Here is a 57,671-nt window from a genome sequence, read left to right on the forward strand (position 1 = left end):
CTAGCCTTATAGGCTAAGTGCAAACCACCCGTTTGACGGGTGGTTTGTGATTTTTGCGCGCATGACGATGCCAGGAGCATGGCGGCCAGCAGGAGTAGCAGCGCTCTCATTCTGCATAAATCTCAAAATCTTGGTTCGATAAATCGGAATTGAACTTATGAGAACCTTTTGAAATATTAATTTTTTCTCTACAAAGTTGTATTTGTGGGAGATACTATCACTGCATTAAGGTGCGAAAAGTATTTAGTGTAGAGATTTTTATTAAGTTCGGGTTACTAAATATTTTTTTTCATTTCTTTTTAATCTTTCCGAATATTTTATTCCGTTAATTTCAAAATTAAGAATTATATATTCCGTCTTATAGGTTTGTAAAACATTTGGGGTAAAATCTGAATTTTCTATTTGATACGAATATATCTCATAATTACAATTCTTTTCAGAATGAAGAACACCATTTGATGATAATAAAACATTTTCCGCTTTATAAAGCTCTGTTTCTTTATCATCAATAATTGTAATATTTTGTAAAAAGATTTCAGAGAAATCATTTTCTTTAGAAAATTTCCTAAATATTAGCTGAACCCATACAGCAGTTGTTACACGCGTATAATAAAAAGTATCGGGATATTCATCAATTAAAATTGAGTTAGACTTAAACTGTTCAAAGCTTTCACTTTCAAAGTTTACGATAGAAGCTGTTTTACATGAAAATATAGAAAATATAACATATCCTAATAGAAAAAGTAGAATTAATTTACTGATTTCTTTCATTTTTACACCCTGTAATATAATATGGTAACATATCTGCAAATAGATGTCCTGCACCTTTTGTTGCAAATTTCAAACTTTCAGATATGCACCTTCCCATTCCTCTAAAATCTGTTATTCCATTTGGCAGTGTCGGAGGCGAAGCCGGATTACAATAATTATAAGTTCCTTTATATCTTGGATCAGTTACTAGTTGATAACTTTCGTCAGGTGAATCATCCTTTGAAAATACAGCCTCTCTACCATCATTACAAACAAATTTTAATTCTGGTTCTCCAATGCCATTTTGATGATAAACAGACATGCTATTTGGTAATAAAGTCCAGTCTCCTCCATTTTCAGCAGAATCTTGTATTTCAGAATAACTTTCAGTTATCTTATTCTTAAGATCTCGTCCTTCAAAGTGAAAATAAGTAATTGCTTTAAATCCATCTGAAATTGAGTTCACAACTGTATCTTTTGCTGTATTAACAACATTAACAGTTTTCTCCCATACGTTTTTTGTTGCAACTCCAATATCATCAAATATATTTCTTCCATCTGGATCAGTGTACTTGACCGGATTATTTCCTGCGTAATGATACAACTGCAAATTCACTGTGTTGAACACACCGCCCATTCCCGGCAGGCTGCCCGCTTCGCTGGCAGTCGCCTTTCCAGTCCCCGGGATATACTCGCCCAGTGCTGGGTCAGTAGAAATCCACCTTGAATATCTCGGATCAAGATACCTAGCACCATAATAGTACAGACCGGTCTCCTCGTCAATTTCCTTGCCTGTGAACCTGTAGGGCAGGTACTCAAGCCCGGTGTTGCTTGTCTTCTCAACCCAGGTCTCGCCGTAAGGCGTGTACTCAATTCTCTGGTACTCATCTCCCTTGTAGTCTGTGATGAGAGAGGCAGAGCCGAGATGGTCAGAGTGGTAGTAGTACTGCTTGTAATACTCCTCGTTGTAGGTCGGCTCGTGTCCAGAATTTAGTTTTGTAACAATCCTAGTTTTGCCCAAGTAAATATTTTTTGCAGTCTGTCCGCCGTAGACATTGTTTCCGCTGTCTGTATGGTGCGTCCACATCTTATTAAAATATAATGTCTCGGAATTCTGCGTGTACTTATTAGAACGCTGCCCGTCCTGTCCGTAGATGTAGGCTGTGCTGTAATTATCATCAACAGAACTTACAAGCTGGTTTCTTTCATTCCAGGTGTATGTTCTCTTGTATTTTGCTCTGTTTGCTTTTCCGCTGCTGCCTTTGTCATCTTCCTTGAACAGTCCCCAGCCGTAATCTGTCGAGTAGACTCCGTCCGCTTCCTGAGTTATTTTGTGATAAACTACTTGCTCCTCTCCGTCATTGGCAAATGCTCCGTCCTGCTCGCAGACAATGTTTCCGTTTGCGTCGTACTTGTAATAGCGGCCGCCCGCGCTTATCAGGCGGTGGGCGTAATTCTCATCGTAGACATAGTTAAAAGTGTAGTTCAAGTTGTCGCCTATGGCTTTTTGCGGAGAGACTGTCTCCGAAGAAACTTTGCTTGTCATGTTGCCCAAGCCGTCTGCGTCAAATGAAAACTCCTGCATATAATTTGAAATAAATTCAGGCACTGATGACTGGTACGGATTGTATGTTGTCTCGCCGCTCACTTTTATAAGCTGGTAGAGATTGTCGTAAGAGTAGGTCTGCCTTGTTATGTAGCTTCCAGAGGCTTCATGCAGGCAGTCGTTCTCGTAGCCCAGCACGTTGCCCACGCGGTCAAAGCTGTAGGCGATGTTCTGGTATGCCTGCCCCCACTTGCCCTGCGTCTTGATTGTGTCCAGCCATCTTCTCGCCGGGTCGTAATTGTACTCGGTGGACGTTCCGTTGCCGTAGTCTATGCGCGTTCTTTGTCCGTATTCATCGTAAAGAATATTAGTTACATAGTTGAATTCATGCCCCCAGTGCTCGCCCTTTACGCTTACAACCTGTCCGCCGCGGTCGTAGCCGTAGGAGACTTTCTCGCCGTCCGGGTAGATGATGTGCTGCATTCTGCCGAGGTAGTCGCTTCTGTATTCCATTACGGCGGTCTCTGTAGGATTGCTGCCGTTCAAATGCGTTGCGAGCGTCCGGGTTTCCTTTGTTACTTCGCCGAGCCTGCCGTACTCGTACTCAAGTGAGCCGGAAGCGTCGTCAATCCGCAGGATTCTGTTGCTTGCTCCGCTGGTGTCGTTTGCGCCTCCGTAGGTGTAGACTGTGTCCTCTGTGTCGGGATAGCCGATTCTTACAAGGCGGTTCAGTCCATCGTACCCGTAGACTATCTGCTTATTGCTTTCTCTAAGGACGCTGTTATTTTCACGGACAAGGTTAGAGCACTCATCGTAGAAGAATTCCTGCCGTCCTGAGTCCTTGCTTTCAAGGGCGGTTCTCCGACCGAGCAGGTCGTACTCGGCCATGACCGCGTTTCCCTTCGCGTCAAAGGCTTTGAGCATCTCGCCCATCTCATTGTAGCGGTATGTTGCTTGCGTGAGCGGCTTTCCAGCCGCGTCCTTTTTTGAGGCTCTGACGATGTTTCCGCGGCTGTCGGTTTCCTGGACAGACACATTTCCGAGCGGGTCTGCCGTTTCTGTTATTAACCTGTTTTCTTCTATATAAAAAGCAGCCGACTGCACAGAGCCGTCCGGGAGAATTGTCTTAATCCGCCTGTCCTTCTCGTCGTACTCGTAAGCGGTGAAAAGGCTCGTCATTTTTGGCACGGACTCAAGAAGCGTCTCCATGCCTCCCTGTATGAATTCCGTCATGCCTTCCTTTGAGGCTCTGCCTTTTGCGTCGTGCTCGACCGCGCCGGACACATTCCAGCCGTCAGCTCCATTCACAAAGCCTGTCTTTGCCGTGCGGACTGCTCGCCCCATTCCGTCAACCTGCAATACAGTCTGAATAACGGAATCATCGCCAGCGTCGAAGGTTACCTTGTTGTTTGTTATAGCATGCCATAATTCATGGTGCCCAGAAGAATCATTGTTCGGTGTGCTGTATTCATAAGCTGCCGCAGGAGTTGTGCCAGTGTCGTAGCCTGTCCAGACTTTTGTGATTCTCTGCCAGCTGTCGTACTCGTATCGGATAGAGTTTCCGCTGCAGTCAGTTTCCATGGTCTTCGTCTGCGCCGGAATGTCGTAACTGATCGAGCTTTTATAAATGTCTGTATTCTTTCCATATTGAGAAATTTCAGTTACAAACATATTCTCGTCATTGTCGTAGGTGTAGGCTAGCGTTGCGCCGCGGCTGTCAGTCGCGGACTTGATGTTTCCGTAGCTGTCGTAGCTCAGCGTGTTTAGAGAATAATTGTTGTCATCATAGTATTGATGAAGTCTGTTCAGTTGTCCTTTGTCATCATATTCACCAGAACGATGCCGCAGCAATTTTCCTTTTGAATCATAAACCCGGATGTCAACAGGCAATCCAATGACATAATTAGCAACATCAGTGTTGTCGTAAATAACCTGCGCGGAGAGGGTTTCCCCATCGCCGAAGTCCTGCGTTGCTTGCGTGCAGTTTCCGAAGCCGTCGTACTCATAGCCTGTTGCCGTGTATATAAAGCTGTCCTTTCCGCTGGACTTCTCGTAAGTCCAGGACTCCTCCTTTTCTGGCAGGGCGACAGGGGAAGGGCAGAGGGATGTCCTGCATTCCGACAGCAGGGAGCCGTCCTTTGCGTAGAAGGCGGTTCTTTCAATGCAGCCCTTGGCGTAGTACTCGCAGTTGTTGTATTCATCGATTTGAACCGTGTCGTCTGCAAAAGCTGTCCTCACAGTCCTGAATCCGTAGAAGTCCCTTCTCTGCCTGTCGTAGTAGCCGTCTTCATACTCAAAGACTGTCGCAACAGAATGCTCCCCGTGGCTTATGGCCGGGAGTGCCTCGCCGCAGCCGTCATCCATGGTGACTCCGCTCATCACGTATTTGAAATTCGGGTTGTCTGCCGTGCCGTATTTCTCGGCGTACTCAAGGCGTACATTCCCGCCCTGGGGCAGGCCGATTCTTTCAAGCAGCCCGCAGCGTCCGCTTATGTTCCTCTTCCAGTATGTTCCGAAGCCGGGAATCCGAAGGACATGGTCTGGAAGCCCGTCGCCGTTTATGTCCGCCATCATTTTCCCGGCGCTTGACGTCGTGGAGCTATAGGTTATTCCGGCGGTCCCGCTCGCGCCTGTCCTGAGGCTCTTCGCGGCCTGCAGGTCCGCCGAGCCCGCCACGGCTCCGAGTCCTGCGCTGAAATTCATTCCGATGGACTGCGACCTGCTCTCCGAGATGTTTCCGACTGCGAAGCCTGCATAGTCCGTAGAAAACTCCGAGCCGTTGCCCAGCGCGTAGAAATTCCCGTTGCAGTAGTCCGGGATTCCGTCGCCGTTTATGTCCGCGAGCCCGTGCGTCTGCAGGCTGGAGCTTTCGGAGTATGTGAGCCCGCCCGACGCATTCGGGGACGCCTGCGGCTCCACGACAACATATTTTATGTTTCCGTATGAGGTCGTTCTGGGGACCTGCCTCACAGAGCCCTGCGCCGAGACCGAGCCGCCGTACACCTTTGACGTAGTCTCGTTTTTTGACAGGAACGGAATTCCTGGCACAGTCCGCTCCTTGCTGAAGCCTATCTCGCCGGACTCATTCAGCCTTGCCCCCTCAATAATCCTGAGAGCTCCGCCGACAGCCTGGACAATGTCTGGAATGCCGTCCGCGTTCACATCCTGGAGGATCTGGCTTGCCGCCGATATGGAGCTGTTCTCCCCAACAGAGGCGCTTCCGCCGGGAAGGCTGACGGCCAGATTATAGGAGTCCTTTGCGGAGCTGCTGCTTGAGGCCCTTGAGAGGTCCGCGCCGACAGGCCCTATGCCGAATTTCGCGGACGGCGTCTTGTCAGTGGCCTCTGTATACGACTTCCTTATCGCCGGCATTGAAAGCAGGGAGCTTCCTGCCGGCTGCGCCGCTGTGCTTTCAGAGTTATCAGTTAGTCCCTCGATCTTATAATAGGAGACGCCTCCCGCCCTGTCCGCGTGGATTATGTTTCCAAAGACAAAGGGCATGTAGTAGCTTGTGGAAAGCTCCCTTCCCGCGGATGTCTTCCTCGCCTCCGAGTACATGGCGACAGTTCCCATGAGGGATTCCGGGTAGTCCACACTGTAGGGGACTGAGGCGTTCCTGAATCCGCTGGCGTTTCTTGCAAGTTCACATTCATCCTGCCTCTGGGGCAGGTAGAAATGCACGCTGTCCGCCGCCTTCTGCTCTTTCTGCTTGCCGGAAATTTCTGCCGGAACGGAATTTTTCCTGGAGCTGAAGTCCTCCTCCGAGCTTATGCCCTCCGCGGAGCTTTCATGCTCCCTGAGCCTTTTCCCCGAGAAGGGTGCATCATCCAGGCTTCCCTTCCAGATTCCGTAGAACCAGCCGTCCTTGCCTCCGTACAGGAACTCGTCGCTCTGAATCTTTATCTCCTCGGCTGCCGTGCCGGTCAAGCCGTCCTGCGTTATGGTCTTGTTGTATGAGTAGACAGCTTTCCCGCGGTTCATGTTTTCGGCCGAGTAGTCGCTTCCGGAATTCCATCTCGTCTTGGGGAGCGTGAATTCCTCCCTGCTGAGATTAAGCCCGTTGCTTGCAGCAAGCAGCGAGTAGGAGCTGTTGCTTATGCTGTATAGATGCTCAATATTGAACTCCTGCGAGACCCGCATTGACGAGAATTTTCCGAAGCCGAATTTCCTGCACTCCGACAAAAGCAGGCTGTCGAGCTTTAAGTATTCCGCGTATTTTTCATTAAAAACACTCTCTAGTTTTGCAGAGAACTCTGCCGGGTTTTTCTTTTTAAGGCCGGGATCAGCCTCAAGGATTTCCGCCTCAATGCCGGCAGTCCATTCAGAGCGGGCGGCCTGCTCGTCCTTGGGCGCCTTCCACTCGTCCTTGAGGACGTAGCCTCCGTCTGAGGCGGCATAGAACGGGTATTTCTCATTGTACTATTTACAAATTTCTGTCCATCTTTCGTTCCCCATGATTCTATCTATTATATGATTTGAATCCCATACAGCACACCTTTCTAAACCAATGCACTCAGCTTTTGAAGCTTTTCTAATCAATCCTTTATAATAGATTTCGTAATTTGCTGGATTCAGTTGGTCTTGAATATACATAGGTGGTCCCCAGGCTTCTTCTTCAGATTCAAATGGATAGTTACAAACTTTAGGCCAAATCCCACTAGTTAAAACATCATTGTATACTCCTACGAAAAAATCTATTTCTGAAAAATCAGGCTTTTTTATTATTTTATTTGATATAAACTTTGAAATTCCAATGCAAGGATCTTTATATTGTCTGCCATAAGCATATTTTCCATCAGGAAGAGGAATCGCATATACATTTCCAAGTTTTCGAATTTGTTTCATTTAATTAAACTCCTTATTACAAGAATTCATATATATATCATATTTTGGGTTGTTTGGACTTATCCCATTAATACTATTCCCAGAAGTGCCTCCCATACTCTTAGCACCGCCATTCATGTCAATTAGCTGTTGCTCTCGTCCACGTATTGCCTGATAATTGCTTGAAGATTTATCAAGTTTTGCAGGACCAAATCCTTTTTCATTCATGTGATGATTCGAATCCCTTTTTGCGATATTTGAAAATGGATCACCTTTTCCACTTGTTCTTCCAGAATAAACTTCTCCTGTTACAGGATTTGTTTTGGTATATGTTTGGTATGTCTTTTGTGAAGATTTTGCAGAACTTGCCGCATTGCTTAGTTTAGTTCCTGCAGAAACTGCTTTAGAAATTTGTCCAACACCACTTGCTGCTTGTACAGCTCCTATGCCAGCTTCAAGATAATCACTATTTTCTAATCCATCTTGAATTGACAATGCACCACCAGCAATATTTGCAGCGGCTCCGGTTATTCTGGCTGCATTTATTGCTACTCCAGCACCTCCTGGTATGCCTGGCAAAACAACAGCTGCTGTGTCTGCTACAATTCCCAAACTGTCAATTACAGCACCTTTTACATCTGCAACAAGAGATGCAACACCTGCCAGCAGAGATGCGACATCCCATGCTGTTTCAATAATCTTGCCATCTGGGTCTTTATAGTGTAGACTGTGTCCTCTGTGTCGGGGTAGCCGATTCTTACAAGGCGGTTCAGCCCATCACCTTTGGTGATAGATGACTTAAACTATTATTATATTCAATAAGCTCCAGGAAAGAAAAACATAAACCAATTTGGTGGATAAGAATCACCTTCTACACATTCACAAACAAAATTTAATTCTTGAAAATATTCATTATTATCTAAAAGATAATGAATAATTATTTTTACAGAAATTTTATCTCCAAGGTTCATTCTCCGTTTCGAGAATATTTTTTTAAAGTTTACTTTGCATATTTTAAAATTTTCAAATCCTCCATAAACATTATATTGGTATATTAAATTTTCCATACTAGATGATTCCTTATTAATAATTCTAAAGGAGTTTGGATTATCATCTTTTAATTCATATAAAATATTTCGTTTTATTTTTATCTCATTGTCTTCATACAAAATCTTAAAATCTAATAATCTAAAAGCTTTTAATTCTTTCTTAGACCAGATAGCAAAATTTATTTCATCACTATCTTGGTTAATTACATTAATTTGATGCATATAAATAAAAGGATTTCCTTTATCTAACTCCTCTTTAATAGCTTTATTTAATTCAGTAGATTTTATTCCTTCTAAATGGAAGATCTTCTCAGATCCGGAAACTTTCCAAAAATAGTCGACAATTAATGAAATAATAACTGTTAAGACTAAATATGGAAGTATGATAAAAAATTTTTCCTTCATTGCCATAATAATACCCTATTTTGAATTCCAACCATAATTTGAACCAACTCTTAACCGCCAATACCATGGCTGTATTTTATTTTGCCTGAAGAAAGGTTTCATATCGTAACGACCATGTGCAGAAGCCGGATACCAATTTGGTTTACCATAATTGAAAGTTCCTTTGTCTATAGTGTCTTTTATATAATTTTCTTTTGCATCAAAAACAGCTTCACGACCATCTTCATTAACATACTTTCTATTTCTTCCACCATTTTTTTCGTTCTGGTGTTCACTATCAGCAGGCCAATTTAAAGTCTTCCAGCCATTTTCATTCATATCATCCGTTGTATAATCAGAGCCATCTTCTTTTATATTTAAGAAATCTCTAAGATCTTCGTTCATAAACCTTTCATCTCCATCTCTAGAGTTGAAAAGATTTTCAAGCTTCATAGAGTTTTTTAATTGAGTTCTCATGTGAGATGATTTTGCTCCAGCGGAAGATGTTCCATATTCAACACTAGAAACTTCATTTTTCAAAAATGCAAGCTGCTCTGATGTATTCATTTTTTTGAAATCATTAATTTCTTGTTTCGTATAACCATTTTCTTCATCATATAAACCTGTAGGATCTATATACCTTACAGGATTATTTCCTGCGTAGTGATAAAGGTTAAGGTTTACAGAATTGTATGCACCTCCCATTCCAGCCTTTGAGCCGGACATATATTCTGAAAGTGCCGGGTCAGTGCTTATTCAGCGGCTGTACCTCGGGTCAAGATACCTAGCTCCATAATAGTATAAGCCTGTCTCCTCGTCAATTTCCTTGCCTGTGAAACGATACGGCAAATACTCAAGCCCTGTATTCTGTGTCTTCTCAACCCAGGTCTCGCCGTAAGGCGTGTACTCAATTCTTTGATATTCGTCGCCCTTGTAGTCTGTAATGAGAGAGGCAGAGCCGAGATGGTCAGAGTGATAAAAATACTGTTTATAATATTCCTCCTGATAAGTCGGGTTTGTGCCTGAATTTAATTTCGTTACAATTCGTGTGTCCCCAAGATAGATATTCTTTGAAGACTGACCACCGTATATGTTATTACCGCTATCAGTGTGCAAGGTCCACATCTTATTAAAATATAATGTCTCAGAATTCTGCGTGTATTTATTAGAACGCTGTCCGTCCTGTCCGTAGACGTATGCGGTATTGTAGTTTGCATCAACGCTTGAAACTAATTGGTTGCGCTCGTTCCAAGTGTAGGTTCTCTTGTACTTAGTTCTGTTTGCTTTTCCGCCGCTGCCTTTCTTATCTTCCTTTTCTTTGCTGGAAAGGGATAAGTCCTGTTCTGCCTTACTATGTTTTCTATGGCTCATGGAGAGTATGCGGCTATTATGAATATTGCGAAGAAACATGGAGATACTATGATTGGACTAAAGCCAGCAGCTGTCTATAAAAATCTTGTAAAATCCTGAATACAAAATGCCGAAAATAAAAATAAGGTGGAATCATGGCGGTAAACGGAATTTCTGGAACTGGAATAACAGGCACTTTGTCTAATGGAAGCAATGCAATTGACTCTACTGTTCTTCAGAATGAGGCAAAAAAATTTTCTTCGCTCGTAAAGGAAATGCAGAATAAAACTGCCTTGGGAATTTCTGAAGGAGCATCGTTATCTGGTGTCTCTTCAAGCCAGATTGCCAAAAATCATCGCCTGAACGGAGATTACACTCAGGGATTCTACGGAGCGTTTACCTCTGATTCTGACAAGTCAGCACGGCCGCAAGGATTCGCCGCAAATTCAAAAACTTCAAGTGGAAAAACTCCCGTAATTGACAAAACTTCCGAGCTTTATGCGCAGTCCATGGAAATGGAAAATTACATGGTAAAAATGATGCTTTCGTCAATGCGCAATACAATTCAAAAAACAAGTCTCGCTGGAAAAGACAACGAGTATGCCCGCAAAATGTACGACGACATGATGTATGACAATATGGCGGAATCGATTACCAAGAACGCTTCTTTGGGACTTGCGGATCAGATTTACATTGAGCTTTCCGGCCAAAGATAATTTTCTTTCTGAATCTTGTCATTCCTGAGCTACGGCACAGGAGTCTGCTGAAAACTTTCAACGGATTATCGGGTCAAGCCCGATAATGACTAGGAATTTCAAGAAATCCTAAAACCCGGCATTTGACCTAAAAGTCAGTATTCAGTCTTTTGAATTTTTCTCTAAACAAAATTTTTTATATTCCGAAAATCAAATAGAAACTTTCTTTTTGAAGGAAAAACTTATGGCGGAAGAAAAAGAGATTGAATTAATCAGTGTGCTTAATGAGCAGGAACGCATTCTTGATTCTATGCTTATGGAGCAGAATAAAATTCACGAGTGTGTTGTAAAGCGCAGCTGGGCAGGTCTTGAAGAATATGTTTTGAATATAAATGAGCTTGGCAGTGAATTTTCCAAAGTTGACAAGTTCCGTGAAAAAATCGCATCTGTTTCAGAGAATATTTATTTTCATCCTGAAGTAAAAGATGTTTTTCTCCGCGTAAAGACAAAGCTTTCAAGAAGCAAAGTTGAAAATGACGCTCTTGCAAAATATGTGAGCGCGACAAAGAAATTTATTTCAGAAGTCATGGATCAGTGCGCATCTCAGCAGAGAAATGAAATTTATTCTCCGAACGGCACAATGAGAAAAAATTATGCGCAGAGCATTGTTGTAAACAGAAGCATTTAAGAGGAGCGTGGAATTATGGCGAATTCTTTTGCAGGAATAGAAATTGGAAAAAGAAGCCTTATGGCTCATTCAACTCAGATTCAGACTGCCGGCCACAATATTTCAAATGCGGATACTGAAGGTTATTCTAGGCAGCGTGTGATTGTAAAATCCTTTGAGCCGATTTACCGCCCGGACTTGGAACGCGCGATGGTTCCAGGTCAGATAGGACAAGGCTGCGATGTTGAAAGCATAAACAGAATAAAAGACGAGCTTTTGGAAAGCCGCATTGTTGAGCAGAAAAATGTTGAGTCTTACTGGGAAACTCGTGACAAATATTATTCAATGATTGAATCTGTTTACAATGAGCCTAACGATGTTTCTGTAAGAACAAACATGGACAAGTTCTGGCAAGGCTGGCAGGAGCTTTCTACTTATCCTGAAAGCGATGCGGCACGTCTTGCTGTTGTTGTGCGCGGACAGACTTTGACAAATTCAATTCAGCAGCAGTACAAGAGCTTGCGTGGAATTGGAGATCAGATAAACGGCGATATTGAAGCGGTTGTAAAGCAGGTGAATGATCTTTCACGCCAGATTGCTTCTGTCAATGGTGAAATTGTAAGGAGCAAAGGTCTTGGAGACAATCCGAATGATCTTATGGATCGCCGTGATTTGCTTGTTGAAAAACTTTCATCTATCATTAATGTTACTGTTACTCAAAAAGATCCTGATGAATTTATGGTTCACACGGACGGACAGATTATTGTCCAGGGAAGCCTTGCGCGCCAGATAGAAACTGTCGGCCAGCTTGACAATAACGGCTACGGAAAACTTATGTGGTCTGATACAAAGCTTGATGCGGAGTTTCACGGCGGAACACTCGGAGCTTTGGTGGAGCTTCGAGATAAGGACATCCGCGGAGAAATTCAGTCTTTGAACACAATGGCTCTTAATTTTGCAGACTTGGTAAATGACGTTCACAGAAATGCTATTGGAAAAAACAATGTAACAGGCTTGGATTTTTTTGTTCAGCATGATTTTGTTGAAAATGTAAACGGAAACTATGACAGAAATGGCGACGGTGTAGAAGACACTTCTTATATTTTCCGCATGACAGGAACAAATGCGCTTAAGCCGCAGGAGCAGATTGGTCTTTCTGGAACAATGACAATTAACAGCGCAAACGGAAATATTGATGTCGCTTATTTTTCAACAGATACAGTTGAAGATGTTATAAACAGAATTAACGATTCCAACGGAGAGGTAAAGGCTTATCTTGACAGAAACAATTGTCTTGTTTTAAAGGCGACTTCTTCTAGCGGAATGGAAAATCCCGACTTTGTTATTCGCCACGTTGAAGATTCTGGAATGTTCCTTACGGGGTATTCTGGGATTTTACAGGGAAGCGGTGCGGACAATGCTTATGACTTTAACCGTGCGAATGCGGTTGATGTTCTTGCTGGAGCGCAGTTCGCGGTTTCTTCAGTTTTGAATCCGTCTGCATATATCGAAGTAAACGGACTTATTCAAAATGATGTTTCAAGTGTTGCAGCCGCATTTAAAAATTCCCAGGGATTCGCAGAACCTAGCGACGGAAGAGCCGCAGTGGAAATGGCTGCAATCAGAAATACAAAAATAATGATTGGAAGCCAGCGCACATTTGATGACTATTTTGCTGACACTATAACCAACGTTGGGTTAAAAGGAGAGCAGGCGCAAAATCAGCTTGCGACTCAAAATAAAATAATGGGCGATTTAAGAGATTTGCGCGACAGTATTTCTGGAGTTAACATTGATGAAGAGCTTGCTGACATAATAAAGTTTCAGCATGGATATAATGTTGCCGCAAAATTTATTTCGGTACAGGATGAACTTCTTGATACGTTGATTAATCGTCTTGGAGTTTGAGTTATTTTAAAAGCGAGGTAGAATATGCATAGAATCAGCTCACAGTTCAATAATACAGATACCCAGTATCAGCTTAGAAAACAAGAAGTGAACAAGGCAATAAAGAACCGCCAGATTGGAACTCAAAGTAGAATCGGAAGTCTTCGTGATGATCCGATTGCAGCCGGACATCTTGTGCGCTATCAGTCTTTTTTGGGACGTGTAAATCAGTTTGAAAAAAATGCCCAGACTCTTGCAGACCAGATGAATGTTAGGGAAGGCTATATAAATCAGAATCTGCAGATTATGCACCGTGTCAGAGAACTTGCTATTACCGGCGCGAACGGAACTTACACCGGCGAAGACTTAAAAAACATGGCAGTTGAAGTCAACGAGCTTTTAAAGGAATTAATTCAAAATGCGAACGCTGTAGGACCAGACGGAAATACTCTTTTTGCTGGAACAAGAACAAAAGGCGCGGCATTTGATGTTGTAATGGGAAATATTCCAGGCTCTGATGAAGCCCTTATTGAAAAAGTAAATTACAAGGGAAACAACGGAATTAATAAAATCGAAGTTGATGAAAACGCTTATCTTCAGATTGACAACAGCGGAACAAAAACATTCTGGGCAGAGCCTCAGCATCTTATAGGTCAAAGAGATTTGACTTCTTGGCAGGCATTGGAAGATTCTGTTATAAGCATTGACGGCGCGGACATTGCTATAAAATCCGGCGACAATGTTTATGCTGTTGCCGCAAAAATAAACAACTCTGGAATTGCTGTAAAGGCTTCGATAGATCCTGTTTCACAGGGACTGTCGCTTTCTACTACAGATTCTCATCAGGTTTGGATGGAAGATAAAATAGGCAGTGCTTTGGCAGACATGGGAATGATTGAGGATTCAAGTCAGTTTCCGCCTTACAATGTGAACACTTCTGCTGTAAAAGTTTCCGGCGGATCTTTGTTTGACGCTGTTATTGCTCTTCGCGATTCTATGCTCAAGGGAGACCAGGAGTCAATTGGAAGCCGCGTGATTGGAACTCTTGATTACGGAATCAATAATCTTACAACTCGCCTTGCAAAATCAGGAAGCGACTATGAGCGTGCAATGAATAACGTTGAGCGTTCAAAGACAAACAATGTGAATGTTACTCAGCTTGTGAGCAGGGAAGGCGATATTGATTTGACAGAAGCCATTACAGATTTAAAGATGATGGAATATGTCAATCAGGCTACAATGAGCAATGCGGGAAAAATGTATTCAAGCACACTGCTCAATTATATGCGCTAGGATTTTAGTATTTAAAAATATTCATAGGGATTTTTTATGCTGGTAGAAACAAAAACTAAAGGCTGTGTTGAAATTTCCAACGATAGGTTAATTTCTATTCCTTCCGGGCTTTTTGGCTTTGAAGAATATACAGATTTTGCTCTTGTGGACAGTGAATACGAGCCGCTTATGTGGCTTCAGTCGCTGCAGGAAAAAAATCTTGCGTTTCTTTTGATAGATCCTTTTTTAATTACAGATGACTATGAGGCTGAAATTGATGACAGCGAGCTTTTAAAAATCGGCATAAAAGATCCTGCTGATGTAATGGTTCTTACGATTGTAACTGTTCCTGATGATGGCAGCGCGGTAACTGCAAATTTTCAGGGACCGCTTATAATCAACAAAAAAAATCATCAGTGCATGCAGGCTATTCTTGACGGCTCAAAGTACACAACAAAGCACAATATTCTTGAAGCGTTAAAGCGAAAGGAGGCAAAGTAATGCTTATCCTTTCAAGAAAAATAGATCAAAAAATCCGCATCGGAGATGACATCGTAATTACGCTTATAGATGTAAAAGGCGACCAAGTGAAAATCGGCGTGGAAGCTCCTAGCAATGTAAAAGTTTACCGTCAAGAAGTTTTTGAAGCGATCCAGTCAGAAAACAAAGCGGCTGCTTCACAGATTTCAATGGAACGCCTCGGAAAACTTTTTGGCTGATTGTTTTACTAGAAAATATTAGTTTTTGTTTTTTGATTCAAGGACTATTTCAGCTTCGCTTTTTCTTACATACAGCGGACCGTCATAGTCTTTTAAAGGCTCTTTCTTTTCTGCAATCATTTTTTCTGCAATTTCAAAAAGACTTTCGCAGCAGTCGTTTTCCGGGCAAAAGCAGTGAAGGGAATACAGCGGTGTTATTTCGTTTGTCCGCTCGACAAATGTTTTTGCTCCAGGTCCGCAAACAAGAACAGAGCTTTCCGCGTCAATCTGCTTTAAGATTTCTTCAATTTCTGAATCTTCTTCGTTTCTGATTTTTTCACCGCGGATATAAAATGAATAGAAAAACTCGTCTTCTTTTGCTTCTATTACAGGAAGAACAGTTTCAATCGCTTTTCTATAAGGCCAGGCATAAGCTTCCAAAGATGGAATTCCATAAAGCGGAACATTGTTTGAAAGCGTGATTGCCTTGAGCGCGCTAAGTCCAAGCCTAAGCCCTGTAAAACTTCCAGGACCAAGCGTAACTGTCGTGTAGTCAAGGTCTTTTGCAGAAAGTCCGGCTTCTTTCATCACATAATCAATTGCGGGAAGAAGTTTTTCTGATTGCTTCATTCCAACATCAAGTGTAAGTTTTATTGTGTTGCTTTCATTTTTTGCAGCTACAGAAAGTTTTGTAACTGCGCAGTCTATTGCAAGAGCTTTCATTTTATTCCTCGTTCCAGTCGATTTTTCCGTTGTTCCAGTTCTCTATTTTTATTTGGCGGCTTCCGTCTTCCTGCGGTGTGATTTCAACCATGATAGATTTTTTTGGAAGCTCTTTTTTTACTTTTTCGCTCCATTCAATTATGCAGACTCCGTTTCCGTAGAGCATGTCTTCAACGCCCAAGTTTACAAAGTCTTCTTCGCCTTCAAGCCTGTAAACGTCCATGTGGTACAGCGGCATTTTTTCGCCTTCGTATTCGCTTATAAGACAGAATGTGGGGCTTGTTATGTTGTCTTTGACTCCAAGGGATTTTGCGATTCCTTTTGTTATTGTTGTTTTTCCTGCTGCGAGTGTTCCTGTCATTGCAAGAATGTCGCCTGGCTTTAAAAGCGCGCCGATTTTTTCTCCCAGTGAAATTGTTTCAGTTGAAGATTTTGTGTGGAAAATCATTTTTTTACCTGCTGCATTAGACTTGCGGAAGAGAGCCTTCCTGCGCCATTTTATCAATAAGAGCCTTGATTGCTTTTGTTATAGGAATAACTGGATAGTCAAGCTTAGCCGGAAGCGGATCAAGTTCAACAGTTCTTATTCCCAAAGGATTTGTTTCTACAGTGAAGCTTATTGGTATTGAAATAATTGAAGACAAAACTTCTACTTTTGCAACTGCTTTGTAATGATGAATGTAATAAATGTATCCGTCTTCTTTTTGTATTGAATTTATTTCTAAAACTTTCATATTGTAATTAAATTCCAAGCTCAAAAATAATCATAAATCGCCGCATAAATATCATTTCTTGCAGCTATATTAATATCGGTAAATTTAATGTACAGCACAAATGTTTTTTCGTCTACGGATTTTTTTGTCTTTACAATAAGACCTTGCGCCTGATGCTCAATAAGTCCCGGCAGCTTAAAATAAAGCTGAATGTACTGATTCTTTGAAATTGGAAGCCCGCATGAAATTTTGCATCCTCCTGCGGAAATATCAATGAATGTTCCCATGTACTTTTTTTGCTGAACTTCAAATTTTGTTTTTCGGCCGGCTTTAATTTCCTTTACTGCGGAAAAAAGGCATTCTATGTTTGTTCCCTGCCGCTTTGTCATTCGCTTTTGTATTACTTTGAGCGTTGAAGAATGCGTTATAAGAAGCAGCTCTTTTCCGTTTGGAATATCTTCGTAGCGCGCCGCCATTACAACGCATTGGTAAAGCATTCCTGTCGCAGAAGAAAAATTTATCATAAACCTTGAAAGAGGCTTGGGCTTGCAATTTTTTAGTTCCGCAGAAATTTCTATATAAAAACCTTCTGGCGTGTTCTTTTGAACTGTTGCGTCGTGCGGAATGCGGTTTTCATCTAAAACTCTTATTTGCTGTCCGGGTCTTAAATATTTTGTAGAAGTTATGGAATGTTTTCTGTCGTAAAGTTTTTCAAGCTTGTATCTTAACGAAAACAAAACTGAAATTTTTTCTTCGTTCCGCGGATTCTGTGCATTCATTCTTTGGAATTCGGATTTAAAAAGATTTTGCATTTCATTTTCTGAACGGTAAGAAAACTGAATGTTGCGCGCATGATGTGTTTTGCAGATGCTCCATAGCAGTTTTCTTTCTGTGCTGTCAAGATTTGCTTCGTGCGCAATTTTTCTTACATCTGAAAATTTTGTTTCCCGGTTTTTGTTTGCTTCAATCCATTTTTTTGTTTTTGTGAATGACTTGTATTTTAAATATAAAAAATACAAAACCGCAAGAACTACGGCAATAATAATAAAAAACGCGACAAAAGAATATACGAATCCGCCTGAAGCAAGACGTGCTTCAATAGGTGAGCCTGTGTCCATAAGATTTACTTTTTGAGGCCGTCCTCTATGGCCTTTGCAATAAGCTCAAGACGCGGCGCAATTTCGTATTCGCACAAGTCTCCTGAAGTTACAGTGTCTTTTGTTTCAAGCGACTGCTCAAAGTCTGCTGCAATCGGCGCAAACTCTTCAAAAAATTCTGTAACGCTTTTTCCATCTATTACAATGCTTGAATAAACTTCCGGGAACAATGCGCTTAAAGCCGCTGTATGGCAAAAGTCATCAATTGCTTCTGCAAGCTCCGCTATTACAGTGTTTGCTTCTTTGTCCTTTCCGCCTTGAAGCGCAACTGGAACTTCTGGAAGCTTTTTTGCAAGCGAAGAAAATTTGTCTTTTGATTTTCCAAGTGAATCGATTACGTCCTGCTTGCTTAAAACTGTAAGCTCGATTTTTGTATTTTCTTCAAGCGGAGTTTTTGAAGCCTCATCAAAATCGTCTGCAAGAACTTTTTTTCCGTTTAGAAAAATACCGATTGTTGTGGCTTCGCTTTTTTCAGCTTCTTTTTCAAATGACTTTAAAACTTCGCCTACAGTTTTTTCATCTTCAAGCGTAATGTCTATTTTTTCACCGTTTACAAAAAGTTCCATGATTTTCTCCTATCTGTTTCTACCGTTATTTTGATTTGAAAAATTCTGCATTGTGGACTGCTGGCTTTCAAGGCTGTTTAGAGTGCCTTCCATGTTTGCATATTTCCGTCTTAAATCAGCTTCTTTTCTGTCAAGCTGGGTCTGAAGCCGAGTGATTTTTGAATTTGAGTTTTTTATCTGCGTTTCAAGTGAATTTGTTTTTGATGAAATTATTCCTCCTGACTGAACCCAGGAAGTAAGCTGCCTGTCAATCTTGTACCCGATTCCATCATCAATAATCAAGTCTCCGTCGGAATCGTAGCCAAATAAATTTTTTATCTGATTCAAATTTGACTTTAAGCTTTCATCAAGTTTTTTTTCATCAACTTCAAGATAGCCGCGCATCTGCGAAGGACTGTAGCCTCTTGCGCCTCCGCTCGCATTTGTAGAAACTCCAATCTGCGAAAGCATTGTAACGGATGCGTCATCAGAAAACCTGTAGTTTGAAGAAACAATCTGCTGCAAAGATGACTTTCCGTTTGTAAGAGAAAAATCCCCTTGGAACATTCCAAGCCGCTCGTATGCTTTGTCCTGCTCGTCAGAAGAAAGGTAGTCAAGCTCGGAAACAATTTCAGGTTTATTAATAGAAAGAATATTCATTTCTGCAACTGCCTGATTGTATTTGCCCACAAAAGTTATAATCGCGTCCTTTGCGGATTCTGTGTCCGGCTCAATTTTTATGTTCGCGGGCTTTTCTGTTTTTTCATGGACGTGCAGGGTAACATTTGGAACTATGTCGTCAATGTCGTTTGTCGGTCGGCTGATTGTGATTCCTTCATATTTTAGCTTTGCGTCCTGCGCTGTTGAAATTGCGTTTCTTGGCTCAAATCCAAGCGATTTTTTTTCGTCAAAGCAGAGCGGGGCGGTCATTGAAATTTCTTTGCCTGTGTTTGAATTTCTTACAACAAGCGACTGAGCGTTTGGAAAGTCTGAAACGCTTACGGAAACTTTTGTTTTTCCGCTTGAATCTTTTGAAAAATATTTTGCGTCTACAGGCTTTTCGTTTCCGTCTGAATCTTTTATAAAAAACACTTGGCTGCTTGAAATTTCAACTGGCTGCGATTTTTGCTCCTGCTGTTCTTGCGCCGGCGGAAGAGTGGAATCGCTTGGGTTATTGAATACGCTGATTCCTTCATAAGTAACGCTCAAGGGAGTCGGAAGCTCAAGGCTTTCTTTTGGGAGCTGGACAGTTTCTTCTGTTATGTCTTGCACTTTTTTTTCAGTGAATGAGAATTCTATTTTTCCAGAGCTGCTTTTTCTTATTGAAGACGGAAGATCAAGCTCAAATCCGCCTCTTGGCTCTATTGTAATGTCGTTACCGCTTGCCTTTACTTTGCTTTTTGAAATTGCCGGAATCTTTTCCTGGTGGATTTCGTCTTTTGTTTCCGGCGTTTTTGCAGAAAGTGAAGAATATTTTAAAGTTGTGGTTTCAGATTTTGCAGAGGAAATCATGCCGGTTTTTTTTGCAAAGTCAAGTGCTTGTTTTTCAAATACAAGGCGGTTTTCTTCGCCTGTCTTTAAGCTTTCAATTAAAAGTGATTTTTTATTTGAGCTTACACCAATTAGGCTTGCTTTTATTGTGTCGTTTCCGCGGCGGTTCAAGGCAGTAACAAAGTCGTTGAGTTTTCCGCCTTTCCAGTTAAAGTCGATTTTTTTTTCTCCAACGGAATAAGTGTATTTTCCCGGGGCTACCTGCATATCGCTGTCTATTTCATCGCTTAAAAATCTGTCTGATGCGGCTGGCTGAAGAACTTCTATTTTAAATGAGCCGAATTCCGCTTCTCGTCCAGCATCGGCAGTTACCGCGTATTCTTCCGAAGATGAAGAAATTCTATTGCTGAATGGATTTTCAAAAGAGTAGAGGCTTTTTACGCTATCGCGCAGAGAAGACATTTTCTGGTTGACTCCACGCCAGGCATCTTGCTGTTTTTTATACGTCTCAAGATTGGACTCCTCACGCTTTAAAGGAATCCGCTCGACTTCCATTAAGGATTCAACGAGATCATTTGTTTTGTATTTGTCGCTTACGCCTGGTATGTTCAGTCCGTCTGCCATTAAATCATTTCATCAAAAAGTACACCGATGGCATGTTTCATTCTTGCCTGAATTCTCTGTATATCTTTTGACGGTATTTCCCGGATAATTTCGTTTGTTGATGCGTCTACAACAGTTACAACAACTCTGTTGAGCTCGTCATTTACATTGAAATGCAGTTTGTGGCCTGTAACAATGTCTGAAAGCCGCTGAAGCTCCTGCACTGACGCTTCCAAATCTGCCTGGCTAGCCTCAAAATTTTGAAGCACTTCCGAAGCTGAATTTGGCAAAGTTCCTTTTACAGAAACTTTTGCCTCTCCTTTTTGCGGAGAGAAAGCGCTGTAGACTTGCTGGCCATCCATTGCCATTGTCTGACCATTCATACTGATTGTATTCATGGACATTTCCTCCTGAAAAATAAAAAGAAGAGAGGGGAAGGGGGCGCACCCCTCCTCGCTCTTACGTGCTTGCTGTCTAAAAGAAGACATCCAGATTTCTCTTATTCAGAAAACACGGTTACAGCTTACGCCGTTATTCTAATACTACTGGAGCAAAGCCAATACATTCTGTGACTGGCTGTTTGCCTGAGCAAGCATTGCTGTTCCTGACTGTGCAAGAATAGAATTCTTTGTGTACTCAACCATTGCAGATGCCATGTCAGTGTCGCGGATTCCTGATTCTGCGCCCTGCATATTTTCTGCTGCAACAGCGATACCGTTAGAAGCCATTTCAAAGCGGTTCTGGTATGCGCCAAGGTCTGCTCTCTGGCGTGAAACTGATTTAAGAGCTGCGTCAATTGCTCCGATAGCCATGTTAGCTGTATCTGGAGTAGAGATGCTTATCTGTTCGTCAGTACCCTGAGTTCCCTTAAGACCAAGAGCCTGTGCTGTCATTGTTCCAATGAAAGCTGTTACTCTCTGATCCATGTTAGCGCCAACCTGGAATGTCATTACATTGTTTGTTACAGAATTCTCTGCAAAACGTCCTGTAAGAAGGTTCATTCCATTGAACTGAGCCTGTGAAGCAATGCGATCTACTTCTGCTACAAGCTGAGAAACTTCAACCTGAATCTGCATGCGGTCTTCATCGCTGTAGATTCCGTTTGCAGACTGAACTGAAAGCTCGCGGATTCTCTGAAGAATGTCTGTAGTTTCCTGCAAGTATCCTTCTGTTGCCTGAATGAAAGAAACTCCGTTCTGAATGTTTCTGTTAGCCTGATTGAGTCCGCGGATCTGGCTGCGCATCTTTTCAGATACTGCAAGTCCTGAAGCGTCGTCTCCAGCGCGGTTGATTCTTTCGCCTGAGCTGAGTTTTTCAATGTTGCCCATCAACTGGGAATTAGTAACTCCCAATGTGCGGTTTGCAAACATTGAGCTCATGTTGTGATTAATGACCATAATAATGTCCTCCATGAATCGTACATAATGCATCATGCAAAATGCCCGTCTGTAAAGGCTTTCCGCTGGTTTTTGCGCCCCCGGCGGAAGTTTTAGACCTTTTACAGCAGGAACCGTTGCTTTTATTTCCCTTGTAAAAAATTTAAGCAACCGTCTATGCTGTTACAGACAATCATGGAAAACAGAATTTTCAAAGATCAGCTTCTAAAACGAAGCAAAGCCGTGTCTAAAAGCACAGCTGGTTTTGCGGGAAAGATCCAATTAAAGAAAGCAAAGTTGAAGAGTAAATCAAACCTGCAAACGGCAAAGAGCATAGAAAACTCCATGCTCTTTGTATTCAGTATATCACACTATTGGAGCAAAGACAAGACGCTTTGTGACTGGCTGTTAGCCTGAGCGAGCATTGCAATTCCAGACTGTGACAATACCTGGTTCTTGGTGAATTCTACCATCGCAGAAGCCATGTCTGTATCGCGGATTCTTGATTCAGATGCCTGTGTATTTTCAGCGGCAATATCAAGTCCCTTTACAGCATAGTCAAGGCGGTTCTGGTATGCGCCAAGGTCTGCTCTCTGCTTGTTGATGATTTTAAGAGCTTCATCAAGAGTTCCGATTGCGCGGTTGGCATCACTTGGAGCCGCAATTGTCATAACTTCTTCAGTTCCAATTTCTCTCATTCCAAGAGCCGCAGCTGTCATAGTTCCAATGAAAACAGACATACGCTGATCCATGTTTGCGCCGATGTGGAGCCACATAGAAGCTGTAGGAGTGTTTTCTCCAGTAGCCTGTGCAAATCTTCCTGTGAGCATGTTCATACCGTTGAACTGCGCTTGGGAAGCGATGCGGTCTACTTCTGCTACGAGCTGGCTTACTTCAACCTGAATCTGCATTCTGTCTTCATCTGAATAAATTCCGTTTGAAGCCTGAACTGCAAGTTCGCGGATGCGCTGAATGATGTCTGTAGTTTCCTGCAAATATCCTTCAGTTGTCTGAATGAAGCTGATTCCGTTTGCTGCGTTTCTTGAAGCCTGGTTCAATCCGCGGATCTGAGATCTCATTTTTTCAGAAACTGCGAGTCCTGAAGCGTCGTCTCCAGCGCGGTTGATTCTCTGGCCAGAAGAAAGTTTCTCCATGTCCTTTGTGAGTGAACCCTGAGTTACTCCTAAAGAACGGTTTGAAAACATTGCGGACATGTTGTGGTTGATGACCATATTTTTCCTCCATGGAATTATAAAGACCAAATCCTTTCGGTCTAAAGCTGTAAAAGACTACATCTGTATTACAAGGCTACATCTGCAATCTTTTACATTGAATAGCCTGACTGATGTCTTCTACGAAGTTGAACAGTCATGGTTTTTCAATATACTTATCGGCACAACGGAGACTTAACTTTAGCGATTTTTTTTAACTTTTTATGATTTTTTTTAGGATTTCAGCGGAATTTTTGTAAGTGTATTTTTCAAGGATTGGTTCAGGGGATTCTGTTTCTTCCATTAAAAGCTCATTTAAGTTGCAGTCCGTGTTGTCCCATTCAATGTAATGGGCGGAATTTCCGTATATTTCAGGAAGACTTGCTGATTTTGAAACTATTATTTTTGTCTTGCAGGAAAGGGCTTCAAGCGGCGGAATTCCAAATCCTTCATAATAAGAAGGAAAAACAAACGCCTTGCAGTTTTCCATCAGCGATTTTACTTGTCCGTCTGTTACATAGCCTAAAAGTGTTACATTCGGAAGTCTCTGCAGGTCTTCAAGCTCCTTTGGAACAAGCCCGGATATTGCCTTTCCAGAAACCGCAAACTTTTCCTGTGGATTTTTTTTTGCGTAAGATGCAATCCATTTAAGATTTTTGCGCTTTGAAAGGCTTCCGAGTGTAAAGTAAAAACCGCCTTTTTCAATCTGCGAAAACTTTTCAAATATGGAATTGTCAGCTTCTATTGACTTAAAGTGATCCCAGCCGTTTGGAACAATTTCTATTCTCTCTGGCGAAACTTTGTATGCTTTTAGAATCCGTTCTTTGCTGAACTGCGAAACCGTTATGATTTTTTTTGCGTTTTTTGCTATGTTCCAGTAGCTTAGGCGGCAGTAAAGCCTTATGAGTTTGTCCTTGAACGTTTTAAAGTCCTGTGGAAAATCCTTTGCGTAAATGTCATGTATAAAAGAAAATCCGCAGTTTTTTCCAAGCGGGGCAGTGTTTGAAAAGTTAAGTCCGGTTGCCTTTAGTTTTTTACAGGCTGCGGAAAAAGTTCCCATGTCCCACAGCGGAAAGCTCTTTATGCTTTTTTTTGCCATGATGATTTTAATATTTTTGTATTCTGGAACTGACTTTGCATTTGCAGGAGCATAAAGCGCAATGTTGTCTTCTTTTGAAACGATTAAGTCCAGCTGCTTGCAAGTTTCCCAGGCGAATCTTTCAATTCCTGTGAGGTTTCTGCAAAGAAAGTTTCCGTTTATTAAAATCATCTTTAAGCCTTAGTCGCGCGAATACAAATCTCTTGTGTAGACTTTTTCTTTTACGTCTGCAAGCTCAGGCGACATTCTGTTTGAAACAATTACATCGCAGTTTTTCTTGAATTCCTCAAGATTCTTGATTACTTTTGAACCGAAAAATTCTTCTTCCTTATAAGAAGGCTCGTAAACAACTACAGGAATTCCCTTTGCTTTTACGCGCTTCATAATCCCCTGAATTGAGCTTTGTCGGAAATTGTCGCTGTTTGCTTTCATTGTAAGGCGGAAAACTCCCACAACTTTTGGCTTTTTTGCGATAATCTGTTCTGCAATGAAGTCCTTGCGTGTTGAATTTGAATCTACAATCGCATGGATTAAATTCTGCGGAACATCTTTGTAGTTTGCAAGAAGCTGCTTTGTATCTTTTGGAAGACAGTAGCCGCCGTACCCGAACGAAGGATTGTTGTAGAAGTCTCCGATTCTTGGATCTAGGCAGATTCCTTCTATAATAGATTTTGTGTCCAGACCGCGCACTTCCGCATAAGTGTCCAGCTCGTTGAAATATGCGACTCTCAAGGCAAGATATGTGTTTGCAAAAAGCTTGATTGCCTCTGCTTCTGTGCAGTTTGGATAAAGAATCCTGATGTCTTCTTTGATTGCGCCTTCTTTTAAAAGAGAAGCGAACTGCTGGGCTTTTTCTTTTAATTCCGGCTGTTCTTTTGGAAAACTTACAACGATTCTTGACGGATAAAGGTTGTCATAAAGAGCGTGTCCTTCGCGCAAAAATTCCGGGGAAAAGAGAAGATTTTTTATTCCCATTTCCGCGCGGATTTTTTCAGTGTATCCGACTGGAATTGTAGACTTTATTACAACTGTTGCTTCAGGATTTATTTCTTTTACAAGTTTTAGAACCGCTTCAACAGAAGAAGTGTCAAAGTAGTTTTTTTCTGGGTCGTAGTTTGTTGGAGTTGAAATAATGATAAAGTCAGCGTCCTTGTAGGCGAGGTTTGCATCTGTTGTGGCTGTAAGGTTGAGTTTTTTGTTTGCAAGGTATTCTTCAATTTCCTTGTCCACAATTGGAGACTTTTTGCTGTTTATTAAGTCAACTTTAGTCTGAATTATATCTGTTGCGAAAACTTCATTGTGCTGCGAAAGCAAAATTGCGTTTGAAAGTCCTACGTATCCTGTTCCTGCTACTGCTATTTTCATTCTTTCCTCCAAATAAAGCAAGATTTCAGATTTTATGTTTTACTGTCATTATCGGGCTTGACCTGATAATCTATGAAAAGTTGCATTGGATCGCCGTGTCAAGCACGGCGATGACAGTTTATAAAAAATAGAAATCCAAGTTAAATAGGCAAAAAAAAAGACCTTAGAAAACCTAAGGTCCGAGAGCGGCAGAAGGGAGTCGAACCCTCGTCTCCAGCTTGGAAGGCTGGGGTAATAAGCCGTTATACGACTGCCGCATTGCTTATGTTTGATATATTATAGTTTATAAAAAAAAATGTCAACAGGAAAACGTTAAATTTTGTAATATTTTTTAAGAATATGTTTAATTATATTTTGCCACACGGAGTTTTTTTTTATATTCAAGTCAATAACAAAAAATTAGCCTTTATGTTGCTTGAAACAAATTTTTGATTTAATAAAATATATTCCATGTTGAACGAAAATAAATTGACGGCTGCGAATGATTTTACATCCGGCCCGATTCTTTCAAAGATGCTGCGCTTTATGATTCCGATTCTTGGTGCGTTGATTCTTCAGGCTGCTTATGGCGCAGTGGATATTATGGTTGTGGGAAGATTCGGAACTACGGAAGGAATTTCCGGTGTTTCCACAGGCTCAAATATAATGAACCTTTTTACATTTGTTCTTGCGGGCTTTGCAACTTCTGTTACAGTTCTTATCGCAAAATATCTGGGCGAAAAAAATCCTGAAAAAATCAGCCGTGTTATTGGAGGTTCTATAGTTTTCTTTTTGTGCGCAGGAATTATTTTTACCGTTTGCCTTGTTGTTTTTGCACGCCCGATCGCGCTTCTTATGCAGGCTCCTTCCGAAGCAGTTAATCATACAGTTCAGTACATAAGAATTTGCGGAGCCGGATTTATTTTTATTCTTGCGTACAATTTAATCAGCGCAGTTTTCCGTGGACTGGGAGATTCAAAAAGTCCTCTGCTTTTTGTGGGAATTGCTTGCGCCGTGAATATTGCAGGCGACCTTGTTTTGATTGCAGGATTTAAAATGAATGTCGTCGGAGCTGCCATTGCAACTGTTGCGGCCCAGGCAGTTTCCGTTGTGCTTTCTATAATTATAATCAGAAGAAAAAAACTCGTGCATATAAATAGAAAAGATTTGCGCTTTAACGAGGAACTGCGCGGAATAATAAAGATTGGAATTCCTATTGGATTTCAGGAGCTTTTGACTCAAATATCCTTTATGTGCCTTGTTGCTTTTATAAATCGCCTTGGACTTGAAGCTTCTTCTGGCTACGGAGTTGCAAATAAAATTGTTGCGTTTGTAATGCTTGTTCCAAGTTCTCTCATGCAGTCAATGTCCAGTTTTGTTTCTCAGAATGTGGGCGCAAAAAATGAAAGGCGGGCAACGAAGTCCATGCTTACAGGAATGGCGATTGGCGCGCTTATAGGAATTTTTGTTTTCATTCTGATTTTCTTTAAAGGCGATTTTGTCTCTTCGATTTTTACAGACAACGAAAATGTAATCCGCCGTTCTTATGAATATTTGCGCGGATTTGCAATTGAAGCTGTTGTAACTTCTGTGCTTTTTAGTTTTATCGGCTATTTTAACGGACACGGTGCAACTATGCTTGTTATGATTCAGGGACTTGCGCAGTCTTTTCTTGTTCGCCTTCCGATGTCGTACATAATGTCTGTTCAGCCGGATGCGAGCCTTTCGATGATTGGTCTTGCCGCTCCTACAGCCACAGTTTTTGGAATCGCCTTGAATCTTGCGTTCTTTATTTTTTACCAGAAAAAACTTAATATAAAAGGCAATGAAAACAAATAAAGCTGAACTTTTTCCCATTGTGTTTTTCTTGATTTTACTGAATGCGACTTTCCTTCATGCGGAAGATGAAGTGCGCCATAATCCCTGGTCGCTCATAATCTACCGCCCCGAAAACAGCTATCAGATAAACGAAACCCGTTGCTACTTAAAGCTTGAAGATGCCGACACTGGCGAAGATGTAACTTACACAAAAGCCAAGGCGAATTATTCCTGGATCAGCGAGCCAAAGAAAGGAATTTCTTATGAGCGTTCTTATTATCTTTGCGGCGGAATGGCGATGCATCTTCTTTTAAAGAAAGGAAGATACAAAATCAGTTTTTACACTCCCAAGGAAAAAGTTTTTGGCCAAGGACTTTCAAGAGAGCTTTTAGAAAAAGACTGGAGCTCAAACACTTTTTTATACGACACAGAAAATCCTGCAAAAGTAATCTTTGTAAGCCCCACTGCCAATGAAAACGGCTTCTACAACGGCGGCTGGCACATTGACTACAAAGCGCCAAAGTTCTTCAAATTCACCAAGCCGGAAAAAGATTAAGGTAAAATTCTTAAAGATTTGTGCTATTATATTAAGTAACGGAGGAAAAAAATGATGTATCCTTTTATGACATTGCCAGATGAAACAGAAATTGTTCATTCAGAAATGGTTAACGGAAAAGTAAAAGTCTATATGGAAACACCAGATGAAAAGCTTTGCTTTAAACATGCTACTTGCTATTTGCCAGAGCAAAAATGGGAAGGCATATACGGCTATTCAGAAAAGGAAATAGAATATTTGAAAGATATTGTAAAGTCGGAAGCTCATCTTATATTAGAGTTTTCTCAAACTGGAGGCTTGCTGAATGCCTCAAATTTTTAAGTTAGGTTCTTATTGGGTATATTTTTGGACAAATGAAGGCGAGCCTCTTGAGCCAATTCATGTTCACATTGCAGAAGGAAAGCCTCTTCCAAATGCAACAAAAATCTGGATAACAAAAGACGGAAAATGCTCTCTTGCAAATAACAATTCAAAAATACCGGCAGTAACTTTAAACAAATTCATGCGTGTTATTGAAGTGCGTTCTTTTGAAATTATTTCAAAATGGAAAGAAATCTTTGGAGAAGTAAAGTTTTATTGCTAGATAGAACTTCAGATTTCTATTTTTGCACCGAATGGCAGGAACGAAAGTTTTACAAGCTTAAAGCACTGAAGTCCGAGCGGAATTCCGATGATTGTGCAGCAGAACAAAATTCCTGCCGCTAAATATCCAAGCGCAAGTTCAAGACCGCCAAAAATAATCCAAAGAATGTTTAGGATAACAGAGCTTGTTTTTGTTCCAAGCAAAATGTTTTTTCCAAACGGAAAGAACGAAACGCAAGACAACTTAAAGCACTGAATCCCTACAGGAATGCCGACAATTGTAATGCACCAAAGCAGCCCGATAAAAAGCCATGCAAGCCCGGAAATAAATCCGTAGAGAATAAACCAGACAATATTTCCAAGAAATCTAAAAAGTCCCATATAAACCTTCTTCTACGCGCTGATTATTTTTCCGTCTGAAATCTTTATCACGTGGTCTGCCATGTTTACAATTTTTGCGTCGTGTGTTGAAAAAATAAAGGTTGTCTCAAGCTCCTTGTTCAGGTTTTTCATAAGCTCAAGAATCTGATCTCCGTTTTTGGAATCCAGGTTTGCGGTCGGCTCGTCTGCAAGAATAACCGGGGCTTTTGTAGCCAGCGCGCGCGCAATTGCCACCCTCTGCCTTTGTCCGCCTGAAAGTTCTGAAGGCTTGTGGCTTTTCCATGCTGAAAGTCCGACCGTTTCAATCAGAAAATCGACCCACTCGTCAAGCTCCTTTTTGTTCATGGTTTCGGTTGCGAACGAAGGTCCGAGCGTAAGCGGAAGCTCCACATTTTCCCTTACATTTAAAACTGGAATCAAATTGAATGTCTGAAAAATAAATCCGAGGTTTTTTCTTCTAAGAACTGTGAGCTTTTTGTCTAGCGAGGCGGAAAGTTTTGTGTCTTCAGAAAGCTTTGTTTGCGCGTAAATGTCGTTTCCGTTTAAAAGCAGAGTACCGGAAGTTGGCAGGTCAACAAGCCCGATTATGTTCAAAAGCGTGGACTTTCCAGAGCCGGATGAGCCGGAAATCGCCGCAAATTCGCCTTTCTTTATTGAAAAAGAAGCCTTGTCCACAGCCTTTACAATTACTTTGTCCATCTTGTAGTTTTTGGAAATATCTTTAAGCTCAATCAGATTCATTGCAACAGTATAGCAGACTTAATCATAAAGTTCCACAGAAATTTTTCAATGCTTCTACGCCTTGCAGCAGTGCTTGCGGCTGTTTCTCGTTAGCCTTTCGATGTTCATATACACTGCTTAGATGGCTGTAAAATTAAGTTAATTTAAGTTTAATTTTAACTTAATTTCGTTTCGTTTTTAACTTAATTTTGCTTTAAAATTAAATTAATTTTAGAGTTCTGCAAGTATTTGATTAATGTGTTGTAAGTCTTTAGAGACGATGTTTATCTGCTTGCTGGGTGCTGATGCGTTCTGCTCGTTATTGAGTAAAACTCTTTCAGTCGGTATAATCTGCGTATCTAGTTTGAATATTTTTATTATTTATTAGAGGTTATATTTATTATGGAAAACAAAGAAGTTCGTGTTAGATACGCGCCTTCTCCTACGGGGCTGCAGCATATCGGCGGTGTGCGTACTGCGCTTTTTAACTATCTTTTTGCAAGGTCTAAGGGCGGAAAATTCATTCTTCGCCTTGAGGACACTGACCGCACAAGATACGATGAAAAATATGTGAAGAATCTTTACGACACGATGGCTTGGCTTGGAATCGACTGGGACGAAGGCGGCGACAAGGGCGGAGAGTACGGCCCTTATGTTCAGAGCGAAAGGTTTGAGCTTTACAAAAAATATGCACAGGAGCTTGTTGAAAAAGGCGAGGCTTACTATTGCTTCTGCGATTCAGAGCGTCTTGAGAGAATCCGCAAGATTCAGACAGAAAACAAAATGCCACCGGGATACGACAGAAACTGCCGCCACCTTACAGAAGAAGAAGTGAAGGCGAATCTTGCCGCCGGAAAACCTTACGTTATAAGGCTAAAAGTTCCGCTTGAAGGCGAGACAAAGTTTACAGATCATCTTCTTGGCGACATTGTTTGGAAAAACGAGGACATTTCCCCTGATCCAGTTCTTTTAAAGAGCGACGGATTTCCGACATATCACCTTGCGAATATTGTAGACGACCACCTTATGAAGATTTCGCACGTTATGCGCGCCCAGGAATGGATTCCTTCAACTCCGCTCCACGTTCAGATGTACAGGGCGTTCGGCTGGGAGCATCCTGAATTCTGCCACCTGCCAATGGTTAACGGTTCAGACGGAAAGAAGCTTTCAAAACGCCATGGTTCAACTTCGCTTAATGAGTTCCGCGCGAGAGGCTACCTTCCGCAGGCGATTGTAAACTATGTGGCTCTCTTGGGCTGCTCTTACGAGGACGGACGCGACATCTACAGCCTTGATGAGCTTGCCGCGAACTTTAAGCTTGAGCATTTGAACAAGGCTCCTGCTGTTTTTGACTACAAGAAGCTTGAATGGTACAACGGCCAGTATATCCGCGCTTTGTCTGACGAGGAGCTTTACAAGTGGACATTGCCGTTTATAACAGGAACTGGAGACGCTTCCCTTGAAATTAATCCTGAAAATCCGCAGCCTAAGCCAAAGGTTGGTCCTGAATATTCTGGTGTTGCTCTTGGAAGTGATGGCGAACCTGTTTGTTTGGATTCTTCAATGAACATGACGAGCGCAGATGTAAAGAAAAAACTTTTGGAACTTATGCCGCTTATAAAGGAACGCCTGCACTTCCTTACAGACGCCGCAGAAATGGTCCGCTTTATGTTTACAGAGCCTGCTGTTCCTGCAAAGTCTGAGATTATTCCAAAGAAGCTTGACGAGGCAAAGACAAAGGAAGTTCTTGAAAAGGCGAAGTCTTTTGTTTCTGAAATTTTTGGAATGAGCCACGATGATGCGGAAGCCCTTGCAAAAAAATATGCTGAGGAGCTTGGAATAAAGCTTGGCGACTTTATGATGCCTGTGCGCATGGCTGTTACAGGAAGCCGCATTTCTCCGCCGCTTATTGGCTCAATCTGGATTCTTGGAAAAGAAAAAGCCTGCGAGCGCGTTGAAAAAACACTGGCAGCTTTCTAGGTTTTAGCTTGCATACAGAATAGCCCGGACGAAAAATCCGGGCTGTTTTTTTATAATACAAATATATAAAATATATAGAACAGTTTGCGTTGGAGGCTTTTTTATAAGCATTTATTGCCACACTGATTGGAAAAATCTAACGATTTTTCTACTAAAAAGTTGTTTTTTAGAATTTATTCAGTATAATGTAGAATAGATTACTGAAAAGTTGGTTATAACAGAGATTCCCGCGTCAAGCGCGGGAATGACAGAAAAATTCAAGCAGGAAATGCTATAAATAAAAATTCTCGCCGAGTTTTTTCAGCTTTCTTCAATAAAAAAAAACTAACGTTCATGCTATATAATCTTTTTTTATTTCGTGATAGAATATTGGCATTCTATTTTTTGGAGGAAATTTCTTATGGAGAAATTTTTCAAAATCAAGGAGAAGGGCTCTACTGTAAGCCGTGAAATTGTTGGCGGTATTACAACTTTCCTTGCAATGTCTTACATTCTTGCCGTTAACCCGGGAATGCTTGGTTCGATTGCTGGAATGAATTTCGGCGGCGTGTTTACTGCGACTGCTGTTTCAGCTGCTATTGCAACTCTCATTATGGCGTTCCTTGCGAATATGCCGGTTGCTCTTGCTTCTGGAATGGGACTTAACGCGTTCTTTACTTACACAGTCTGCGGCCAGATGGGATGTTCTCCTTGGTTCGCTCTTACTGCTGTTTTGATTGAAGGCGTTCTTTTTATTTTGCTTTCATTCTTTGGAGTACGCGAGGCGATTATCAATTCAATTCCTGGAACAATGAAAAAAGCTGTTGCTGTTGGAATCGGACTTTTCATTGCCCTTATCGGACTTAACAATGCCGGAATCGTAACTTCTGCGAACGGAACAATCATTGGCTTCAATTCAATTGACTTGAACCATGCTACTGCTCTTGTTGCAATTATTGGCCTTATCATTACAGTTGTTCTTTACATTCTTAAAGTTCCTGGCGCAATTCTCATTGGCATTGCCGCTACAACTGTTATTGGAATTCCTTTTGGCGTTACAACTGTTCCAGAAAACTTCAAGCCGGTTTCTGTTCCTAGCGCGCCGTTCCTCTTTAAGTTTGAATGGGCTGGAGTTCTTTCTCTTAAATTCTTCGGTGTTTTCTTTACTTTCTTGTTTACTGATATTTTTGATACAATCGGAACTTTGATGGGCGTTGCAGAGCAGGGAAATCTTATTGACGAAAAAGGAAACATTCAGAATGTAAAAGGCGCTCTTCTTGCTGACGCTGTTGGAACTGTAGCAGGCGCTTGTCTTGGAACTTCAACAGTAACTTCTTTTGTTGAATCTTCTTCTGGAGTTGCAGCCGGAGCACGCACTGGGTTTGCTTCTGTAGTTACTGCGTTCTTCTTCCTTCTTGCTTTGTTCTTTACACCTTTGTTCGCTCTTGTTCCTTCTTGCGCTACAGCTCCTGCTTTGATTTTTGTAGGCTTCCTCATGATGCAGTCTGTTTCTAAAATCAACTTTGCTGATATTACAGACGGAATCCCGGCTTTCATTACAATTTTGGTAATGCCTTTTGGATATTCAATTTCAAAGGGAATCGCATTCGGAATGATTGCTTATGTAATTGCAAAAGTTGCTGGAAAGAAAACAAAAGAAATTCCTGTTGTTACCTGGATTCTTGCAGTTGTATTCATCTTTGCGCTTGCAATAAAGGCTATATAATTAAAAAATTCCCATGTCGTTGCATGGGAATGACAAGTGCTTGTTATTTTTGTGTATTTAAACACAGATGGCTGTCATTGCCGTATTTGATATGGCAGTTCTAAATGCGCCCTAAGAGTTGGAGACAATTTTTGAGGTGCACTTTTTTTTTTCGTCAATTTGTGGTAAGTTTTTTGCATGAGCGAAGAAAAAGAAAAATATGTGCGTCCAACTTGGGATGAATACTTTATGGAAGTTGCGCGGACTATTGCAAAGCGTGCGACTTGCGACCGCGGAAGAAGCGGCTGTGTAATTGCAAAGGATAATCAGATTCTTGTTACAGGCTACGTTGGAAGTCCTGCAGGTCTTGCTCACTGCGATGAAGCCGGGCATCTTATGCGAAAAATGATTCACGCTGACGGCTCTGTTACCCAGCACTGCGTAAGGACTGTTCACGCGGAGCAGAACGCGATTTGCCAGGCTGCAAAAAGAGGAATTTCAATTGACGGAGCGACCGTGTATTGCAAAATGACTCCTTGCAGAACTTGCGCCATGCTTATAATAAACTGCGGAATAAAAAGAGTTGTCTGCGAAAAGCATTACCATGATGAAGAAGATTCAATGAAAATGTTTTCCGAAGCTGGAATAAAAATTGAGCATTTGGAAGATTCCGTTCAGACTTATGCCGATATGTAGAAAGGTTAATTAACCCAAACTTCGAGTTTTGATAAGAACAGTAGTTTAAGTGTCATTCCCGTGCTACGACACGGGAATTTGTTGGAAATTTTCAATAGATTATCGGGTCAAGCCCGATAATGACATTAAATTATAAAACTCGAAATTAAGGTTAATTAGTTTAAATGTCAAGTTTTGCTGCTGAATTCGCAAATTGACTGAGCGAAAAGAAAAGAAAGCGGCAATATATGTGGCTATTTCAAAAGTATCTTTTATGTCATTTTCGGGCTTGAAAATTCATTGTGTGTTTTAAAGATTGCCGTGTCAAGCACGGCAATCTTTAAAACTTATTAGATATCCTCATGACATTATTATACCTTTATGCTTCTTAAGTTTCCGCTTAGGCTAGGATTTCTGCATTCTCCGTCATCGGTGTAGAGTTCATAGCTTGCTCCTTTTTCTGCAAAGCTTATGCTTGTAAGGTTTTCAAAGTCAATTTTTTCAACTGAATCCGCGTCGTCTGCAAGAGGAAGAATATGTCCTTTTCGGATAAAGATTGCAACTTCGTCTAGCGCAACGTGAATAAAGTTGTGTCCAGCTGGAATTATTTTTTCCTCATAGCTTTCACTGTCCTTGAATTTTATAAGCTTCATTTCCTCTGGAAGATAAACGTGCCGCCCGGTTGCGTTCTGCTCATAGACTGGAGCAATCATAATGCTTTCTCCAATCATAAGCTGGTCTTCTGTTCTTCTCGCGTCCTCATCTTTTGGCCAGATGAATCCAAGCGGACTTGCATACATTGTTCCCTGCAAAGCTGCTTTCATAAACTCGCTGTAAATATACGGAAGCAGCCTGTAGCGCAGCTTGAGGATGTTTCTGAATTTTTCTATGCTGTTTTTAAATCTAAAAGGCTCTTGCTCGCGTGTTCCGAATGCAGAGTGGTTTCTTAGTAACGGCATAAAAATTCCAAGAGCATACCATCGCAAGAGAAGGTCTTCTGTTGTGTTTTCTCCGAATCCGCCTAAGTCTGCTCCTGTGTACAAGAATCCGCACATATTAAGAGATGGAAGCATTTTTAAGTTCAGGAGAATGTGCTGCCATCTTGACATATTGTCTCCCATCCATATTCCGCCGTATCTGTGAGAACCTATGCACGAAGATCTTGAGAACATGAGAATTCTTTTTTCTGGAGAAATTTTTTCGAATGCTTCGGATGCGGCTCTTGTCATGTTGTAGCCGTAGATGTTGTGAACGTCATAGTGCCGGATTTTCTTTCCGTCCTTGCAATGATAAAAACTCTTGTAGTCATCAACATTGTTTGCAAGATTCAAGACTGTGTCTTTTAGCGCGAAGTTTTCTTTTAAGCCTATGTTGAGCTTTCTCATTTCGTTTACCTGGTCAAAAACTTTTTCCAGATTTTTTTCAGAGTAAAAGAGGGCAGGCTCGTTCATGTCGTTCCAAAATCCTTCAATGCCTTGATCGGTTAGAAATTTGTATTTCATTCCAAACCACTTTCTTGCTTCTGGATTTAAGAAATCTGGAAGACAGCATTTTCCCGGCCACACGCCAACTATAAAATCGTTTCCGTCTTTATCCTTGCAAAAATAATTGTTTGCCTTTCCTTCTTCGTAAAGTTCAAATCCGTATTCCATTTTTATTCCGGCATCAATGATTGGAACAATTCGAATGGAATTCTTTTTCATGTCGGAAACAAAATTCTTAAAGTCTGGAAATGCTTTTTTGTTGACTGTAAAATCTTTGAACTTTTCCATGTAGTCAATGTCGAGATAAACCATGTCGAGCGGAATGTTGTTCTTTCTGTAGTTTTCGGCGACTTTTCTTACATCTTCTTCACAGGTGTAGCCCCAGCGGGACTGTCCTATTCCGAATGCCCATCTTGGAGGAACGTAACTTTGTCCAATCAAAGTTCTGAATTCTTTTATGATTAATTCTAGTGTTGGGTTTTCGATTATGTAGACTTCATATCCTGAGTTTTCTACAGTAACTTTAAGAGTTGAATAGTTTGAAGCTCCAATGTCAAACGTAACTTTTCCCGGAGTGTCAAAGAATACTCCGAAGTTTTTTTCATTTCCTGATACGATGAAAAAATTGTGGGCGGCATACAGCGAGCTTTTGTTTTCATTGTGCTCTGGCTGGTCTGTGCAGAAACTTTCATAAATGAATCCGCGTTTGTTTATTCCGCGCACATTTTCTCCAAGACCGTAGACAATGTCGCTAGAATCCATTTCAAGTGAAAAACTAGAATCTTCTGCAGTTTCAAAATACGGAATTTTTTCTTTGCATGATTCGGGCTTTTCTTTTACAGTTTCTGTGTCAAACGCTTCTCCGAATACAAATCTCTTTATCATTTTACGCCTCCTATATATTTCTAATCTTCAGACTTGACCCGAATAACTTAGATTGTCTAATCAAGTTAGACAATGACAGATTGTTAATAAACTACGCAAATTGATTTTGGTTTTATTTTTCCTTTTAGAACTGAATCCTTGCAGACGAATTTTGTTTTATTTGCTTTGTCGATATAAGTTCCCTTTGGAAGTTTTATTTCAACTTGAACGGCAGACGGCTTGGAATTTAAGTTGATAATTACGCAGCCTTTTTCTCCGCGCTTTATAATTAGAACTCCCGCGTTTTCTCCATTGATGAATTTTTCGTTTTCGCCTTGCATTGCAGTTCTGAATTTGTTTACAGCGGAAACTTCCGGGCTGAAATATTCATCGTTTCCTGTTTCTCCGATTTTGGATTCTCCTGGAAATTGTGTGGATTCTTTTCCTTTTGGACGGTTAAAAAATAATGGTGTTCCGTCCTTTCTTGAAGCTATTACTGCCCAGCCTGCGCGGATCATAAAGTTTGTGAGGTAAGCTGACTCGCCTTCGTTTGCGTAAGTGTCATGGCTTTCAACCCAAGTTACAACTTCTGGCGAAGCTGCATTTTGAAAGTTTACAATTCCTTTTGCGTTTAGCTTTTCATTTTTTAATGCGCTTCTTAAAAGCTTTCCGTAATTGCTTGCTGTTACTGGAAAAAGTTTTCCGTAGGCATCTTCTCTTGATGCTCCTTCCTGAAGAACTTCTCCATAAATAAAAAGCTCATCTGCGTTTTTTACAGATTTTCCGTTCACTGATTTTTTTCCTGTAAAGACTGGCCAGAAGTCATTTTCTTTTGAAGCAGGATCTACAGGGTCGTCGGGAAGTGCAATGTGTTTTGCTGTGTCGAATCTGAATCCGTCAGCTCCGCAGTCAATGAGGTCGTTTATGTAGTTCATAAAGTATTCTTGGAAAAGCGGATTTTCTGTGTTCACATCTGGAAGTCCTCCGAGCATTGCGCTTGTAACTTCTCTGCGGTTTGCCATGCTTCTGATTGTGTGGTCAGAATTCTTGTGGTACATTTTTTCCATTCCGCCTACAGCTTCTATAAAGTCCAAGGAAATTTCATCTTTGTGCGTTGTTGTGTGGTTTGGAACAACGTCAACAATTACTGCGATTCCGTATTTTTTTGCCTTCGCGCACATCCGTATAAAGTCGTCTCTTGTTCCAAGCTGATAGTTTCCGATTTTCCAATCTGTAGGCTGATAGTGATAATACCACTTTCCACTTTTCTGGCTCATAATTTCAAGTCCGCCGTTATCGCCTTCAAAGCATTCATTTGCAGGTGAAGTCTGTATTGCAGTGAATCCCGCTTCTGCAATTTTTTCAATGTTTTCTTCAATCGTCTTGAATGACCAGCACCAGCAGTGGAGTATAGTTCCTTGTTTTGTTTGCATTTTATTTTCCGCGGTCATAGCAGAAACTCCTAAAATAAAAATCATTGCAAATGTAAAAACTTTTCTAAGCATTTTTTCCTCCATTTCGATTGCCTAATTATTTTTTTGTGTGATATTGTCTATCCATTTTCTGCTTTTAACTCTTGCTGTTCCAATTACAAGCCTTGCGATTTCTTCAACGGAAAGAAGCGCATAGACTTTTGTGATTTCAAACTTGAAGACCAGCGCGCCCAAAAGTCCAAGCGGAAGTCCTATTCCGTAAGTTCCCAAGACATCTAGGAACAAAGTGAATTTTGTTTTTCCGCCGCTTCTAAGAATTCCGCTTCCTATTATCATGTTGCAGACTTTTATCCATAAATAGAATGCGAATATCCACAAAAGATGTTTTGCATATTCTTGAACTTGATCTTCTACATTGTAAAATCTTATATAGATTGGAGCGAACGCAAAAATTAAAATTCCAATTGCAGTACAGCCTACAACACAGATTTTTATAAACTTCCAGGCGAGAACGTAGCCTTTGTCAAAGTCGTTTGAGCCAAGTTCATTTCCTATTAGAATTCCTGTGGCTGCTGAAAGTCCGCTAAAGAATCCGATTGTTAACCCTTGTACAGGGAAGGTTAACGTAATTGCCGCAAGTTCTGCTGTTCCCATGTGTCCGTATATCGCGCTGTAGCCTGCATCTCCCAATGCCCATAAAAGCTCGTTTCCTATTGCGGGAAGCGCAGTTATAAAAAATATCTTTAGAAATGAAAAGTCATTCTTGCACAAAAGAACTGCTTTCATGTTTGCAGGATGGTTTTTCTTTATCATAAAAATAATGAGGATTGCGCATTGAATGAATATCGAAATTACAGTTGCAATTGCTGCTCCGTCTGAACCAAGTGCTGGAAATCCTAAAAGTCCAAAAATCATGATTGCATTGAGAGCCGTGTTTGTTGCGACAGAAATAAATCCCGTTACTAGCGGAGTCTTTGCAAATCCTGTGCTTCTTAGCATTGCCGAACAGCAGCTGATGATTGCAAGCGCAAAATAGCTTAATGAATTTATTCTCAAATAATTTTTGCCTATTGAAATAACTTCTGTGTCTTTTGTAAAAAATGAAAGAACTAATTCCGGCGTAAAAAGTGAAAAAATAAAAAACACAAGCGCAACTGCCAATGCTGAAAAAATTGAAGCCCTCATTACATTTGCGTGTTTGCTTGAATCTTTTGCTCCTTCATATTGAGATGCGAATATTGAGCTTGCTGCTGCGATTCCTCCTAGCGCAAAAAGCATTACAAAGCACGGTCTTCCGGCAAGGCTTACTGCGGCTACTGTTTTTGAGCCCAATTGTCCAATCATAATTTGGTCAATCATTCCTAAGCACGACTGAATTAAATTCTGCAACGAAATAGGAACGGCAATTGAAATTAAATCTTTTAAAAATGTTTTGTTTTCCGTTTTCATTTTAAATTCCTTTCTCCATTAAAGTTCCAATGCAAATGTCTTTGGAAATAATATCGCGGTTGAATTTTTTCCTTAGCTTTTGCAAGTAAATATCAAAGTGAATATGCTCTGAAACAAGATTCACAATCAGCCTGTTGTCGCTTGTCATTCCAAGAAAATCATTTTCGCCGTCTGGCAATTTTTGAATTTTGTGGTGCGGTCTGTGCGGAAAAAAAATTGCACGGTCGTTGCTTCCTACAATGCAGTGCGCCATGTCTGAAACCAAAAGGATTCTTTGTTCCGGACAGCAGTCTGTTCCGTCGAATCCGCAGAAAAATTCCAGCGGAATTTCAAGAGTGTCCAAATTTTTCCAGCTGAACAAAACAATTCTCACTTTTCTTTTTGCCGCCAAAAGTAGGGCTTCCTTAAAATATTCAAGCGGCATTGAGCAGTTGAACACAATTTCTTTTTTTGCCGCTGCAATAAGTTTGTTTACAACAGAAATGAGTTTTGTTTTTCCTTCGATGTTTACAAAACGTTCCTGTGTTGAAATCGGCGAATTTAATTCCTTTAGCATTTCTTTTGCTTTTGCGGCATTGCTCGAATATTTTTGTGAAATTTCGTCAATTAAAACATCCGGCGGAACTGCCTGATATTCTGCTGTTGAGCCAGGAATGCTTGTTATGCATTCTTTCTTTAAAAGATTTTCCAGCGCAGAATAAACAGAAGGGCGGGGCGCATTCAGTTTTTTTGCAATCTGGTAGCCGCCCATTTTTTCTTCTGGAACGAGCGCACAGTAAACAAGAGATTCCATTTTTGAAAAACCAAGGCTGCCTAGTATGTCTATGATTTTGTCTGTCATGTTTTTCCTTAAAAGTGTTTTTAGTAGTAATTGTTTTACTACTAGTGAATATATCGCTTCTTTTTTCGTGTGTCAACAAATATTTTATTTATTATAAAAATTGTGAAATTTTAAGGCTTTTAATATAGAAAATCGTACTTTTGTTATATTGATATTGTTTTAAAAATAGATTTCTAAAATATATAATTTGAATTTACAAATATTAAATTAGATAAAAAAAACTGCCCTGACGCATTGCCAAGGCAGTTTAAAAGATTATCTGGCCAAGCCAGATAATGACAGTAAGGTATTAATATTTTTTGTCGGCGTATCCAATCCAGCCTTCGTTTTCTACAAGGGCTTTTTCAAATCCTTCAAGCTTGAAAGGATAGCTTTTTGAAAGTGAGCCGGCAATTAGTTTTACTTTCCAAGTGCCGTCTTCCTTCTGTTCAATTTTGCATTCTGTGTCTTTGTCTGCAAATGTTCTGAACATATCGTCGATGTCTTTTTTGCTCATGTCCAATGCAAGAAGACCGCAGTTGTACATGTTCTGGCGGAAAATGCGGGCAAAGTTTACTGCGATTACACAATAAATTCCGTTTACTTCCAAAGCCCAGGGAGCGTGTTCACGGCTAGAACCGCAGCCAAAGTTTTCACGTGTAATTATGACTTTTTTGCCCAGGACGTCTGTTTTTGGATTGAAACCTTCAAGCTTTAAATCCTCAAGGAGATACGGCTGGAGCGCCTGCTTTGTATTTTCTGTAAGATACTTTGCAGGAATTATCTCGTCAGTATTAATATCTGAGCGATCCAAGAATAAAACTTGTCCACCAAACTGTTTCATTTTGTTCCTCGTCTTTATTTATTTTTCAGCCTTTAAAAAAGCATGAATTAGTGATTGTTCCAGCAATTGCTGTTGCCGCGGCTGTGGCTGGGCTCATAAGATGAACCATTCCGCCTTTTCCCATGCGTCCGTTGAAGTTTCTGTTTGTTGTAGAAGCGCAGACTTCTCCTTCCGCAAGAACTCCGTTGCTCATTCCAAGGCAGGCTCCGCAAGTCGGGTTTGTAACGCAGAATCCAGCATCCATAAAAATCTTTATGATTCCTTCCTCAAGCGCCATTTTATAAACGAGCGGGGTGGCAGGACTTACAATTCCACGCACACCTTCTGCGATTTTGTGTCCCTTTAAAATTTCAGCGGCTACACGGAGATCGCTGATTCTTCCGTTTGTGCATGAGCCGATATAAACCTGATCAACTTTTGTTCCTTTCATTTCTGAAACTTTTTTTATCTGATCTGGCTTATATTCGATTGTACATACAGGCTCAAGGTTTGACAAGTCGAATGTGTAAACTTTTTCATATTCCGCATCTTCATCGTCAATCCATTTGCTGTATTCTTTAAGGGCGGCTTCTTTTGACTCGAATTCATCTTTGATAAAAGGCCAAAGATATTCCACTGTTGTCATGTCAGGAAAGCAGATTCCGCTTGTTGCGCCGGCTTCAACTGCCATGTTGCAGATTGTCATTCTTTCTTCCATTGACATATTGTCAACAATTGGACCTGTGAATTCCGCAACGCAGTTTGTAGCTCCGTTTACGCCAATCTGACCGATAAGGAAAAGAATCACATCTTTTGCATAGACTCCTTCTTTGAGTTTGCCATTTAAAACAAATTTTATTGCTTTTGGCTCGCGGAAAGAACATACGCCCTTTAATATTCCCACTTCCAAGTCTGTTGTTCCAACACCAGCGGCAAACGCTCCGAAAGCTCCATGTGTGCAGGTGTGGCTGTCTCCCATGATTACTGTAAATCCAGGACGGACAAATCCTTTTTCTGGGAAAATTGCATGGCAGACACCGTTTGCTCCGATGTCAAAGAAGTCTTTTATATTATTGCGCTTTGCCCAGTCGCGAAGAATTTTTTCCTGCATTGCGCATTTGCTGTCTTTTGCTGGTGTTACGTGGTCTATGACTGCCTTGATTTTTGTGCTATCAAAAACTCTGTCTTTATTCCGTTCAACCAAGTCGTTGATTGCGATTGGTGTTGTGATTTCATGGCAGAAAACTCTGTCAAGCTTAAGAATGTTTGTTCCTTCAAAAGGGGATTCAACCAAATGTGATGAAAAAATTTTCTGTGCTATAGTTTTTCCCATAGAAATTCCTCTGTATTAATAGACTTTAGTATAATTAAAGTTTATTAAGTAAAAATAAAATTGTCAATATGCTTTTACGAAACAACATTCTGCGGATTTCCGTTGACAAAGCATTTTAGGTTTTCTATTACGATATTTAAAAGCCTTTGCCTTGTTTCGGTTGCTGCCCAAGCGATGTGCGGGGTTATAATGCAGTTTTTTGCGCCAAGCAAAGGATTGTCTTTTTTCATAGGCTCTTCGCTTACAACATCCGCCGCATAGCCCGCAATTTTTCCGTTGTCAAGGAATTCCCTTACATCTTTTTCATTTACAAGCGGACCTCTGGCTGTGTTTATTAAAAATGCGGTTTTCTTCATTAAAGAAAGTGTTGTTTTGTTTACGACATTTTTAGTTTTTTCTGTCAAAGGCGCATGGAGGGAAATAAAATCGGATTCATTGAACAATGTTGAAATGTCAACTGGATTTTTTATTTCAGGCTTTGGAGTTCTCGTGCAGACAATTACTTTCATTCCATAGGCTTCTGCGATTTTTGCAACTCTTGAACCTATGCTTCCGTAGCCAAAAATTCCGAGAGTTTTTCCTTCAAGTTCAATCAGCGGAACCTTCCAGTAGCAGAAATCCGGGCATTTTGTCCATTCGCCGGACATTACGCTGTTAGAATGAAGCTGTGTGTGGCAGGCAAATTCACTTATAAAAGCGAAAACAAGCTGCGCAACACCTGCTGTGCTGTAGGAAGGCACATTTGTTACTGTGATATTGTGTTTTTTGCAGGCTTCCAAGTCAATTACATTGTAGCCCGTTGCCTGAACTCCAATATATTTTAAATTCGGGCATTTGTTAAGGATTTCTTCTGTTATATTTATTTTATTTAAGAGAATCGCATCGCTGTCGCCAATTCTTTCTGCAACTAGAGAAGCCTCTGTCCTTGGAAAAACTGCGACTTGCCCGAACTGTTCTAGCGGCGACCATGAAAGATCGCCTGGATTCAAGGCATTGCCGTCAAGAACTGTGATTTTCATATAGAATTAGCCGAGAGCTATAACGCCAGTAGAACCGATGGCTGCATTTATCGCATCCTCAATTCCTGCTGTTCCTTCGTCAAAGTCAACGCAAACTTGGCATTTTGCTGCTGAAGAGACTACATTTGTAACACCTGCGACTGCTTTTACTGCTGCATCAACTTTTGCTGCCGCCGCATCATCATCCATTCCTGTAACATAAATCTTTTTCTGCATTCTTGTCTCCTAGCAAAATTTTAAATACAAAATTATTATAATAGGGTTTATATTTTTTTTCAAGCAAATTTAAATGCTTGAGGCTGAGGAACGGCCTAATTGACCGCAAGCGCCGCCAATTTTTGCTCCCCGACGAATTCTTAAGTTTACTTTAAGGTTTGCTTTCTCAAGGATTTTCACGAATTCCTCGCATTCTTTTCTTGAAGGAGTCTTAAATTGTAAACCTTCAACTGGATTCCATGGAATGAGATTTATATATGCGTCAAGCCCAGAGGCAAAGTCAATCATTCGCTTTGCGCTTTCTGGCCCTGTGTTCTGTCCTGAAAGAAGGGCTGCTTCCAATGTTATTCTTTTTCCAGTTTTTTCTGAATAAAATTTTATCGCTTTTTTTAATTCTGGCAACGGATTTCCTTTTGAAACTGGCATAAGCTGTTCCCGAAGAGCAGAGTCGGCTGTTGTCAATGAAACTGCAAGGCGCACAAAAGGTCCTTTTTCTGCAAGTTCATAAATTCCGCTTATAAGTCCGCAGGTGCTTAACGTGATTCTTCTGGGGCTTAAACATCTTCCTTTTTTATCCGTTAAAATTGCCACGACTTTTCTTATTGCATCTAGGTTTTGAAGAGGCTCGCCCATTCCCATAAAAACAATGTTGTCCAAAGTTCCGGCTTCTTTCTCCATAAAAAAGAATTCTTCAACAATTTCTCCGGCGGTAAGATTTCTGCCAAGACCAAGACGCCCTGTCTGGCAAAACGCACAGCCCATTGCGCATCCTGCCTGGCAGCTTACACAGGCTGTTTTTCTTCCTTCTTTGTCTGTTAAAAGAACGGTTTCTATTGCAAGTCCGTCTGAAAGGGTGATTTGAAGCTTTATTGTTCCGTCCGGGTCTTTTAAAACTTCCGTTACTTTTGAAGAGCGCAAAAGAACATTTTCTTCAAGAAATTTTCTTGTGGCTTTGTCGATGTTTGTCATCTGCTCAAAAGATTCCGCGCCTTTTGAAATCCATTCATAAATCTGCTTTGCACGGAAAGACGGCGACAATTGAATTGCGTTTGCTATTTCTTCAGGGAAAAGCCCCGAAATTGAAACTTTTTTTTCCATAAAAAATAATCAGCTTTCTTGAATTTGTTCTGCGAAGTCGTTTATTGCCTGGTTTTTTATTCCAAGCTTTTGAAAGGAATGAAGAGTTTCCAAGGCTTCTTTTTTATTGTTCATTTTTAGATAGCAGTCTGCAAGATCTATGTAAAGACGGTAGTTTTTGGGATCTCCGTTTACAAGCTGAGTAAGCCTGTCGGCTGCTTCTTCAAATTTTCCTTCTCCCTTGCAAATTAAGGCAAGTCCCAAGGCGGCATAAATATCAAAATCTATATCCATTGCCCGGTTGTAATATTCTGCGGCTGTTGCATAGTCGCCTGTGTTTCTATATGCGTCTCCGGTACGTGTCAAAATGACTTTGTTTTTTGGATCGATTTCAAGAATTTTATTCCAGTAGCCGATTGATCGGAACTGCTGGTTCATTCCCCGGTAGCAGTCTGCAATTCCGAATAATGCATAGAAATTGTTCGGGTCAAGCTCAAGCGCTTTTTCAAAGTAGGGAAGGCCTTTTTCAAATGTCTTGATTTTTCTGTGGCAGTTTCCTATTGATGTTAGAACTCTTATGTCCACGTGCGAAGGATTCATTTCCAGCATTCGTGTCCAGTAAAAAAGCGCGTCTTTGTATTCCTTAAAATCATAGTGAAGATGTCCCAGTCCAATCAGCGCGTAGGCATTGTTTTCTTCCATGTCGAGGACTTTTAAGTAAAGATTCTTTGATTTCTTAAAGTCTCTGATTTTCCTGTAGGCATCGGCAACTCTGGTTAGAACTGTTATGTTTCTGTCGTCATGGACAAGATATTGCTCCCAGATTTCTATGGCCTTTTTGTATTGATTTATCGCCTTGTAGCAGTCCGCAAGCCCAAAAAGAGCGTAGTTGTTTCCTGGATGGCAGGAAAGGCATTTTGAATAATATTCTATCGCTTCCTTAAAATGGCATTGCTTCCGCTCGCTGTCGCCAAGTCCCACAAGCGCATAGTTGTTGTTTTCTTCTATATTAAGAATCTGGCTGAATGCTTCAATTGCTTCTTTTGTGCTGTTGTCTTTTAAATACTGATAGCCTTTTTTTGAAAGCTCGCTTATTGCTGTGTTTGCGCCGTCTGTTTTGTTGAATTCCTGTGTCTGTGAAAAACTGAATTCTTCCGGTTTCAATTCATCAGCCATTTTTTTTACCTCTCTTAACTTTTTAGCATAACAGACACAGTCTGCGATATTTTTTCTATAATCGGTTCGCTTTTTCTTTTGTTGTGGGCAAGAAGATACATTTTCAGCGCGTCTAAATATTTGTTTTCCTTGTTGTAATTGTCTCCTATTCTTGTAAGGCCGTCTGAATATCCTGTAGTAATGAAAATTCTTTTTGCCATTTCAACTTTGCCTTCATTAAACAGCGCGTTTGCTTTTCTGTTAAGCGCAACTTTTTGCTGATCAGAAAGTCCGTCCAACGGCAAGTCGGAAGTTTTTATAAATTTCAGTTCTTCTGGCTTTGAGTCGATTTGATTTTTTAAATTACTTGTCATTACTTTTAACCTTATAGAATACAGTTTTAATTGTAACTTGTTATTTCGATTTGTCAAGCAATGGTTTTAAAGTCTTTCAGTTTGTCTGCGTGCCGTTTTCTTCATATTTATAGAAGTTTACGATTGAGCGTCCGTAGATTCTTTTATCTGAAAGCACAAGGTTGCCTATTTTGTCCGGAAGCGGATCTTCGGCAGGGTAGTGGATTAAAAGCTGTCCGTTTTTTGTAAGAAGTTCTCTTGCTCCGGCAGTTTCCACAAGTTCTTTTCTGAATTTATAAGGAAAAGGCGGATCCAAGAATATATAGTCGAATTTTTCTTTGCAGCGTTTCAAAAAAAGCTCGACAGCCATAAAGCGGCAGTTTATGCGGACTCCGACTTCTTCTGCCATTTTTACATTTTTGAGAATTGTCTTTGCCTTTGACTTGTCCATTTCGCAAAGCGTTACTGCGGAAGCTCCGTGCGAAACTGCTTCAAGCGCAATTGTTCCAGAGCCGCTGAACAAGTCAAGAAAAGATTTTCCTTCAAGAGAGAATCCTATTATGTTAAAAACGGACTCTCTCATTTTGTCCATTGCAGGACGGATCGCCATTTTTCCATAAGGAGTTTCTGTGACACGCCCTTTTAGCTTTCCGCCTGTAATTCTCATTTTTAGTTTGCTCCGTTAAGAGACCAGTAAATGTCATCGTGGGCAAGGTTTTTGTTTAATTTTGCGTAGTCAAAGGCTGTGTTACCGTTTTCATCCTGAAATGCCGGATTTGCGCCCGCGTCTATGAGCTGCTTTAAAACCAAAGTTGATTTTCCGTATTGAGCCGCGTACATCAGTGGAGTTTGTCCTTTCCATAAACGGTTCAAAGGAATTTCCATGTCAAGGAACAGCTTGATTTTTGCTTCGCGTATGTGGTCGGAAGAGGAATTTCCTGTTATTGCAAAAATAAATGCCCTGAAAACTTCATCTTCGGAAACGCTTCTGTTTTTTAGGAGAACTGAAATTATTTCAGGATTCTGTGAATAGTCCGCTGCCATCAAAAGCGGAGTGGCATTGAATTTGTTTCTTACACGGATATATGCGGCGTTTTCGATAAGCATATTGAGAATGTTCAAGTTGTTCTGGTATCTTACCGCATACATAAGAGCTGTCCAGCCGTCTTTGTCCCTAAGATTTACGTCTGCTCCGTTTTTAAGAAGCAAATTTACGTCCCAGTCGTTTCCAGCTTTTGCTGCTCTCATAAGAAGTGTAACGCCGTTTTTGTCTGCCGCGTTCGGGTTTTCTATGTATTCGGTTTTATTTGCAGGCGGCTGTTCTGCTGGCTTGTCTTCATTTTCTGCATAGTCCAAAAGAAATGCGCTTGCATACTGCTGAATTTCAGCTTGCTTTGCATTTTCTGTGTTTGAAGTGTTTTCTTCTTTTGAATTTGAATCAGCTGAAGCTGTCTGCTCTGAATTTTGCGCGGCTTCTGGAACTGGCTCGGCGGCTGTTTCCTGTGCGGGAGGCTCTGGAACATAAAGTCCTTCCGGGTCTTCTGTGTATTCCGTGAGCTTCTGGTAAACGCTGTATTCAGGATTCATTCTTGCGTAGGCGAAAGAGTCCATTCCGCTTTTGTCTTTCTGCAGAACTCTTGCATCCCGGCTGCGCTTTAAAACAATTCCATACTTGGAAACAAGGTCAATTACATTTTGGTCTGAGGAATACTGGGCTGCGTACATCAGCGGAGTTTTTCCTTCTTTTGTCTTTGCGCTTGGGTTCGACTCTTTTTCGAGGCAAAGGTTTATGATGCCGATGTCTCTGTCATTTTTAAGGGCAAGCATAAGAAATGTTTCTCTGTTGTTTCCGAATACTTGTGTAGAAAGGTTTCGGTTTTCTTTAAATGCTTGGCGGATTTCTGCTTCTGTTCCCTGTTTTGCAAGCAGCTCGTAATCAACATCGTCTTTTGCGTACATGGCGGCAGGAATAAGCGCGGCCAGTAAAAATACAAATAAAAACTTCTTCTTCATATATTATAATTATATTCAACTGCGCTGAAAAAAACAATAATATTGAAAAAAAATCCCTTTGACTTTTGATATATGGCATGATAGAATTTGCTGAAATTTTTGCATCCAGTTTGGAAAGCAGAAGTTTTAGATTAACTAATAGAAGGAAAAGTTATGAAATTTGGACATTATGATGATGTAAACAGGGAATACGTCATTGAAACTCCACAGACACCTTACCCTTGGATTAACTACCTTGGAAACGAGAAGTTTTTCTCTCTTATTTCCAATACAGCAGGTGGTTATGCCTTTTATACAGACGCCCGTTTGCGCCGCTTGACCCGTTACCGCTACAATGACATTCCGCTTGACTCTAACGGACGCTATTTCTATATCAAGGACGGAGATACAGTTTGGAATCCTGCCTGGCAGCCAACTCAGACTCCTCTTGACAGCTACGAGTGCCGCCACGGATTTGGATATACAAAATTCACTTCTAAGAAAAATGATGTTTCCGCCCAGGTTCTTTGCATGGTTCCTAATGGCGTTAACTGCGAAGTTGAAATGGTTACACTCAAAAACGAAGGAAAGTCTGAAAAAAAACTTTCGCTTGTTTCTTTTATCGAGTGGTGTCTTTACAACGCTTCTGACGACTGCCAGAACTTCCAGAGAAACTTTTCTACCGGCGAAGTTGAAATTGAAGGCAGCGTAATTTATCACAAGACTGAATACCGCGAGCGCCGCAATCATTTTACATTCTATTCTGTAAATGCTCCTGTTGACGGATTTGACACAGACCGCGAGACTTGGCTTGGACTTTACAATCCTCTTTCTAAGCCAAAAACTGTAATGGAAGGAAAAAGCGGAAACTCTGTTGCTGACGGATGGAGCCCGATTGCTTCTCACCGCCTGAATGTTGAGCTTAAAGCCGGCGAAGAAAAAACTTTTGTCTTTGTTCTTGGATATGTTGAAAATGACCAGGACAAAAAGTGGACAACACAGACAAAAGGCGAGCTTCTCCGCACAAATACAGCAAGCGGAATCATCAACAAAGAAAAAGCTTATGCAATTCAGGAAAGATTCAGCACAAAGGAAAAAGTAGAGAAGGAATTCAATATTCTCAAGGAATTCTGGAACGAAATTCTTTCTCACTTTACTCTCAAAACTGGAGACGAAAAGCTTGACCGCATGGCTTTGTGGAATCAGTACCAGTGCGTTGTTACATACAACTTTGCGCGCTCTGCTTCTTACTTTGAAAGCGGAATCGGACGCGGAATGGGCTTCCGTGATACTTCTCAGGATATGCTTGGCGCGGCTCATCAGCTTCCTAACTCAAGAATCCGCGAGCGTCTTTTTGATGTTGCCGCAACTCAGTTTGAGGACGGTTCTGCTTACCATCAGTTCCAGCCGCTTACAAAACGCGGAAATGCGGACATTGGCTCTAACTTTAATGACGATCCGCTTTGGCTTGTGCTTGGCGTTGGACGCTATATTTGTGAAACTGGCGACAAGGATTTCCTTAATGAAATGGTTCCGTTTGACAACAGCGAAACAAACAAAGCCACAATGTATGAGCACCTCAAACGCTCTTACCGCTACATCACAACTCACATGGGACCGCACGGACTTCCGCTTATTGGACGCGCTGACTGGAACGACTGCTTGAACTTGAACTGCTTCAGCATGAATCCAAATGATTCTTTCCAGACTTGCACAAACAAGGAAGGCAAAAACGCTGAATCCGTAATGATTGCGGAAATGTTTGTATATGTAACTCCTGACTATGCTGCGATGTGCCGTCTTCAAGGAGATGAAGCGGAAGCTAAGTTCGCAGAAGAAGCCGCTAAGAAAATGGAAGAGGCGATCTGCACAGCTGGCTGGGACGGAGAATGGTATGTCCGCGCCTACGATGATGCTGGAAACAAGATTGGCTCGCATGAATGCAAAGACGGAAAAATCTTTATTGAGTCGCAGGGATTCGGAACAATGGCAAAAGTCGGAAAAGACAAAGGCTATCCAGAAAAATCTCTTGACAGCGTAAAGAAATATCTTGATTCAAAGTACGGAATCGTAATCTGCTGGCCTGCATATCAGGATTACCACATTGAACTTGGCGAAGTTTCTTCTTATCCGCCTGGATACAAAGAGAACGGAGGAATTTTCTGCCACAACAATCCTTGGGTAATTATCGGTGAAGTTGTAAACGGACGTCCTCAGGATGCGTTCGAGCATTACAAGAAAATTGCTCCGGCTTACGTTGAAGAAATTTCAGACATCCACCGCACAGAGCCTTATGTTTACAGCCAGATGGTTGCAGGAAAAGAAGCCCGCCGCGAGGGTGAGGCAAAGAATTCTTGGCTTACAGGAACTGCCGCTTGGAACTTTGTTGCTTTGAGCCAGTATCTTTGCGGACTTCGCCCAAGCTATGAAGGACTTGTTGTGGAGCCTCGTCTTCCAGAGCACGTAAAGACAGCTGAAATGACACGCAAATTCCGCGGAGTTGAATACATAATCAGTGTAAAGAACAACAAGAACGACGGAGATGTAAAAGTTGAAGTTGTTTCTGGCGGAAAAGCAAACGGAACTACAGTTGTTGCCGACAATGGCGCAAAGCAGGTTAAAGTTTCTGTAACTGTAGGCTGATTAGTCTTAATGTAAAAATGCCTTTTAGCTATATGCCGTGTATTGACTGCACGGTGTATAGCTTTTTTTATTATGATTTTATGGGATTGTATTCGCCGGCGTTTTCCTTGAAAATCACATCGATAGGAACGAAAATTCTCTGCGGAATTTCTTGAAGAAGAACTTTGCTCTTGAAAATTTCGTTCACGCTTGTGTAGCCTTGGTATTCTGGACGCTGGGAAATCACGCAGTCTATGTTTCCGGTCATAAGGCCGTTTCTATTCTGTTCCTGCATATCGTAGCTTATAAGGGCGACTTTGTTTTTTCTGTTCGTGTAGCTAAGGTACTGTCCGATTATAAAGCCTTCAGTGTGGGTTGCGAATATTCCGTTTATTTCAGGCTCTGATTTGAACAGATTGTCAAGAAAGTTGAAAATTGCTTGGTTTGTGCCGTTTGGACATATTGTTTCTATGACTTGGCAGTTTGTGTCGTGCTTAAAATAATCCGTGAATCCTCTTAGACGTTCCAAAAGGTTGTATGAATCCTTGTAAAACCGGAGCACAGAAAATTTTCCGCTTCCTTTTAGGAGCTTCATTATGTGCCCTGCGCATTGTCCGCCTCTGTACGGATTCTGCGCGATTGTAATAACCGGATTTGCTTTTGGCAGAGGGGAATCTACAAAAATGTAAGGAATTTTTATCTGGCTGAGTATTTCCTCGGCTTCATGCGGAACGATTGGAACTGTTATTAAAGCCTGCAGGTTCTTTTCAAAAAGCCTTTGTGAAGCTTTTGTCATTGAGCCGCATTCAGTTCTGTCAAAATATTCAAATTCAAGCTTTATTCCGAACGTAGAAAGTTCTGATTCCGCTTCTTTCATTCCTTTGAAAATCATTTCCCAGTAGCCGCTTCCAGTGCCGGGCGGTGGCATTAAGACGCCAATAACTAAAGGCTTGTTCTTTTTTAATGTTCGGGCAAGCGGATTCGGCGTGTATCCGTATTTTTCGATTACGGCTTCTACCGCAAGCTTTGTTTTTTCAGATACTTTTCCTCTGTTGTGCAGAACTCTGTCCACTGTTCCGATTGAAACGCCTGATTTTTTTGCTATTTCTGTTATTGTCATAGCCGCCTCTTTTTTTGTCAAAACGTGTTGACGTACACATTTTAGCATTGTTTTTTTCGGGACGCAAATAATTTTCGATTATTTTTTATAAAAAAGTTTTGCCAGTGAAAATCGTAGTAATTTTAAATTTATTTTTGGAACTATAGTATTATTTTTATTTGTTTTTATGTATGAAAATCACTTTTTTCAGGCTGGATTATAACTAAAATTTATAAAAGAATTTGTTTGACAAATAAGCAGAACGGGTTTATATATTGATATAGTGTTAACGAACACATAAAAATTCTGTTTAACTATTTTTTTGGAGGACAAAATATGAAAAAAACAGTTTGTGCTGTGCTTGGCATGGCTTTGATTGGCGGCGCGGTTTTTACCGGATGCTCTAAGACTGGCGGCGATGTTGTAATGAATAAAGACAAGCCGCTTGTTTTCTTTAACAGACAGCCTTCTGATCCTACAACTGGCGAAATTGATATGGCTACAATGAACTGGAACAGCAAGACTTATTATGTTGGCTTTGATGCTGCTGGCGGCGGTGCTGTTCAGGGAAAGCTTATTGCTGACTATCTTGCTTCCGCAGATCCTGCTGTTATTGACCGCAACGGAGACGGAATCCTCGGATATGTTCTTTGCATTGGCGATGTCGGACACAATGACTCTAAGGCTCGTACAGAAGGAATCCGCAAGGCTCTTGGAACTTGGGACGGCTCTACAGATCCTGGAAAAGTAAAAGAAGGTTCTATTTCTGTAGGCGGAAAAACAATGAAAGTTGTTGAGCTTGAAGGAAAGGCGATGACTGGAACTGACGGTTCTACTTGGAATGCAAACGCTGCTACAGAGGCAATGGGCGGCTGGGCTACAAAGTTCGGAAATCAGCTTGATATGGTAGTTTCTAACAACGACGGAATGGCTATGGGCTGTCTTCAGGCTTCAAACTATCCGGCTGGAGTTCCAGTATTCGGATATGACGCAAACGCAGATGCAATCGAAGCAATCGGAGCTGGAAAACTCACAGGAACTGTTTCCCAGAACGTAGATGCTCAGGCAACTGCAACTCTTCAGGTTTTGCGCAACCTTCTTGACGGACTTACAGGCGAAGATGTTTATAAAAAAGGAATTTCAGAGCCGGATTCTTATGGAAACAAGATTTCTGCTCCTGTTCAGTATATTGCTTCAACAAAGGCTTTGCTTGCTGAAAACTCAGGCGTAAACATCGAAAACTGGCAGCAGTACACAGCAGGAAACCGCGATTCAGGCGTAAAGAAATCAGCAGCTCCATCAAAGAAAGTTTTGCTTACAATTTACAACTCAGCGGACAACTTCCTTTCATCTTCTTATCTTCCAGCTTTGCAGTACTATGCTCCTCTATTGAACATTGACCTTACAGTAGTTCAGGGAGATGGACAGAACGAGTCTAGCTGCCTTGACAGATTCACAAATCTTAACAATTACGATGCTTATGCAATCAACATGGTTAAGACAAACTCTGGAAGAGACTACACAGACAAGCTCAAGTACTAATAAAGTTCAACTTTGGGGCTGGATGAAAATTCTAGCCTCACTTTTAAAGGTATTTGATTTTTTTAGATTGCCATGCCCCGAAAAGGCATGGCATTTTTTAAGCAGATGAAAGAGGAGCGTTATGGACGATATAGTTCTGGAAATAAAAAATCTTTCAAAGTCATTTGCAAAGAACAAGGTCCTTGACGGTATAAATCTTACTGTAAAGAAAGGCACTGTTCTGGGGCTTATGGGCGAAAACGGAGCCGGAAAATCCACAATGATGAAATGCCTTTTTGGTATTTATGCAAAGGATGAAGGCTCAATTTCGCTTTTGGGAAAGCCCATAAACTTTAAGAATCCTAAGGAAGCTCTTGAAAATGGAGTCGCAATGGTGCATCAGGAGCTTAATCAGTGCCTTGACCGTACTGTTACAGACAACCTTTTTCTTGGCCGCTATCCAACAAGGGCGGGAATTGTTGACGAAGCTAAGATGCTCAAGGAAGCGAACAGCCTTTTTGCTTCTCTTAGCATGAATGTAAATCCAAAGACCGTTATGCGCACAATGTCTGTTTCCCAAAGACAGATGGTTGAAATTGCAAAGGCGGTTTCTTACGACGCAAAAATAATAGTTCTTGACGAGCCTACATCTTCACTTACAGAGCGTGAGGTCAGCAAGCTTTTTTCCATAGTGGACGACCTTAGAAACAAGGGAGTTTCGTTTGTTTATATTTCGCACAAGATGGATGAAATTTTCCAGATTTGCAATGAAGTCGCTGTTCTTCGGGACGGAAAGATGATTCTTTCAAAGCCTGTCGAATCAACCGACATGAACGAACTTATTTCTGCAATGGTTGGACGCTCTTTGGACAAGCGTTTCCCGGATGTGGACAATGTTCCGGGCGAGGATTTTCTTGAAGTCCGCGGACTTACCACAAAGTACGAGCCTGTTCTTGAAGATATTTCGTTTACGGTAAAGAAAGGTGAAATTTTCGGATTGTACGGACTTGTTGGTGCTGGACGCAGCGAGCTTTTGGAGTCTTTGTTCGGAATCAGAACAATCGCTTCTGGAGAAATTATAATGAACGGAAAAAAGCTTCACTTTAAAAACAGCAAGGATGCTATGGACTATAGTTTTGCGCTTGTTACCGAGGAACGTAAGCTGAACGGAATGTTCGGAAAAGACACAATCCAGTTCAACACAACGATTACAAACCTTGACAGCTACAAGACATTCGGTGTGCTTTCAAACCGTAAGATGCAGGAGGCCGCCAACCGCGAAATAAAAACCATGCATACAAAATGCGTTTCAGCTGATGAGCTTATAAGTTCTCTTAGCGGCGGAAACCAGCAGAAAGTTATAATCGGAAAATGGCTTGAGCGGCAGCCGCAGGTGTTTTTGCTTGACGAGCCTACACGCGGAATTGACGTTGGCGCAAAGTATGAAATCTACCAGCTGATTATAAACATGGCAAAAGAAGGAAAGACAATAATCGTTGTTTCAAGCGAAATGCCTGAAATCTTGGGCATTACAAACAGAATCGCCGTTATGTCTAACCACCGCCTTGCAGGAATTGTAAATACAAAAGAAACGGATCAGGAAGCCTTGCTTAGGCTTTCTGCAAAATACTTATGATTACTAGGAGCAAGCAAATGAACGAAAAAGCATCTGTTGCAGAAATAAAGACTTTGGATGAAGACGAAAAACTCCGCGGATATTCCGAAACTCTGCATAATCTTCGGAAAGATGGAGTGAAAAAAATCGCCGACTTAAAACAGGAAATTTTTTCACTTAAAAAAAGCAAGATGATTGATTCTGCAGAAAAGCAGCGTCTGATTTCAGAAAAAAAAGATGGAATTGAAAAAGCCAAGGAAGTAGCGGCAAAAAACAAGGCGGAAGAAATCCGTGTTGAAAAAGAAGCCGTTGCCTATGCGAACACAATTTCAAAGGAATACATCGCGCAGGTTGTTCTCTCTGAAAATGAATCCATTGCAAAGCATAAGCAGGATTTTGCGCAGGAAGTATTGAAGATAAAATCTGAATCTGCTGAAAAAGAAAGCAAACTGAAGTCTTCTGGAATGGATTCCGCCGCTTTAAAAGAAGAAATCGCGACTCTTAAATATGAAACTAAATCTTCTTTGTTCGATGCAAAAAGCCGCTTGTCTTCCGCAGTTGGAAGATGCAAGGACGCAAAAAATCAGGCTTTTGTAAATCACGTTCAAAAAAACAGAAGCCTTCGCAACGGAAAAAACAAGTTTTCAGAAGACTTTGTGCTTAACTTGAACGACTACATTTACAAGTTCAAGCCTTCAAAGTTTTTCCTTGACAATGGACTTTACCTTGCGATTCTTGTGTTCTTTATAGTCTGCATTATCCTTGCTCCTATTTCTGGAAACGGAAATCTTCTTTCGCTTCCGAACATATTTACAATTCTTGAGCAGTCTTCAACCCGTATGTTCTATGCGCTTGGAGTTGCGGGGCTTATTCTTCTTGCCGGAACAGACTTGAGTGTAGGCCGAATGGTTGCTCTTGGAGCGGTTGTTACAGGTCTTGTGCTTCATCCGGGACAGAATATTGTTACTTTCTTTGGAATGGGACCTTGGGATTTTACTGCGATTCCTATGGCTGTCCGCGTAATAATGGCTTTGTTTTCTTCTGTGTTCCTTTGTGTGCTTTTCAGCGCGTTTGCCGGCGTTTTTTCAGCAAGGCTCAAGATTCATCCGTTTATTTCAACTCTTGCAACTCAGCTTATTATCTACGGACTTTTGTTCTTTGGAACAAGCGGAACTCCAGTCGGCTCGATTGACAGCGGAATCAAGGACGTTTTCGGCGGAAGATGGGTTCTTGGAGTTATAAACGGCGAGCTTGTTACATTCCCGAAGTTGATTATTCCTGCCGCAATTGCAATTGTTGTCGCCTGGTTTATCTGGAACAAGACAACGTTTGGAAAAAATATGTATGCTGTAGGTGGAAACGCAGAAGCTGCAAGTGTAAGCGGAATCAGTGTTTTCAAGGTAACTTTGGGCGTATTCATTATGGCTGGAATTTTCTACGGATTCGGCGCGTTCTTTGAAGCTTTCAAGGCAAACGCCAGCGCAGGAACAGGGCAGGGCTATGAGCTTGATGCTATTGCTGCTTGTGTTGTAGGCGGAATTTCATTTAACGGCGGAATAGGAAAAATTGGCGGCGCAGTTCTTGGTGTTATAATATTCACAAGCCTTACTTACTGCCTTACGTTCCTTGGAATTGACACGAACCTTCAGTTTGTATTCAAAGGATTTATAATTATTGCGGCGGTTGCGCTTGACAGCATAAAGTATCTTAAGCGGAAATAACTGCATATAGCTTTAAAATTATTTTACTCTGAATAACTTTCCTCCAATTTTGCACCTTTGGGGCTTTTAGCTTCAAGGGTGCGTCTTTTTATGATATTGTAATTCCTCAGTTTAAGTGTGGAAACTTTTTTACGATTTGATTTGTTTTGAAGCCTGAATGTTGATTTTATATTTTATTGTCATTATCGGGCTAGACCCGGTAATCTATATTCGACATTTGGAAATATGAATGATTTAAAAATAAAAAAAGACACTAAGAAAACTTAGTGCCTGCTTGGGGAGTGAAGGATTCGAACCTACGAAGGAAAACCAACAGATTTACAGTCTGCCCCCTTTGACCACTCGGGAAACTCCCCGATGAAAGCTGCTTGTAGGACTTGGACCCACGACCCCGAGATTACAAATCACGTGCTCTACCAACTGAGCTAAAGCAGCAGATAATCAACTTGCCATTAATCAAGCTGATGAAAAGACTATATACTATAGCACATTTTGTGTCAATAACTTTAGTTTAAAATTTGCATTTTTTTTTATTTTTTTTAATTCTTGCAATCAACGAATAAAATTTGTTAAATCCATATTTGTGTGGTATAATTTTTTCAATAAAAACAAACAAGCTTTGAGTTATTAGGAGTGCAAGATAAATGCCTGTTTCGCCTTATATAAAGGAAACAATGACTAGCAAAACTGCTGGCGTAATTAGAAAAATGTTTGAGGAAGGCCTTGAACTTAAGAAAAAATACGGAGAAGACAATGTCTTTGACTTCAGCATAGGAAATCCGGATTTAGATCCGCCGGAAGAAATTTTTGAGTGCATAGAAGAGCTTGCAAAAAAGCGTGAAAAAAATTTCCATGGATATATGCCGAATCCTGGCTATCAGTTTGCAAGAGAGGCGATGGCAAAAAAAACGGAATCTGAACAAGGCGTTCCCGTTGACTTTAGCTGTGTTGTAATGTCTGTTGGCGCGGCTGGAGCTTTAAACAGTCTTTTTAAGGCGATTGTTTCTGAAGGCGACAATGTTATAGTTCCTTCTCCATTTTTTACAGAATACAGGCACTATGTCCATAATTACGGCGGAAATTTAATTGAAGTTCCTGCAAAGCCTGATTTTTCGCTTGATGTGGATGCGATTGCCGCCGCTTTAACAGAAAAAACTGCCGCTGTTCTTATAAACAGCCCGAATAATCCGACTGGACGCATTTATTCAAAGGAAGAAATAAAAAAACTTGCCGATGTTTTGGAGCTTCATGCAAAAAAATGCGGAAGAAAACCATATCTTGTGTGCGACGAGCCT

Annotated in this window: 52 protein-coding genes and 3 tRNA genes (1 of these 55 running past the window's edge); 18 read left to right on the top strand and 37 right to left on the bottom strand. The window is 41.1% G+C overall.

Translation table 11 applies throughout. From position 1 onward, the window contains the following. Positions 1-261 precede the first annotated feature (261 nt). The 7 genes from Q0N70_RS04310 to Q0N70_RS04340 form a co-directional block, all read right to left on the bottom strand. On the bottom strand, positions 262-771 hold the full coding sequence (locus tag Q0N70_RS04310; RefSeq protein WP_294014210.1) for a hypothetical protein: 510 nt from the start codon (positions 769-771) through the stop codon (positions 262-264). After that, the gene (locus Q0N70_RS04315; protein WP_294014211.1) at positions 755-5,458 is read right to left on the bottom strand and encodes a toxin TcdB middle/N-terminal domain-containing protein; all 4,704 of its coding nucleotides are present in this window, start codon (positions 5,456-5,458) and stop codon (positions 755-757) included. The genes Q0N70_RS04310 and Q0N70_RS04315 overlap by 17 nt, the downstream gene beginning before the upstream one ends. A gap of 1,257 nt (positions 5,459-6,715) precedes the next feature. After that, positions 6,716-7,141 (bottom strand): Imm26 family immunity protein, encoded by a 426-nt coding sequence (locus tag Q0N70_RS04320; RefSeq protein WP_294014213.1) that lies wholly within the window; start codon positions 7,139-7,141, stop codon positions 6,716-6,718. Next, a complete protein-coding gene (locus tag Q0N70_RS04325) occupies positions 7,142-7,732 on the bottom strand; it encodes a hypothetical protein (protein WP_294014215.1) in 591 nt (196 codons plus the stop codon). A gap of 203 nt (positions 7,733-7,935) precedes the next feature. Then, entirely contained in the window at positions 7,936-8,580 is a 645-nt protein-coding gene (locus Q0N70_RS04330; RefSeq protein ID WP_294014217.1) for a hypothetical protein, read from the bottom strand. Between the two features lie 9 nt (positions 8,581-8,589). Then, positions 8,590-9,258 (bottom strand): hypothetical protein, encoded by a 669-nt coding sequence (locus tag Q0N70_RS04335; RefSeq protein WP_294014219.1) that lies wholly within the window; start codon positions 9,256-9,258, stop codon positions 8,590-8,592. Positions 9,259-9,309: 51 nt separating this feature from the next. After that, positions 9,310-9,924: an RHS repeat-associated core domain-containing protein gene (locus Q0N70_RS04340; RefSeq protein ID WP_294014221.1), complete on the bottom strand. Its 615-nt coding sequence runs from the start codon at positions 9,922-9,924 to the stop codon at positions 9,310-9,312. Positions 9,925-10,058: 134 nt separating this feature from the next. Here Q0N70_RS04340 and Q0N70_RS04345 point away from each other — a divergent pair, with 134 nt between their 5' ends. The 6 genes from Q0N70_RS04345 (at position 10,059) to csrA (ending at position 15,143) form a co-directional block, all read left to right on the top strand. After that, entirely contained in the window at positions 10,059-10,619 is a 561-nt protein-coding gene (locus Q0N70_RS04345; RefSeq protein ID WP_294014222.1) for a rod-binding protein, read from the top strand. Between the two features lie 223 nt (positions 10,620-10,842). Then, positions 10,843-11,286: a hypothetical protein gene (locus tag Q0N70_RS04350; protein ID WP_013701588.1), complete on the top strand. Its 444-nt coding sequence runs from the start codon at positions 10,843-10,845 to the stop codon at positions 11,284-11,286. Between the two features lie 15 nt (positions 11,287-11,301). After that, positions 11,302-13,173, top strand: a complete 1,872-nt coding sequence (flgK, locus tag Q0N70_RS04355) for a flagellar hook-associated protein FlgK (protein WP_294014227.1) — start codon at positions 11,302-11,304, stop codon at positions 13,171-13,173. A gap of 24 nt (positions 13,174-13,197) precedes the next feature. After that, entirely contained in the window at positions 13,198-14,445 is a 1,248-nt protein-coding gene (locus tag Q0N70_RS04360; protein WP_294014229.1) for a flagellar hook-associated protein 3, read from the top strand. Positions 14,446-14,481: 36 nt separating this feature from the next. Beyond that, positions 14,482-14,925, top strand: a complete 444-nt coding sequence (fliW, locus tag Q0N70_RS04365) for a flagellar assembly protein FliW (RefSeq protein ID WP_294014231.1) — start codon at positions 14,482-14,484, stop codon at positions 14,923-14,925. After that, a complete protein-coding gene (gene csrA / locus Q0N70_RS04370; protein ID WP_013701584.1) occupies positions 14,925-15,143 on the top strand; it encodes a carbon storage regulator CsrA in 219 nt (72 codons plus the stop codon). Before fliW ends, csrA begins: the two co-directional genes overlap by 1 nt. 18 nt (positions 15,144-15,161) lie before the next feature. On the opposite strand, the gene tsaB is transcribed toward csrA, so the two are convergent. From tsaB to Q0N70_RS04430, 12 genes are all read right to left on the bottom strand, one after another. Then, positions 15,162-15,845, bottom strand: coding sequence for a tRNA (adenosine(37)-N6)-threonylcarbamoyltransferase complex dimerization subunit type 1 TsaB (gene tsaB / locus Q0N70_RS04375; protein WP_294014234.1), 684 nt, complete (start codon positions 15,843-15,845; stop codon positions 15,162-15,164). Position 15,846: 1 nt separating this feature from the next. After that, a complete protein-coding gene (gene tsaE / locus Q0N70_RS04380; protein ID WP_294014236.1) occupies positions 15,847-16,293 on the bottom strand; it encodes a tRNA (adenosine(37)-N6)-threonylcarbamoyltransferase complex ATPase subunit type 1 TsaE in 447 nt (148 codons plus the stop codon). A 16-nt stretch (positions 16,294-16,309) separates the two neighbouring features. Further along, on the bottom strand, positions 16,310-16,579 hold the full coding sequence (locus Q0N70_RS04385) for a hypothetical protein (protein ID WP_294014238.1): 270 nt from the start codon (positions 16,577-16,579) through the stop codon (positions 16,310-16,312). Positions 16,580-16,599: 20 nt separating this feature from the next. Continuing rightward, on the bottom strand, positions 16,600-17,676 hold the full coding sequence (locus Q0N70_RS04390; RefSeq protein WP_294014240.1) for a PilZ domain-containing protein: 1,077 nt from the start codon (positions 17,674-17,676) through the stop codon (positions 16,600-16,602). 5 nt (positions 17,677-17,681) lie between these two features. Beyond that, positions 17,682-18,281 (bottom strand): hypothetical protein, encoded by a 600-nt coding sequence (locus Q0N70_RS04395; protein WP_294014242.1) that lies wholly within the window; start codon positions 18,279-18,281, stop codon positions 17,682-17,684. Positions 18,282-18,290: 9 nt separating this feature from the next. Beyond that, a complete protein-coding gene (fliD, locus tag Q0N70_RS04400) occupies positions 18,291-20,375 on the bottom strand; it encodes a flagellar filament capping protein FliD (protein ID WP_294014244.1) in 2,085 nt (694 codons plus the stop codon). Then, positions 20,375-20,752 carry a flagellar protein FlaG gene (locus tag Q0N70_RS04405; protein ID WP_294014246.1) on the bottom strand — a complete coding sequence of 126 codons (378 nt, stop codon included), beginning with the start codon at positions 20,750-20,752 and terminating at the stop codon, positions 20,375-20,377. The genes fliD and Q0N70_RS04405 overlap by 1 nt, the downstream gene beginning before the upstream one ends. Before the next feature lie 144 nt (positions 20,753-20,896). Continuing rightward, positions 20,897-21,751 carry a flagellin gene (locus Q0N70_RS04410; protein ID WP_294014248.1) on the bottom strand — a complete coding sequence of 285 codons (855 nt, stop codon included), beginning with the start codon at positions 21,749-21,751 and terminating at the stop codon, positions 20,897-20,899. A gap of 350 nt (positions 21,752-22,101) precedes the next feature. Beyond that, positions 22,102-22,962 (bottom strand): flagellin, encoded by an 861-nt coding sequence (locus Q0N70_RS04415; protein ID WP_294014250.1) that lies wholly within the window; start codon positions 22,960-22,962, stop codon positions 22,102-22,104. 193 nt (positions 22,963-23,155) lie between these two features. After that, on the bottom strand, positions 23,156-24,211 hold the full coding sequence (locus Q0N70_RS04420; protein WP_294014252.1) for a glycosyltransferase family 1 protein: 1,056 nt from the start codon (positions 24,209-24,211) through the stop codon (positions 23,156-23,158). Positions 24,212-24,220: 9 nt separating this feature from the next. Then, positions 24,221-25,405, bottom strand: a complete 1,185-nt coding sequence (locus Q0N70_RS04425) for a nucleotide sugar dehydrogenase (protein ID WP_294014254.1) — start codon at positions 25,403-25,405, stop codon at positions 24,221-24,223. A 184-nt stretch (positions 25,406-25,589) separates the two neighbouring features. Continuing rightward, positions 25,590-25,662 (bottom strand) — tRNA-Gly (locus tag Q0N70_RS04430). Positions 25,663-25,855: 193 nt separating this feature from the next. Between Q0N70_RS04430 and Q0N70_RS04435 the strand changes: the two genes are divergently transcribed. From Q0N70_RS04435 to Q0N70_RS04450, 4 genes are read left to right on the top strand one after another with little or no spacing between them, the layout of a single operon-like run. Further along, the gene (locus Q0N70_RS04435) at positions 25,856-27,223 is read left to right on the top strand and encodes an MATE family efflux transporter (RefSeq protein ID WP_294014256.1); all 1,368 of its coding nucleotides are present in this window, start codon (positions 25,856-25,858) and stop codon (positions 27,221-27,223) included. Next, on the top strand, positions 27,210-27,758 hold the full coding sequence (locus Q0N70_RS04440; RefSeq protein ID WP_294014258.1) for a hypothetical protein: 549 nt from the start codon (positions 27,210-27,212) through the stop codon (positions 27,756-27,758). Before Q0N70_RS04435 ends, Q0N70_RS04440 begins: the two co-directional genes overlap by 14 nt. Positions 27,759-27,809: 51 nt before the next feature. Continuing rightward, entirely contained in the window at positions 27,810-28,079 is a 270-nt protein-coding gene (locus Q0N70_RS04445) for a hypothetical protein (protein ID WP_294014260.1), read from the top strand. Next, the gene (locus Q0N70_RS04450; RefSeq protein ID WP_294014262.1) at positions 28,063-28,341 is read left to right on the top strand and encodes a DUF4160 domain-containing protein; all 279 of its coding nucleotides are present in this window, start codon (positions 28,063-28,065) and stop codon (positions 28,339-28,341) included. Before Q0N70_RS04445 ends, Q0N70_RS04450 begins: the two co-directional genes overlap by 17 nt. An 8-nt stretch (positions 28,342-28,349) precedes the next feature. Here Q0N70_RS04450 and Q0N70_RS04455 read toward each other — a convergent pair whose 3' ends face one another. Together Q0N70_RS04455 and Q0N70_RS04460 are read right to left on the bottom strand one after the other, a co-directional pair. After that, positions 28,350-28,721, bottom strand: coding sequence for a YccF domain-containing protein (locus tag Q0N70_RS04455; protein WP_294014264.1), 372 nt, complete (start codon positions 28,719-28,721; stop codon positions 28,350-28,352). 12 nt (positions 28,722-28,733) lie between these two features. Beyond that, complete coding sequence (locus Q0N70_RS04460) at positions 28,734-29,462, bottom strand: ABC transporter ATP-binding protein (protein ID WP_294014266.1); 729 nt, start codon at positions 29,460-29,462, stop codon at positions 28,734-28,736. 381 nt (positions 29,463-29,843) lie between these two features. On the opposite strand from Q0N70_RS04460, the gene gltX reads away from it, so the two are divergent. The 3 genes from gltX to Q0N70_RS04475 all read left to right on the top strand — a co-directional run bounded on the left by gltX (position 29,844) and on the right by Q0N70_RS04475 (position 33,801). Continuing rightward, positions 29,844-31,421: a glutamate--tRNA ligase gene (gltX, locus tag Q0N70_RS04465; protein ID WP_294014268.1), complete on the top strand. Its 1,578-nt coding sequence runs from the start codon at positions 29,844-29,846 to the stop codon at positions 31,419-31,421. A 400-nt stretch (positions 31,422-31,821) separates the two neighbouring features. Then, a complete protein-coding gene (locus Q0N70_RS04470; protein WP_294014270.1) occupies positions 31,822-33,126 on the top strand; it encodes an NCS2 family permease in 1,305 nt (434 codons plus the stop codon). A 177-nt stretch (positions 33,127-33,303) separates the two neighbouring features. Further along, positions 33,304-33,801 (top strand): cytidine/deoxycytidylate deaminase family protein, encoded by a 498-nt coding sequence (locus Q0N70_RS04475; RefSeq protein ID WP_294014272.1) that lies wholly within the window; start codon positions 33,304-33,306, stop codon positions 33,799-33,801. A 350-nt stretch (positions 33,802-34,151) separates the two neighbouring features. On the opposite strand, the gene Q0N70_RS04480 is transcribed toward Q0N70_RS04475, so the two are convergent. The 13 genes from Q0N70_RS04480 to Q0N70_RS04540 all read right to left on the bottom strand — a co-directional run bounded on the left by Q0N70_RS04480 (position 34,152) and on the right by Q0N70_RS04540 (position 47,819). Next, positions 34,152-36,167, bottom strand: a complete 2,016-nt coding sequence (locus Q0N70_RS04480) for a TIM-barrel domain-containing protein (protein WP_367268259.1) — start codon at positions 36,165-36,167, stop codon at positions 34,152-34,154. 65 nt (positions 36,168-36,232) lie between these two features. Further along, positions 36,233-37,633: an alpha-amylase family glycosyl hydrolase gene (locus Q0N70_RS04485; protein WP_294014276.1), complete on the bottom strand. Its 1,401-nt coding sequence runs from the start codon at positions 37,631-37,633 to the stop codon at positions 36,233-36,235. A 21-nt stretch (positions 37,634-37,654) separates the two neighbouring features. Then, positions 37,655-39,010 (bottom strand): MATE family efflux transporter, encoded by a 1,356-nt coding sequence (locus Q0N70_RS04490; protein WP_294014278.1) that lies wholly within the window; start codon positions 39,008-39,010, stop codon positions 37,655-37,657. A 1-nt stretch (position 39,011) separates the two neighbouring features. Further along, positions 39,012-39,851: a TrmB family transcriptional regulator gene (locus tag Q0N70_RS04495; protein ID WP_294014280.1), complete on the bottom strand. Its 840-nt coding sequence runs from the start codon at positions 39,849-39,851 to the stop codon at positions 39,012-39,014. A gap of 289 nt (positions 39,852-40,140) precedes the next feature. After that, on the bottom strand, positions 40,141-40,674 hold the full coding sequence (locus tag Q0N70_RS04500; protein WP_013701560.1) for a 3-isopropylmalate dehydratase small subunit 2: 534 nt from the start codon (positions 40,672-40,674) through the stop codon (positions 40,141-40,143). Positions 40,675-40,699: 25 nt separating this feature from the next. After that, entirely contained in the window at positions 40,700-41,986 is a 1,287-nt protein-coding gene (locus tag Q0N70_RS04505; protein ID WP_294014283.1) for a 3-isopropylmalate dehydratase large subunit, read from the bottom strand. A 74-nt stretch (positions 41,987-42,060) separates the two neighbouring features. Next, complete coding sequence (locus Q0N70_RS04510; protein ID WP_294014285.1) at positions 42,061-43,005, bottom strand: D-2-hydroxyacid dehydrogenase; 945 nt, start codon at positions 43,003-43,005, stop codon at positions 42,061-42,063. 6 nt (positions 43,006-43,011) lie between these two features. Further along, complete coding sequence (locus Q0N70_RS04515; protein ID WP_294014287.1) at positions 43,012-43,221, bottom strand: heavy metal transporter; 210 nt, start codon at positions 43,219-43,221, stop codon at positions 43,012-43,014. Between the two features lie 69 nt (positions 43,222-43,290). Continuing rightward, positions 43,291-44,319 carry a 23S rRNA (adenine(2503)-C(2))-methyltransferase RlmN gene (gene rlmN / locus Q0N70_RS04520; RefSeq protein WP_294014289.1) on the bottom strand — a complete coding sequence of 343 codons (1,029 nt, stop codon included), beginning with the start codon at positions 44,317-44,319 and terminating at the stop codon, positions 43,291-43,293. A 9-nt stretch (positions 44,320-44,328) separates the two neighbouring features. Continuing rightward, positions 44,329-45,474: a tetratricopeptide repeat protein gene (locus tag Q0N70_RS04525; RefSeq protein WP_294014291.1), complete on the bottom strand. Its 1,146-nt coding sequence runs from the start codon at positions 45,472-45,474 to the stop codon at positions 44,329-44,331. Between the two features lie 14 nt (positions 45,475-45,488). Further along, positions 45,489-45,827 carry a hypothetical protein gene (locus tag Q0N70_RS04530; RefSeq protein WP_294014293.1) on the bottom strand — a complete coding sequence of 113 codons (339 nt, stop codon included), beginning with the start codon at positions 45,825-45,827 and terminating at the stop codon, positions 45,489-45,491. A gap of 76 nt (positions 45,828-45,903) precedes the next feature. Further along, a complete protein-coding gene (gene rsmD / locus Q0N70_RS04535) occupies positions 45,904-46,473 on the bottom strand; it encodes a 16S rRNA (guanine(966)-N(2))-methyltransferase RsmD (RefSeq protein ID WP_294014296.1) in 570 nt (189 codons plus the stop codon). Positions 46,474-46,475: 2 nt separating this feature from the next. Continuing rightward, the gene (locus Q0N70_RS04540) at positions 46,476-47,819 is read right to left on the bottom strand and encodes an ankyrin repeat domain-containing protein (RefSeq protein WP_294014298.1); all 1,344 of its coding nucleotides are present in this window, start codon (positions 47,817-47,819) and stop codon (positions 46,476-46,478) included. 153 nt (positions 47,820-47,972) lie between these two features. Between Q0N70_RS04540 and Q0N70_RS04545 the strand changes: the two genes are divergently transcribed. Next, the gene (locus Q0N70_RS04545; RefSeq protein WP_294014300.1) at positions 47,973-50,441 is read left to right on the top strand and encodes a glycosyl transferase; all 2,469 of its coding nucleotides are present in this window, start codon (positions 47,973-47,975) and stop codon (positions 50,439-50,441) included. 70 nt (positions 50,442-50,511) lie between these two features. Here the strand turns inward: Q0N70_RS04545 and Q0N70_RS04550 are convergent, their stop codons facing one another. Further along, positions 50,512-51,540, bottom strand: a complete 1,029-nt coding sequence (locus Q0N70_RS04550; RefSeq protein WP_294014302.1) for a LacI family DNA-binding transcriptional regulator — start codon at positions 51,538-51,540, stop codon at positions 50,512-50,514. Between the two features lie 345 nt (positions 51,541-51,885). Between Q0N70_RS04550 and Q0N70_RS04555 the strand changes: the two genes are divergently transcribed. The 3 genes from Q0N70_RS04555 to Q0N70_RS04565 all read left to right on the top strand — a co-directional run bounded on the left by Q0N70_RS04555 (position 51,886) and on the right by Q0N70_RS04565 (position 56,376). After that, the gene (locus Q0N70_RS04555) at positions 51,886-53,061 is read left to right on the top strand and encodes a substrate-binding domain-containing protein (RefSeq protein WP_294014407.1); all 1,176 of its coding nucleotides are present in this window, start codon (positions 51,886-51,888) and stop codon (positions 53,059-53,061) included. A 121-nt stretch (positions 53,062-53,182) separates the two neighbouring features. Then, a complete protein-coding gene (locus Q0N70_RS04560) occupies positions 53,183-54,676 on the top strand; it encodes a sugar ABC transporter ATP-binding protein (RefSeq protein ID WP_013701548.1) in 1,494 nt (497 codons plus the stop codon). Between the two features lie 17 nt (positions 54,677-54,693). Then, positions 54,694-56,376, top strand: coding sequence for a galactoside ABC transporter permease (locus Q0N70_RS04565; protein ID WP_294014304.1), 1,683 nt, complete (start codon positions 54,694-54,696; stop codon positions 56,374-56,376). A 275-nt stretch (positions 56,377-56,651) separates the two neighbouring features. On the opposite strand, the gene Q0N70_RS04570 is transcribed toward Q0N70_RS04565, so the two are convergent. Together Q0N70_RS04570 and Q0N70_RS04575 are read right to left on the bottom strand one after the other, a co-directional pair. Continuing rightward, positions 56,652-56,732, bottom strand: a tRNA-Tyr gene (locus Q0N70_RS04570). A gap of 6 nt (positions 56,733-56,738) precedes the next feature. Further along, positions 56,739-56,811, bottom strand: a tRNA-Thr gene (locus tag Q0N70_RS04575). Between the two features lie 209 nt (positions 56,812-57,020). Between Q0N70_RS04575 and Q0N70_RS04580 the strand changes: the two genes are divergently transcribed. Continuing rightward, a protein-coding gene (locus Q0N70_RS04580; protein ID WP_294014306.1) for a pyridoxal phosphate-dependent aminotransferase crosses the window boundary here: on the top strand, positions 57,021-57,671 show its 5' portion. It continues 555 nt past the right edge of the window; 651 of the gene's 1,206 nt are visible here — the first part of the coding sequence; the start codon lies at positions 57,021-57,023; its stop codon lies beyond the right edge, outside the window.

Origin of the sequence: uncultured Treponema sp., from assembly GCF_945873775.1 — a bacterium.
Taxonomy (GTDB): domain Bacteria; phylum Spirochaetota; class Spirochaetia; order Treponematales; family Treponemataceae; genus Treponema_D.

Bases quoted from the DNA above. Each gene is read 5' to 3' on its own strand.
- fliD (WP_294014244.1), bottom strand. From the start codon at position 20,375: ATGGCAGACGGACTGAACATACCAGGCGTAAGCGACAAATACAAAACA.
- rsmD (WP_294014296.1), bottom strand. From the start codon at position 46,473: ATGAGAATTACAGGCGGAAAGCTAAAAGGGCGTGTCACAGAAACTCCT.
- Q0N70_RS04435 (WP_294014256.1), top strand. From the start codon at position 25,856: ATGTTGAACGAAAATAAATTGACGGCTGCGAATGATTTTACATCCGGC.
- Q0N70_RS04450 (WP_294014262.1), top strand. From the start codon at position 28,063: ATGCCTCAAATTTTTAAGTTAGGTTCTTATTGGGTATATTTTTGGACA.
- Q0N70_RS04345 (WP_294014222.1), top strand. From the start codon at position 10,059: ATGGCGGTAAACGGAATTTCTGGAACTGGAATAACAGGCACTTTGTCT.
- Q0N70_RS04505 (WP_294014283.1), bottom strand. From the start codon at position 41,986: ATGGGAAAAACTATAGCACAGAAAATTTTTTCATCACATTTGGTTGAA.
- Q0N70_RS04420 (WP_294014252.1), bottom strand. From the start codon at position 24,211: ATGATTTTAATAAACGGAAACTTTCTTTGCAGAAACCTCACAGGAATT.
- Q0N70_RS04515 (WP_294014287.1), bottom strand. From the start codon at position 43,221: ATGCAGAAAAAGATTTATGTTACAGGAATGGATGATGATGCGGCGGCA.
- Q0N70_RS04555 (WP_294014407.1), top strand. From the start codon at position 51,886: ATGGCTTTGATTGGCGGCGCGGTTTTTACCGGATGCTCTAAGACTGGC.
- Q0N70_RS04385 (WP_294014238.1), bottom strand. From the start codon at position 16,579: ATGAAAGTTTTAGAAATAAATTCAATACAAAAAGAAGACGGATACATT.
- Q0N70_RS04530 (WP_294014293.1), bottom strand. From the start codon at position 45,827: ATGACAAGTAATTTAAAAAATCAAATCGACTCAAAGCCAGAAGAACTG.
- tsaB (WP_294014234.1), bottom strand. From the start codon at position 15,845: ATGAAAGCTCTTGCAATAGACTGCGCAGTTACAAAACTTTCTGTAGCT.
- Q0N70_RS04495 (WP_294014280.1), bottom strand. From the start codon at position 39,851: ATGACAGACAAAATCATAGACATACTAGGCAGCCTTGGTTTTTCAAAA.
- Q0N70_RS04330 (WP_294014217.1), bottom strand. From the start codon at position 8,580: ATGGCAATGAAGGAAAAATTTTTTATCATACTTCCATATTTAGTCTTA.
- Q0N70_RS04550 (WP_294014302.1), bottom strand. From the start codon at position 51,540: ATGACAATAACAGAAATAGCAAAAAAATCAGGCGTTTCAATCGGAACA.
- Q0N70_RS04390 (WP_294014240.1), bottom strand. From the start codon at position 17,676: ATGGACACAGGCTCACCTATTGAAGCACGTCTTGCTTCAGGCGGATTC.
- Q0N70_RS04360 (WP_294014229.1), top strand. From the start codon at position 13,198: ATGCATAGAATCAGCTCACAGTTCAATAATACAGATACCCAGTATCAG.
- Q0N70_RS04500 (WP_013701560.1), bottom strand. From the start codon at position 40,674: ATGAAACAGTTTGGTGGACAAGTTTTATTCTTGGATCGCTCAGATATT.
- Q0N70_RS04460 (WP_294014266.1), bottom strand. From the start codon at position 29,462: ATGAATCTGATTGAGCTTAAAGATATTTCCAAAAACTACAAGATGGAC.
- gltX (WP_294014268.1), top strand. From the start codon at position 29,844: ATGGAAAACAAAGAAGTTCGTGTTAGATACGCGCCTTCTCCTACGGGG.
- Q0N70_RS04560 (WP_013701548.1), top strand. From the start codon at position 53,183: ATGGACGATATAGTTCTGGAAATAAAAAATCTTTCAAAGTCATTTGCA.
- Q0N70_RS04525 (WP_294014291.1), bottom strand. From the start codon at position 45,474: ATGGCTGATGAATTGAAACCGGAAGAATTCAGTTTTTCACAGACACAG.
- Q0N70_RS04410 (WP_294014248.1), bottom strand. From the start codon at position 21,751: ATGGTCATTAATCACAACATGAGCTCAATGTTTGCAAACCGCACATTG.
- Q0N70_RS04335 (WP_294014219.1), bottom strand. From the start codon at position 9,258: ATGGGAGGTGCATACAATTCTGTAAACCTTAACCTTTATCACTACGCA.
- Q0N70_RS04455 (WP_294014264.1), bottom strand. From the start codon at position 28,721: ATGGGACTTTTTAGATTTCTTGGAAATATTGTCTGGTTTATTCTCTAC.
- Q0N70_RS04405 (WP_294014246.1), bottom strand. From the start codon at position 20,752: ATGAATACAATCAGTATGAATGGTCAGACAATGGCAATGGATGGCCAG.
- Q0N70_RS04425 (WP_294014254.1), bottom strand. From the start codon at position 25,405: ATGAAAATAGCAGTAGCAGGAACAGGATACGTAGGACTTTCAAACGCA.
- fliW (WP_294014231.1), top strand. From the start codon at position 14,482: ATGCTGGTAGAAACAAAAACTAAAGGCTGTGTTGAAATTTCCAACGAT.
- Q0N70_RS04310 (WP_294014210.1), bottom strand. From the start codon at position 771: ATGAAAGAAATCAGTAAATTAATTCTACTTTTTCTATTAGGATATGTT.
- Q0N70_RS04340 (WP_294014221.1), bottom strand. From the start codon at position 9,924: ATGAGCCATAGAAAACATAGTAAGGCAGAACAGGACTTATCCCTTTCC.
- Q0N70_RS04510 (WP_294014285.1), bottom strand. From the start codon at position 43,005: ATGAAAATCACAGTTCTTGACGGCAATGCCTTGAATCCAGGCGATCTT.
- Q0N70_RS04540 (WP_294014298.1), bottom strand. From the start codon at position 47,819: ATGAAGAAGAAGTTTTTATTTGTATTTTTACTGGCCGCGCTTATTCCT.
- csrA (WP_013701584.1), top strand. From the start codon at position 14,925: ATGCTTATCCTTTCAAGAAAAATAGATCAAAAAATCCGCATCGGAGAT.
- Q0N70_RS04320 (WP_294014213.1), bottom strand. From the start codon at position 7,141: ATGAAACAAATTCGAAAACTTGGAAATGTATATGCGATTCCTCTTCCT.
- Q0N70_RS04485 (WP_294014276.1), bottom strand. From the start codon at position 37,633: ATGCTTAGAAAAGTTTTTACATTTGCAATGATTTTTATTTTAGGAGTT.
- Q0N70_RS04565 (WP_294014304.1), top strand. From the start codon at position 54,694: ATGAACGAAAAAGCATCTGTTGCAGAAATAAAGACTTTGGATGAAGAC.
- Q0N70_RS04545 (WP_294014300.1), top strand. From the start codon at position 47,973: ATGAAATTTGGACATTATGATGATGTAAACAGGGAATACGTCATTGAA.
- flgK (WP_294014227.1), top strand. From the start codon at position 11,302: ATGGCGAATTCTTTTGCAGGAATAGAAATTGGAAAAAGAAGCCTTATG.
- Q0N70_RS04415 (WP_294014250.1), bottom strand. From the start codon at position 22,962: ATGGTCATCAACCACAACATGTCCGCAATGTTTTCAAACCGTTCTTTA.
- Q0N70_RS04350 (WP_013701588.1), top strand. From the start codon at position 10,843: ATGGCGGAAGAAAAAGAGATTGAATTAATCAGTGTGCTTAATGAGCAG.
- Q0N70_RS04475 (WP_294014272.1), top strand. From the start codon at position 33,304: ATGAGCGAAGAAAAAGAAAAATATGTGCGTCCAACTTGGGATGAATAC.
- Q0N70_RS04395 (WP_294014242.1), bottom strand. From the start codon at position 18,281: ATGGAACTTTTTGTAAACGGTGAAAAAATAGACATTACGCTTGAAGAT.
- Q0N70_RS04490 (WP_294014278.1), bottom strand. From the start codon at position 39,010: ATGAAAACGGAAAACAAAACATTTTTAAAAGATTTAATTTCAATTGCC.
- Q0N70_RS04470 (WP_294014270.1), top strand. From the start codon at position 31,822: ATGGAGAAATTTTTCAAAATCAAGGAGAAGGGCTCTACTGTAAGCCGT.
- Q0N70_RS04440 (WP_294014258.1), top strand. From the start codon at position 27,210: ATGAAAACAAATAAAGCTGAACTTTTTCCCATTGTGTTTTTCTTGATT.
- Q0N70_RS04445 (WP_294014260.1), top strand. From the start codon at position 27,810: ATGATGTATCCTTTTATGACATTGCCAGATGAAACAGAAATTGTTCAT.
- tsaE (WP_294014236.1), bottom strand. From the start codon at position 16,293: ATGATTTTCCACACAAAATCTTCAACTGAAACAATTTCACTGGGAGAA.
- rlmN (WP_294014289.1), bottom strand. From the start codon at position 44,319: ATGGAAAAAAAAGTTTCAATTTCGGGGCTTTTCCCTGAAGAAATAGCA.